The 55187-nt window shown below is 69.1% G+C and carries 56 protein-coding genes, 1 tRNA gene and 1 pseudogene (2 of these 58 running past the window's edge); 24 read left to right on the top strand and 34 right to left on the bottom strand.

The annotated features are described in order from the left end of the window. Window positions 1-1321, bottom strand: partial view of a serine/threonine protein kinase StpK7 gene (stpK7, locus tag BHQ18_RS22530; RefSeq protein ID WP_069415868.1) — the 5' portion only. Its footprint begins 485 nt before the window's first position; the window shows 1321 of its 1806 coding nt (coding positions 1-1321); it begins with the start codon at window positions 1319-1321; the stop codon falls past the left edge of the window. A 136-nt stretch (window positions 1322-1457) separates the two neighbouring features. Further along, window positions 1458-2288: a helix-turn-helix transcriptional regulator gene (locus BHQ18_RS22525; protein WP_069415867.1), complete on the bottom strand. Its 831-nt coding sequence runs from the start codon at window positions 2286-2288 to the stop codon at window positions 1458-1460. A gap of 132 nt (window positions 2289-2420) precedes the next feature. Here BHQ18_RS22525 and BHQ18_RS22520 point away from each other — a divergent pair, with 132 nt between their 5' ends. The 4 genes from BHQ18_RS22520 (at window position 2421) to BHQ18_RS29275 (ending at window position 5137) form a co-directional block, all read left to right on the top strand. Continuing rightward, the gene (locus tag BHQ18_RS22520; protein WP_069415882.1) at window positions 2421-3134 is read left to right on the top strand and encodes an SDR family oxidoreductase; all 714 of its coding nucleotides are present in this window, start codon (window positions 2421-2423) and stop codon (window positions 3132-3134) included. A gap of 63 nt (window positions 3135-3197) precedes the next feature. Continuing rightward, entirely contained in the window at window positions 3198-3785 is a 588-nt protein-coding gene (locus BHQ18_RS22515; protein ID WP_069415866.1) for an Rv1733c family protein, read from the top strand. Then, window positions 3757-4557, top strand: coding sequence for an aminoglycoside phosphotransferase family protein (locus BHQ18_RS22510; protein ID WP_069415865.1), 801 nt, complete (start codon window positions 3757-3759; stop codon window positions 4555-4557). The genes BHQ18_RS22515 and BHQ18_RS22510 overlap by 29 nt, the downstream gene beginning before the upstream one ends. A gap of 49 nt (window positions 4558-4606) precedes the next feature. Then, window positions 4607-5137 carry a hypothetical protein gene (locus BHQ18_RS29275; RefSeq protein WP_084294264.1) on the top strand — a complete coding sequence of 177 codons (531 nt, stop codon included), beginning with the start codon at window positions 4607-4609 and terminating at the stop codon, window positions 5135-5137. Window positions 5138-5217: 80 nt separating this feature from the next. Here BHQ18_RS29275 and BHQ18_RS22505 read toward each other — a convergent pair whose 3' ends face one another. Next, complete coding sequence (locus tag BHQ18_RS22505; protein ID WP_069415864.1) at window positions 5218-6555, bottom strand: cytochrome P450; 1338 nt, start codon at window positions 6553-6555, stop codon at window positions 5218-5220. 85 nt (window positions 6556-6640) lie between these two features. Here BHQ18_RS22505 and BHQ18_RS22500 point away from each other — a divergent pair, with 85 nt between their 5' ends. The 4 genes from BHQ18_RS22500 (at window position 6641) to BHQ18_RS22485 (ending at window position 12663) form a co-directional block, all read left to right on the top strand. After that, a complete protein-coding gene (locus tag BHQ18_RS22500; RefSeq protein WP_069415863.1) occupies window positions 6641-8098 on the top strand; it encodes an aldehyde dehydrogenase family protein in 1458 nt (485 codons plus the stop codon). 103 nt (window positions 8099-8201) lie between these two features. After that, entirely contained in the window at window positions 8202-10577 is a 2376-nt protein-coding gene (locus BHQ18_RS22495) for a lysylphosphatidylglycerol synthase transmembrane domain-containing protein (RefSeq protein ID WP_069415862.1), read from the top strand. Between the two features lie 178 nt (window positions 10578-10755). Next, window positions 10756-11682 (top strand): cyclopropane mycolic acid synthase family methyltransferase, encoded by a 927-nt coding sequence (locus BHQ18_RS22490; RefSeq protein WP_069415861.1) that lies wholly within the window; start codon window positions 10756-10758, stop codon window positions 11680-11682. A gap of 120 nt (window positions 11683-11802) precedes the next feature. Continuing rightward, window positions 11803-12663, top strand: a complete 861-nt coding sequence (locus BHQ18_RS22485) for a cyclopropane mycolic acid synthase family methyltransferase (protein ID WP_069415860.1) — start codon at window positions 11803-11805, stop codon at window positions 12661-12663. On the opposite strand, the gene BHQ18_RS22480 is transcribed toward BHQ18_RS22485, so the two are convergent. Beyond that, on the bottom strand, window positions 12657-13907 hold the full coding sequence (locus tag BHQ18_RS22480; protein ID WP_069415859.1) for a KasA/KasB family beta-ketoacyl-ACP synthase: 1251 nt from the start codon (window positions 13905-13907) through the stop codon (window positions 12657-12659). The two genes, BHQ18_RS22485 and BHQ18_RS22480, sit on opposite strands and share 7 nt — an antisense overlap. A 94-nt stretch (window positions 13908-14001) precedes the next feature. Here BHQ18_RS22480 and BHQ18_RS22475 point away from each other — a divergent pair, with 94 nt between their 5' ends. From BHQ18_RS22475 to BHQ18_RS22460, 4 genes are all read left to right on the top strand, one after another. Next, window positions 14002-14388 (top strand): DUF2237 family protein, encoded by a 387-nt coding sequence (locus tag BHQ18_RS22475; protein ID WP_069415858.1) that lies wholly within the window; start codon window positions 14002-14004, stop codon window positions 14386-14388. A gap of 22 nt (window positions 14389-14410) precedes the next feature. Next, complete coding sequence (locus tag BHQ18_RS22470) at window positions 14411-14887, top strand: hypothetical protein (RefSeq protein WP_069415857.1); 477 nt, start codon at window positions 14411-14413, stop codon at window positions 14885-14887. A 73-nt stretch (window positions 14888-14960) separates the two neighbouring features. Next, window positions 14961-15656 (top strand): ATP-binding cassette domain-containing protein, encoded by a 696-nt coding sequence (locus BHQ18_RS22465; protein ID WP_165614589.1) that lies wholly within the window; start codon window positions 14961-14963, stop codon window positions 15654-15656. Window positions 15657-15658: 2 nt separating this feature from the next. Further along, the gene (locus tag BHQ18_RS22460) at window positions 15659-17665 is read left to right on the top strand and encodes a YhgE/Pip domain-containing protein (protein ID WP_109789378.1); all 2007 of its coding nucleotides are present in this window, start codon (window positions 15659-15661) and stop codon (window positions 17663-17665) included. On the opposite strand, the gene BHQ18_RS22455 is transcribed toward BHQ18_RS22460, so the two are convergent. The 5 genes from BHQ18_RS22455 to BHQ18_RS22435 all read right to left on the bottom strand — a co-directional run bounded on the left by BHQ18_RS22455 (window position 17666) and on the right by BHQ18_RS22435 (window position 21617). Continuing rightward, window positions 17666-18520, bottom strand: coding sequence for a phytanoyl-CoA dioxygenase family protein (locus tag BHQ18_RS22455; RefSeq protein WP_069415856.1), 855 nt, complete (start codon window positions 18518-18520; stop codon window positions 17666-17668). It abuts the gene before it with no gap. Window positions 18521-18585: 65 nt separating this feature from the next. After that, complete coding sequence (locus BHQ18_RS22450; protein WP_234794271.1) at window positions 18586-19476, bottom strand: DMT family transporter; 891 nt, start codon at window positions 19474-19476, stop codon at window positions 18586-18588. Continuing rightward, entirely contained in the window at window positions 19473-20426 is a 954-nt protein-coding gene (locus BHQ18_RS22445) for a tripartite tricarboxylate transporter substrate binding protein (RefSeq protein WP_069415854.1), read from the bottom strand. Before BHQ18_RS22445 ends, BHQ18_RS22450 begins: the two co-directional genes overlap by 4 nt. Then, entirely contained in the window at window positions 20423-21301 is an 879-nt protein-coding gene (locus BHQ18_RS22440) for an SDR family oxidoreductase (protein WP_069415853.1), read from the bottom strand. The genes BHQ18_RS22445 and BHQ18_RS22440 overlap by 4 nt, the downstream gene beginning before the upstream one ends. Window positions 21302-21531: 230 nt before the next feature. Next, a tRNA-Tyr gene (locus BHQ18_RS22435) sits at window positions 21532-21617 on the bottom strand. Between the two features lie 105 nt (window positions 21618-21722). Here BHQ18_RS22435 and BHQ18_RS22430 point away from each other — a divergent pair. Then, a complete protein-coding gene (locus BHQ18_RS22430) occupies window positions 21723-22214 on the top strand; it encodes a YajQ family cyclic di-GMP-binding protein (RefSeq protein WP_069415852.1) in 492 nt (163 codons plus the stop codon). A 132-nt stretch (window positions 22215-22346) separates the two neighbouring features. Further along, window positions 22347-23372 carry an NAD(P)H-dependent glycerol-3-phosphate dehydrogenase gene (locus BHQ18_RS22425; protein WP_069415851.1) on the top strand — a complete coding sequence of 342 codons (1026 nt, stop codon included), beginning with the start codon at window positions 22347-22349 and terminating at the stop codon, window positions 23370-23372. 11 nt (window positions 23373-23383) lie between these two features. On the opposite strand, the gene BHQ18_RS22420 is transcribed toward BHQ18_RS22425, so the two are convergent. From BHQ18_RS22420 to grcC1, 3 genes are all read right to left on the bottom strand, one after another. After that, on the bottom strand, window positions 23384-23962 hold the full coding sequence (locus BHQ18_RS22420) for a hypothetical protein (protein WP_069415850.1): 579 nt from the start codon (window positions 23960-23962) through the stop codon (window positions 23384-23386). Window positions 23963-24004: 42 nt separating this feature from the next. Further along, window positions 24005-24883, bottom strand: coding sequence for a zinc metalloprotease HtpX (gene htpX / locus BHQ18_RS22415; RefSeq protein WP_069415849.1), 879 nt, complete (start codon window positions 24881-24883; stop codon window positions 24005-24007). Between the two features lie 77 nt (window positions 24884-24960). Then, on the bottom strand, window positions 24961-25968 hold the full coding sequence (grcC1, locus tag BHQ18_RS22410; RefSeq protein WP_205866168.1) for a nonaprenyl/(2E,6E)-farnesyl/geranylgeranyl diphosphat synthase: 1008 nt from the start codon (window positions 25966-25968) through the stop codon (window positions 24961-24963). A gap of 21 nt (window positions 25969-25989) precedes the next feature. Here grcC1 and menJ point away from each other — a divergent pair, with 21 nt between their 5' ends. Then, window positions 25990-27210 carry a menaquinone reductase MenJ gene (gene menJ, locus BHQ18_RS22405; RefSeq protein WP_069415847.1) on the top strand — a complete coding sequence of 407 codons (1221 nt, stop codon included), beginning with the start codon at window positions 25990-25992 and terminating at the stop codon, window positions 27208-27210. On the opposite strand, the gene BHQ18_RS22400 is transcribed toward menJ, so the two are convergent. Then, a complete protein-coding gene (locus BHQ18_RS22400) occupies window positions 27207-27419 on the bottom strand; it encodes a hypothetical protein (protein ID WP_069415846.1) in 213 nt (70 codons plus the stop codon). The genes menJ and BHQ18_RS22400 overlap by 4 nt on opposite strands. A 21-nt stretch (window positions 27420-27440) precedes the next feature. Between BHQ18_RS22400 and BHQ18_RS22395 the strand changes: the two genes are divergently transcribed. Further along, window positions 27441-27884: a hypothetical protein gene (locus BHQ18_RS22395; RefSeq protein WP_069415845.1), complete on the top strand. Its 444-nt coding sequence runs from the start codon at window positions 27441-27443 to the stop codon at window positions 27882-27884. A gap of 100 nt (window positions 27885-27984) precedes the next feature. Continuing rightward, a complete protein-coding gene (locus BHQ18_RS22390; RefSeq protein ID WP_069415844.1) occupies window positions 27985-28191 on the top strand; it encodes a hypothetical protein in 207 nt (68 codons plus the stop codon). Here BHQ18_RS22390 and BHQ18_RS22385 read toward each other — a convergent pair. The 3 genes from BHQ18_RS22385 to BHQ18_RS22375 form a co-directional block, all read right to left on the bottom strand. Continuing rightward, entirely contained in the window at window positions 28188-29243 is a 1056-nt protein-coding gene (locus tag BHQ18_RS22385; RefSeq protein ID WP_069415843.1) for an alpha/beta hydrolase fold domain-containing protein, read from the bottom strand. The genes BHQ18_RS22390 and BHQ18_RS22385 overlap by 4 nt on opposite strands. 33 nt (window positions 29244-29276) lie before the next feature. Then, window positions 29277-31028, bottom strand: a complete 1752-nt coding sequence (locus tag BHQ18_RS22380) for a hydroxysqualene dehydroxylase (protein WP_234794270.1) — start codon at window positions 31026-31028, stop codon at window positions 29277-29279. A 132-nt stretch (window positions 31029-31160) separates the two neighbouring features. Beyond that, the gene (locus tag BHQ18_RS22375) at window positions 31161-31850 is read right to left on the bottom strand and encodes a demethylmenaquinone methyltransferase (RefSeq protein ID WP_069415879.1); all 690 of its coding nucleotides are present in this window, start codon (window positions 31848-31850) and stop codon (window positions 31161-31163) included. Between the two features lie 69 nt (window positions 31851-31919). Here BHQ18_RS22375 and BHQ18_RS22370 point away from each other — a divergent pair, with 69 nt between their 5' ends. Beyond that, entirely contained in the window at window positions 31920-32744 is an 825-nt protein-coding gene (locus BHQ18_RS22370) for an SDR family oxidoreductase (protein WP_069415841.1), read from the top strand. Between the two features lie 242 nt (window positions 32745-32986). On the opposite strand, the pseudogene BHQ18_RS22365 reads toward BHQ18_RS22370, so the two are convergent. Continuing rightward, window positions 32987-34551 (bottom strand): annotated as a pseudogene (locus BHQ18_RS22365) (HNH endonuclease signature motif containing protein); the annotation flags it as partial. A 100-nt stretch (window positions 34552-34651) separates the two neighbouring features. On the opposite strand from BHQ18_RS22365, the gene BHQ18_RS22360 reads away from it, so the two are divergent. Further along, window positions 34652-35884, top strand: a complete 1233-nt coding sequence (locus BHQ18_RS22360; protein ID WP_234794269.1) for an integrase catalytic domain-containing protein — start codon at window positions 34652-34654, stop codon at window positions 35882-35884. Between the two features lie 159 nt (window positions 35885-36043). Here the strand turns inward: BHQ18_RS22360 and BHQ18_RS22355 are convergent, their stop codons facing one another. Next, on the bottom strand, window positions 36044-37234 hold the full coding sequence (locus tag BHQ18_RS22355) for a glycosyltransferase family 4 protein (protein WP_084294263.1): 1191 nt from the start codon (window positions 37232-37234) through the stop codon (window positions 36044-36046). Window positions 37235-37345: 111 nt separating this feature from the next. On the opposite strand from BHQ18_RS22355, the gene BHQ18_RS22350 reads away from it, so the two are divergent. Next, entirely contained in the window at window positions 37346-38017 is a 672-nt protein-coding gene (locus BHQ18_RS22350) for a DsbA family protein (RefSeq protein WP_069415839.1), read from the top strand. Here BHQ18_RS22350 and BHQ18_RS22345 read toward each other — a convergent pair. From BHQ18_RS22345 to BHQ18_RS22305, 9 genes are all read right to left on the bottom strand, one after another. After that, a complete protein-coding gene (locus BHQ18_RS22345; RefSeq protein WP_069415838.1) occupies window positions 37998-38537 on the bottom strand; it encodes a DUF3592 domain-containing protein in 540 nt (179 codons plus the stop codon). The two genes, BHQ18_RS22350 and BHQ18_RS22345, sit on opposite strands and share 20 nt — an antisense overlap. A gap of 50 nt (window positions 38538-38587) precedes the next feature. After that, window positions 38588-40213: a 2-succinyl-5-enolpyruvyl-6-hydroxy-3-cyclohexene-1-carboxylic-acid synthase gene (menD, locus tag BHQ18_RS22340; protein ID WP_069415878.1), complete on the bottom strand. Its 1626-nt coding sequence runs from the start codon at window positions 40211-40213 to the stop codon at window positions 38588-38590. Window positions 40214-40215: 2 nt separating this feature from the next. Further along, window positions 40216-40998, bottom strand: a complete 783-nt coding sequence (locus tag BHQ18_RS22335) for an alpha/beta fold hydrolase (RefSeq protein ID WP_069415877.1) — start codon at window positions 40996-40998, stop codon at window positions 40216-40218. 48 nt (window positions 40999-41046) lie between these two features. Next, on the bottom strand, window positions 41047-41298 hold the full coding sequence (locus BHQ18_RS22330; RefSeq protein WP_069415837.1) for a nitroreductase/quinone reductase family protein: 252 nt from the start codon (window positions 41296-41298) through the stop codon (window positions 41047-41049). Between the two features lie 42 nt (window positions 41299-41340). Beyond that, the gene (locus BHQ18_RS22325; RefSeq protein WP_069415836.1) at window positions 41341-42066 is read right to left on the bottom strand and encodes a DJ-1/PfpI family protein; all 726 of its coding nucleotides are present in this window, start codon (window positions 42064-42066) and stop codon (window positions 41341-41343) included. Between the two features lie 15 nt (window positions 42067-42081). Continuing rightward, the gene (locus tag BHQ18_RS22320; RefSeq protein WP_069415835.1) at window positions 42082-43041 is read right to left on the bottom strand and encodes a GlxA family transcriptional regulator; all 960 of its coding nucleotides are present in this window, start codon (window positions 43039-43041) and stop codon (window positions 42082-42084) included. 64 nt (window positions 43042-43105) lie between these two features. Further along, window positions 43106-43693 (bottom strand): TetR/AcrR family transcriptional regulator, encoded by a 588-nt coding sequence (locus BHQ18_RS22315; protein WP_069415834.1) that lies wholly within the window; start codon window positions 43691-43693, stop codon window positions 43106-43108. Between the two features lie 9 nt (window positions 43694-43702). Further along, window positions 43703-44668: an oxygenase MpaB family protein gene (locus BHQ18_RS22310; protein WP_069415833.1), complete on the bottom strand. Its 966-nt coding sequence runs from the start codon at window positions 44666-44668 to the stop codon at window positions 43703-43705. Window positions 44669-44722: 54 nt separating this feature from the next. Then, window positions 44723-45679 (bottom strand): o-succinylbenzoate synthase, encoded by a 957-nt coding sequence (locus tag BHQ18_RS22305; RefSeq protein WP_165614588.1) that lies wholly within the window; start codon window positions 45677-45679, stop codon window positions 44723-44725. A 143-nt stretch (window positions 45680-45822) separates the two neighbouring features. On the opposite strand from BHQ18_RS22305, the gene BHQ18_RS22300 reads away from it, so the two are divergent. Genes BHQ18_RS22300 through BHQ18_RS22290 form a run of 3 tightly spaced genes read left to right on the top strand, consistent with a single transcriptional unit; the run spans window position 45823 to window position 47898 of the window. After that, window positions 45823-46782, top strand: coding sequence for a pentapeptide repeat-containing protein (locus tag BHQ18_RS22300; protein ID WP_459167237.1), 960 nt, complete (start codon window positions 45823-45825; stop codon window positions 46780-46782). 19 nt (window positions 46783-46801) lie between these two features. Beyond that, on the top strand, window positions 46802-47284 hold the full coding sequence (locus BHQ18_RS22295) for a TspO/MBR family protein (protein ID WP_069415830.1): 483 nt from the start codon (window positions 46802-46804) through the stop codon (window positions 47282-47284). Next, window positions 47281-47898, top strand: coding sequence for an SOUL family heme-binding protein (locus BHQ18_RS22290; protein ID WP_069415829.1), 618 nt, complete (start codon window positions 47281-47283; stop codon window positions 47896-47898). The genes BHQ18_RS22295 and BHQ18_RS22290 overlap by 4 nt, the downstream gene beginning before the upstream one ends. Here the strand turns inward: BHQ18_RS22290 and BHQ18_RS22285 are convergent, their stop codons facing one another. The 3 genes from BHQ18_RS22285 to BHQ18_RS22275 are packed head-to-tail and all read right to left on the bottom strand — an operon-like array spanning window position 47899 to window position 52276. After that, entirely contained in the window at window positions 47899-49464 is a 1566-nt protein-coding gene (locus BHQ18_RS22285; protein WP_069415828.1) for a long-chain-fatty-acid--CoA ligase, read from the bottom strand. It lies immediately after the preceding gene. Between the two features lie 30 nt (window positions 49465-49494). Then, entirely contained in the window at window positions 49495-51099 is a 1605-nt protein-coding gene (locus tag BHQ18_RS22280) for an amidohydrolase (protein ID WP_069415827.1), read from the bottom strand. Then, window positions 51089-52276, bottom strand: coding sequence for a PA2928 family protein (locus tag BHQ18_RS22275; RefSeq protein ID WP_069415826.1), 1188 nt, complete (start codon window positions 52274-52276; stop codon window positions 51089-51091). Before BHQ18_RS22275 ends, BHQ18_RS22280 begins: the two co-directional genes overlap by 11 nt. Window positions 52277-52443: 167 nt before the next feature. On the opposite strand from BHQ18_RS22275, the gene BHQ18_RS22270 reads away from it, so the two are divergent. After that, window positions 52444-52908 (top strand): YciI family protein, encoded by a 465-nt coding sequence (locus tag BHQ18_RS22270; protein WP_069415825.1) that lies wholly within the window; start codon window positions 52444-52446, stop codon window positions 52906-52908. Between the two features lie 8 nt (window positions 52909-52916). Here the strand turns inward: BHQ18_RS22270 and BHQ18_RS22265 are convergent, their stop codons facing one another. The 4 genes in view from BHQ18_RS22265 to BHQ18_RS22250 are tightly spaced (at most 10 nt apart) and all read right to left on the bottom strand, a layout consistent with a single transcriptional unit that may run on beyond the window. Beyond that, window positions 52917-53153 (bottom strand): DUF3253 domain-containing protein, encoded by a 237-nt coding sequence (locus BHQ18_RS22265; RefSeq protein ID WP_069415824.1) that lies wholly within the window; start codon window positions 53151-53153, stop codon window positions 52917-52919. 10 nt (window positions 53154-53163) lie between these two features. Next, window positions 53164-53736 carry a hypothetical protein gene (locus BHQ18_RS22260; RefSeq protein ID WP_069415823.1) on the bottom strand — a complete coding sequence of 191 codons (573 nt, stop codon included), beginning with the start codon at window positions 53734-53736 and terminating at the stop codon, window positions 53164-53166. A 2-nt stretch (window positions 53737-53738) separates the two neighbouring features. Further along, complete coding sequence (locus BHQ18_RS22255; protein WP_069415822.1) at window positions 53739-54539, bottom strand: mannan-binding family protein; 801 nt, start codon at window positions 54537-54539, stop codon at window positions 53739-53741. Continuing rightward, on the bottom strand, window positions 54536-55187 hold the 3' portion of the coding sequence (locus BHQ18_RS22250; RefSeq protein WP_069415821.1) for an Rv1363c family protein. The gene runs 2 nt beyond the window's last position; only the last 652 of its 654 coding nucleotides appear in the window; the start codon is cut by the window's right edge — 1 of its three bases falls inside, at window position 55187; its stop codon occupies window positions 54536-54538. Before BHQ18_RS22250 ends, BHQ18_RS22255 begins: the two co-directional genes overlap by 4 nt.

Genomic DNA, 55187 nt, shown 5'->3' with positions numbered 1-55187 from the left:
AATCGACGAGTTCCTCGCGTTCCTTGGTGTCGGTGAACGACGACATGCCGACATCGAAGTCACCGGCGCGCACCGACGGCAGGATCGCCTCGAACGCGGTCTCGCGGTATTCGGGCACCAACCCGAGCGTGCGGGCGATCGCGTTCATCAAGTCGACGTCGAACCCGACGATCTGCCCGTCGGCATCCTTGAATTCGTTTGGCGCATAGGGGATGTTGACGCCGATGATGAGCCGGCCGGTCGACCTGATGTCGGCGGGGACGGTGGCCGCGATCGCCTCGACCACACCGGGGCCGGTGCCCGGGGCCGGGGTTTCGGTGCTCTCCTCGACCGCGGCGGGCCGGGTGCCGCTGCGGTCGGGGCCGCCGCGCCACTGCAGCACGCCGAAGGTGCCCAGCGCCGCGACCAGCACGACCGAACCGGCCACCGCCAGCAGCCGTCGCGACACCCGCGTCTTACGCACCGGGGCCCGGCGCGCCTGGTGTCTGCCGCTGCCGCCACGCACCGGCGAGTTCAGCGCACGGCGCGCGGCTTCGGCCAGGTCGCCGGCCTTCTGGTAGCGCTTGGCCGGTTTCTTGGCCATGCCCTTGGCGATCACGGCGTCGAACGCGGCCAGCCGGGGATCGATGGCCGACGGCCGCGGCACCTCCTTGGTCATGTGGCCGGCGATCTGCTGTTCGAGGCTGTCGGCCGGATAGGGCCGCTCCCCGGTCAGGCATTCGTAGAGCACGCAGGCCAGCGCGTAGATGTCGGCGGTCGCGTCGACGGGCTTGCCCTCGAAGCGCTCGGGGGCCATGTAGGCCATCGTGCCGAGCGTGCTTCCCGCTGTGGTCAGGCCCTTCTCGCCGGCGGTGCGGGCGAGCCCGAAGTCGATGAGGTAGACGAAGTCGCGGTCGGTGATCAGGATGTTCGACGGTTTGATGTCGCGGTGGATCAGCCCGGCGGCGTGGGCGGCGTCGAGCGCCATCGCGACCTGTTCGACGACCTTGACCGCCAGCGTGATGTCGATCGGTTTCCCGGTGTCGGTGAGGATGGTGCCGAGGTTGCGGCCCTCGATCAGGCGCATGTCGAGGTAGAGCCGGCCGTCGATCTCACCGAATCCGTGGATGGGCACCACATGCGGGTCGTTGAGCCCGGCGGCGGCCTGCGATTCGCGGCGGAAGCGCAGCTGAAAGGTCTCGTCGGCGGCCATGCTGGGCGGCAGGACCTTCAGCGCGACAATGCGGTCGGTGCGGGTGTCGTAGGCGCGATAGACCTCGCCCATGCCGCCACGGCCGATCAGCTGTTGCAGCTGATAGTGCCCGAATGGTGTGGAATCCACCGTCCCTGTTAACCCCTCGACAGCGGCCAACCCCGCATCGTGTGTCGATTGAAGCTACCTCATGTTTGCCAGATTCTCTTAATAATCGACGCCGACGATGATTGCGGCGTTACGGCAGGCTACGGGCAGGTTGCGGCTAGCCGGCGGTCCCGCGGTCGGTGACGGCGAGCGAGCCCAGCAGGCTCAGCGCGTGGGCGTCGGTGGAGCCGGGCGCCGCGTGGTAGACCACGAGTTCCTGACCGGGCGCCGAGCGGACGTCGAAGGTCTGCATCGACAACGTCAGCTCGCCGACTTCGTTATGGTGGAAATGCTTGGTTTCCAACGCTTTTCCGCGAGCATCGTGACGTTCCCACAGCCGTTTGAATTCTCCGCCGGCCGACAGCAGTTCGCGCAGCACCTGCTGGATGCGCGGGTGGTTCGGTGAGCGGCCGCGGTTGAGCCGGAACCCCGCGACGGCGTTGGCGGCGGCTTTGTCCCAGTCGCGGTAGAAGGTTCGGGCGCCGGGGTCGGTGAACACGACGTGCATCAGGTTGCGCGAGTGGGTCCAGTCGTGAAACAGGGCGTCGGCGATCGTGTTCGAGGCCAGCACGTCATAGGCGAGGTTGTAGACGACGGCCGGGTTGTCCGGCCACGCCGCCATCAGCTCGAGCAGCGCCGGGTCGACCCGGTCGACGACGGCCACGTCGTCGACCGGGATGTGCCCGGCCAACCGGTACAGGTGCTTGCGGCCGTCGTCGCCGAGGGCCAGCGCGGTCGCCAGCGCCTCGGTCACCTGCGGTGACGGCGACCGCTCGCGGCCCTGTTCGAGCCGGATGTAGTAGTCGACGCTGCAACCGGCCAGCATCGCCACTTCCTCCCTGCGCAGCCCGGCCACCCGGCGATGTCCGTTGCGGGGCAGGCCCACCGAGTCCGGGCTCACCGCGGCGCGGGCGGCGCGCAGGAACGTCCCGAGCTCGGTGTCGGCCATGTCGCCATGCTACGGCGCGGGACCGCCGCGAGGGTGGGTGCAGCGCTCCCAGGAAACTCCCGCCCTTCCCGGTGCCGTTGGCGCGCAGCAGAGTTGGTGACGAACAACGAATCGATCGCGGAAGGCAACCCCATGACTGACCAGAAAGTCGCGTTCGTCACCGGCGCCAGCAGCGGCATCGGACGCGCCGTGGCCGCCCGCCTGGCCGACGACGGGCTCGTCGTCGTCGCCGCGGCCCGGCGCACCGACCGGTTGACCGAACTCGCCGAACGCCACGGCACCGTCGAACCCTGCCCGCTGGACGTGACCGACCGCGACGCGGTGCGCGCCGCGGTGGACGACACGGTGTCGCGGCACGGCCGTCTCGACGTGTTCGTCGCCAACGCCGGGGTGATGCCGCTGTCGCGGCTGGACGTCGGGCTCGTCGAGGAGTGGGATCGAATGATCGACGTGAACGTGCGCGGCCTGCTGCACGGCATCCACGCCGCGCTGCCGCACTTCGACCGGCAGGGCGGCGGGCATTTCGTCACGATGGCCTCGATCGGGGCGCACTCGGTCACCCCGACCGCGGCGGTGTACTGCGGCACCAAGTACGCCGCGTGGGCGATCACCGAGGGGCTGCGGATGGAGTCACCCCCGCACATCCGCGTCACCACGGTCTCGCCGGGCGTGGTGGAAAGCGAACTGGCCGACACGATCAGCGATCCGGACGCCAAACAGGTGATGGCCGAGTACCGGCGGCACGCACTCGACCCGGAGGCGATCGCCGACGCCGTCGCCTATGCCGTGCACCAACCGCCGACCGTCGACGTCTCCGAGATCGTGGTGCGTCCCGTGCAGCGGTGAGGAGGTTTGAACCCGCTGTACCGGTCAATCCCCCGCGGGGGACGGCATCGAGGGAGGGGCGGGGTGCAGACGGTCACGAACGGGTGGTGGCGCTGGCGGCTGGTCCATGCTCTGGGCCGCAATCCGCTGGTGCGCACCAGCGACCGCATCGAAGTGACGATCGCGGCGATGGCGATCGCGGCCGTGCTGGTCGCGATTCCCGTCGCCGCCGCCATGGCGACCGCGATCCACGACGAACGCGGCCACGCCTACGCCGCCCAGGCCGAACGCCACCTGCAGGTCCACGCGACCGTCACGCAGGCCAGCGCGACGCTGCCGCGGACCAACGTCAGCGTGGTGGAGGCGACGTGGAGCCTCGGCGGCGTCGAGCGCGTCGGACGATTCCAGTGGGATCAGCCGGTGCGCGCCGGGCAGAGCATCGAGATCGTCGTCGACGAGAACGGAGAGCGGGTCGTGCCGCTGGACCCGTGGTGGCGGGCCGGGCTGGACGGCACGATCGCCGCGATCACGTTCTGGCTCGCGGTGGCCGCGGCGGCCGCCGGGTGTGTCGCGGTCTCGCGGCCCTGCCTGAGGCGGGTCCGCTACGCCGCGTGGGATCGCGACATCGCTAGCCTCGCCGACGATGGCGGCACAGCGGATCGACACCCCTGACCCGGCCGGCCTGCTCACGGAGTGGCGGCTGCGGCCCGACGGGGACGCCGTCGGTCCGACGGTGCTGCCGGTGCGCACGGACGACGGGACGCCGGCGGTCCTCAAGGTCGGCGCCTCACCCCGCGAGCACCTGGTGCTGCGGCGATGGGGCGGCCACGGCGCGGTGCGGCTGCTGCGCGCGGATCCGCGGCGGGCGGCGGTGCTGCTGGAGCGGGCCGGTTCTCACACGCTCGAATCGCTGACCGACGTCGACGCCTGCCGGGTCGTGGTCGGCCTGTACCGGCAGCTGCACGTACCGGCGATGCCGCAATTGCCCGGAGCGCCAACGTTTCTGCGTCGGTGGGCCGACGACTTCGACGGGTTGCCGCGCGGCGCGCCGGTGCCGCATCGTCTGGTCTCGCAGGCCGCGACGCTGGCCCGCGAGCTGGCGGAGGCCCCCGCGGACGTCGTGGTGCACGGCGACCTGCACTTCGGCAATGTGCTGGCCGCCACGCGCGCGGCGTGGTTGGCGATCGCGCCGCGGCCGGTCAACGCCGACCCCTGTTTCGAGATCGCGCCGATGTTGTGGACGCGGTGGGACGAGATCGCCGACGACGTCCGCCGCGGGGTGCAGCGCCGGTTCTACGCGTTGGTCGACGCTGCGGGTTTCGACGAGGACGCGGCGCGGGCGTGGGTGCTGCTGCGGGTGGTGCGGGCGGCGACGCAGGCCCTCGACGGCGAGGCCGCGGTGCTGACGCGGTGGGTCACGCTGGCCAAGGCTGTGCAGGACTGACTTTCGCGGTTGAGGTTTGATCTTTGCTGCCGGTGGTAAAAGCACCTCCATGTTGATCAACCTCAAGAAGGTCTCACCGCTTCTGCTGGCCGGCGCGGCCGCCGCGGCGATCGCTGCCGCACCTGCAGGCTTTGCTTCGTCCTCCGTCCTGCCCACGGGCGGGTTGGGAGGTTGCATCGATCCGGACGGCACGGGTTGCGCGGCGCCTGCCCCGCCGCCGCCTCCGGGTGCCTGGGTTCCGCCGCCGGCACCGGGTGCTCCCGCAGTCGCCGGAGCCGTGCCCGGTGGTCCGGGTGGGGTCGCCGGTCCCGCGGGCGCCGCGGGTGCGATTCCGGGTGGCCCGGCCGGTGTGGCCGGACCCGAGGGCGCCGCGGGTGCGATTCCGGGTGGGCCGGCCGGTGTGGCCGGACCCGAGGGCGCAGCGGGCGCCATTCCGGGTGGACCGTCCGGCGCTGCCGGACCCGCGGGTGCGACCGGAGCGATTCCGGGCGGACCGTCGGGTACCGCAGGACCGGGCGGTGCGGCCGGCTGCATCCCGGGTGTGGGCTGCGGCAGCGTGCCCGCCACCGACATCCCCTAGCCAACCTGTATCGCGGGTGAATGCGGCGGCGGGTCCCGGGGTTTGGCCCGCCGTCGCGCCCGTGGTGTTCTAGCGCAACGTCATCCGTATGCGCCGTTGCTACTCGACACCCCAGTTCTGCGCGCCCGCACGGTGATTCGCGCACCGCGGTGCGGTGTCAAAATCACGTGTTTGATCCGCTGACGTTCGCCGGGCGCCTCGGTGGTGGCCAGTTCCACCCGGCGCAGCACCTCCCGCAGCACCACCCGCATCTCGACCATCGCGAAACCCGCACCGAGACAACGCCGATTACCCCCGCCGAACGGTAACCACGTCGTCGGACTCAACGTCACGCCGAGCATGCGGTCGGGGTCGAAGCGCTCGGGATCGGGGTAGATGCCGGCGTCGTCGTGCACGAGCGTGATGCTCGGCACCACCATCACACCCGCCGGGAGCCGGTAGCCGGCGATCTCGACGGGTTCGGTGAGGATCCGGCCGACATCGGGCACGACCGGGCGGATGCGCAGCGTCTCCTTGGCGACCGCGTCGAGGTACTCGTCGTCGCCCTCGTCGGCGGCCCGCACGGCCTTGGCGAGCAGATCGGGATGGCGCGTCAATCTCTCCAGCGCCCACGACAATCCGGTCGCGGTGGTGTCGTGGCCGGCCACCAGCAGCGTGATCAACTGGTCGCGCAGTTCGCGGTCGGTCATGGCGACCCCGCCATCAGCGCGCACCAGCATGGCCAGCGCATCGGTGCGCTCGTCGAGATGCGGGTCGGCGCGGCGGTCGGCGATCTCGGCGTACAGCAACCGGTCGGCCTCGGCCATCAGCCGGCGCAGCCGCCGCCACGGTCTGCGCTGCAACAGTTCCGGCTTCGCGAGCGCCAACGACTCCCACGCCCCGACCCGCAGCAGCCGCGGCATCACCGCGCGCAGTTCGGCCAACCGGGCCGGGTCACTGGCGCCGATCACGGTCCGCAGGATCACCTCGAGCGTGATCTCGGCCATCTTCGGCGCCACCGCGAACGGCCTGCCCGCCGGCCAGCCGGCGACGTTGTCCGCGGCGATGTCGGCCATCACCGCGGCCTGGCGTGCGACCGCGTCGCGATGGAACGGCGCCATCATCGAGCGGCGGCATTCGCGGTGCACGTCGTCGTCGACGACCAGTACCGAGGTCTCGCCGAGCAGCCCGGACAGCATCGAATTCGCCTCGCCCGCATGGAGAATCCGCGGATCGCCGGCGAACACGGTCTTGATGTCGGCGGGGTCGGACAGGTAGACCATTCGGCCCATCACCGAGTTCGTGAGCGTGAACACCTTGCCGTAGCGACGACGGCAGACCGCGACCACGCGCGGCCACCAGCGCAGCATCAACAGCGAAGTCACGATCGACGGCAACCGCGGCCCGGGCGGCAGAGCCGACGCCGTTGTTGTACTCATGCCTAATAGGGTACGATTGTCGGGCGCCGAGGGGAAGAACCAACACCAACTGAGTAACGCCTGCCGCATCGGGTAGCCCACCGGCATGAGCACCTATCCCGCGTTCGACACGATGCCGATCGGCAAGCAGTGGCGGGCCGGCTCGTCGGGCAAGACCCGCGAGGACACCGACCCCTACACCGGCGACACGCTCACCGAGATCCCGCAGGCCGACGCGGACGACCTCGATGAGGCCTACGCGACGGCTGTTGAAGCACAACGGGATTGGGCCGCACAACCGCCGATGGTGCGCGCTCAGGTGATGCGCGATGCCGCCGATGTGATGGGCGCACGCAAGGACGAGATCACCGACTGGCTGATCCGCGAGTCCGGCGGCACCGTCGCCAAGGCCGAACTCGAATGGAGCCTGGTGCGTTCGGTGCTGTGGGAGGCCGCCTCGATGCCCCACCACGTCGAGGGCAAGATCATGCCGTCGGACATCCCCGGCAAGGAGAGCCGCGTCTACCGGGAACCGGTCGGCGTCGTCGCGGTGATCTCGCCGTGGAACTTCCCGATGCAGCTGTCCAACCGCTCGGTGGCCCCAGCGCTCGCGGTCGGCAACGCCGTCGTGCTCAAACCCGCCGGCGACACCCCGGTCACCGGCGGCCTGCTGCTGGCGCGGATCTTCGAGGAGGCCGGCCTGCCGCCGGGCCTGCTGTCGGTGGTCGTCGGCTCCGGCTCGGACATCGGCGACGCGATCGTGGCCCACCCGACACCGCGCGTCGTCTCGTTCACCGGGTCCACCCCGGTCGGCGAGGGCATCGCCGCCAAGGCCGGCATCAAGCGCACCGCGCTCGAACTCGGCGGCAACGGGCCGATCGTCGTACTCGCAGACGCCGACCTCGACCTCGCCGCCCGCGCCGCGGTGTTCGGCTCCTTCTTCCACCAGGGCCAGATCTGCATGATCGGCAACCGCGCGATCGTCGACACCCTCGTCTTCGACGAGTTCCTCGACCGCTTCGTCGTGCAGACCAAGGCGCTGCGCGTCGGCGACCCGCGCGACCCGCAGAACCAGCTCGGACCGATCATCAACACCTCGCAGCTGGAGTCGATCCAGGACAAGCTCGACCGGGCCCGCAGCGACGGCGCGTCGCTGCTGATCGGCGGCGACCCGTTCGGCCCCACCGGCCAGTGCCTGCCGCCGCACATCCTGACCGGCTCCAACGACGTGGCCACCGCCCGCGAGGAGGTGTTCGGGCCGGTGATGACGGTGATCCGCGCCGACGGCGAAGAGGACGCGCTGCGGCTGGCCAACGACACCGAGTACGGGCTGTCGTCGGCGGTGTTCAGCCGCGACGTCGACCGCGCGGTGCGCTTTGCCCGACGCATCGACACCGGGATGACCCACGTCAACGACGCGCCGGTCAACGACGACGCCAACACCGCGTTCGGCGGGGAGAAGGCCTCGGGCATCGGCCGCTTCGGCGGCCAGTGGGCCATCGACGAGTTCACCACCGAACACTGGATCTCCGTGCAGCACCAGCCGCGCCAGTACGCGATCTGAGCCCGCTCCAGGGCGCTCAATGAGCTGCTTTTCACCGGTCACGGGCTAAGTTGGCGGCGGGTCGCTACCGACGTGACCCCCGACCGGAGAAGATCGTTGAAGCATGCGTGTTGACGGGCGGGACATCACCGTCTCGGGCAGCCTGCTGCAGCCGCTGACGAGGCGGACCAACGACATCGTCCGCGTGGTGCTGTCCGCGCTGTTTCTGGCCGTCGTCATCACCAGTTCGCTGATCACCCGCAACGAGTGGGTGGCGCTGGAACGTTCGATCTCCGAGATCGTCGCGGTGTTGACCCCGACCCAGGCCAACCTCGTCTACCTGGTCTACGGCATCGCGATCGTCGCGCTGCCGTTCGTCATCCTGGTCAGCCTGATCGTCTCGCGGCAGTGGAAACTGCTCGGCGCGTACGCGGCCGCGGCCGCGATCGCCGGCTTGGCGTTGTCGGTCAGCGGGTTCGGCCTGACCGCGCCGCGCTGGCACTTCGACCTGTCCGGTCGGCTCGACACGTTCGCCTCGCAGTTCGTCGACGATCCGCGCTGGATCGCGATGCTGGCCGCGGTGCTCACCGTGTCCGGGCCGTGGCTGCCGGGCCGCTGGCGCCGCTGGTGGTGGACGCTGCTGCTGGCGTTCGTGCCGATCCACCTGGTGATCAGCGCCGTGGTGCCGGCCCGCTCACTGTTCGGGCTGGCCGTCGGGTGGTTCGTCGGCGCGCTGGTGGTGCTCGTCGTCGGCACCCCCGGCCTGGAGGTGCCGCTGGACGGCGCCGTGCGCGCGATGGCCCGCCGCGGCTGCACCGTGTCGACGCTGACCGTGGTCCGCCCGGCCGGTGCCGGCCCGCTGGTCATCAACGCCACCTGTGAAGAAGAGCAGACCACCGCGGTGATGGAGCTGTACGGACCGCACCAGCGCGGCGGCGGTGTGCTGTTGCAGCTGTGGCGCAAGCTGCGCTTCCGCGACCGCGAGACCGCGCCGCTGCACGCGTCGATGCGCCGCCTCGTCGAGCACCGCGCGCTGATGGCCATCGCGATCGGCGAGCTCAAGATCGCCAACACGTCGACGATCGCCGTGTCCGCCCTCGACCGCGGCTGGACGCTGTACGCGCACACCCCGACCCGCGGGATCCCGATCAGCGAGGCCGTGGACTCGGTGCCCGTCGCGCGGGTGTGGGAGTCGCTGCGCGAACTGCACGACTGCCAGATCACCCACGGCGACCTGCGGCCCAGCGAGATCACCGTCGAGGACGGGGTGGTGCTGTTCGGCGGCTTCGACAACGCCGAGTACGGGGCCACCGACGCCCAGCTGCGCACCGACATCGCCCAGCTGCTGGTGACGACGACGCATCTCTACGACGCGCACTCGGCGGTGCGCGCGGCGATCGCGGCGTTCGGCAACGACACCGTGCTGACCGCGTCGCGCCGGCTGACCAAGGCCGCGGTGCCGATGAGCATCCGGCATTCGGTGACCGACGCCAAGGCCGTCATCGCCGAGGCCCGCGAGGAGGTCAAGCGCCAGACCCGGGTCGACGAGATCCGCGCCGAGACGGTCACCCGGTTCACCCGCGGCCAGGTGATCCAGCTGGTGCTGCTGGCCGCGCTGGTCTACGTCGCCTATCCGTTCCTGTCCTCCGTGCCGACCTTCGTCACCGAACTGCGGACCGCGAACTGGTGGTGGGCGCTGCTCGGGCTGGCGGCGTCGGGGCTGACGTACCTGGGGGCGGCGGCCGCGCTGTGGGCGTGCGCCGACGGGTTGGTCACCCTGCGCGGGCTGGCCGTGATGCAGGTGGCCAACAAGTTCGCCGCCACCACCACCCCCGCGGGCGTCGGCGGTCTGGCGCTGTCGGCGCGCTATCTGCAGAAGGGCGGGGTGAGCCCGATGCGGGCGACGACGGCCGTCGCGCTGCAGCAGTCGGTTCAGGTGATCACCCACGTGTCGTTGCTGATCTTCTTCTCGACCGCCGCGGGCGTGTCGACCGACCTGGCCCGGTTCGTGCCCAACGTGACGCTGATCTACCTCGGCGGCGGGGTCCTGCTCGGGTTGATCGGCACCTTCCTGCTGGTCCCCCGGCTGCGGCACTGGCTGTCCACCGCGGTGCGCCCGCGACTGCAGGAGATGGTCGGCCACCTGGGGGCGCTGGCACGCGAACCCAAGCGGCTGGCGGTGATCATGTTGGGTTGTGCCGCAACAACTCTCGGCAACGCGTTCGCGCTGTGGTCGGCGATCGAGGCGTTCGGCGGCGACACGTCGTTCATCACCGTGACGGTGGTGACGATGGTCGGCGGGACGCTGGCCTCGGCGGCCCCCACCCCCGGCGGTATCGGCGCGGTGGAGGCGGCGCTGATCGGCGGCTTGGCCGCCTTCGGGATGGCCGCCGCGGTCGCGGTGCCCGCGGTGTTGCTGTACCGGGTGCTCACGACGTGGCTGCCGGTGTTCGTCGGATGGCAGGTCATGCGGTGGATGACGCGCAACAACAAGATCTGAAACCGCGGGTGTCGAAAGCGACATCCCGCCACGACTTTCCCGCCCGCAAGGCGGCGGCGCGAAACCGCCGCGGCGACTACTTATTGTGACCCGCATGCGAGGTAGGGTCGTTACATCGTGTCGAACACACCTGCGCGATAGCTGCCAACCGATCCCTCGATCTCACTAAGGGTGGACCGTGACCGAAGCATCGAACATCCAGGCGCAATCGAAGTGGCTGTCCAAGTCCGCCTCCCAGACCCGTGGCTCGGACAAGGACGAAGTCCAGTTCCACTACGACATCTCCAACGACTTCTTCAAGCTCTGGCAGGACCCGTCGCAGACCTACAGCTGCGCGTACTTCGAGAAGGACGACTACACGCTCGAGCAGGCACAGCTCGCGAAGGTCGACCTCTCCCTGGGCAAGCTCGGCCTTCAGCCGGGAATGACGCTGCTCGACATCGGCTGCGGTTGGGGTTCGACGATCCAGCGCGCGGTGGAGAAGTACGACGTCAACGTCATCGGCCTCACGCTCAGCGAGAACCAGAAGCGCCACATCGAGGAGAACCGGTTCGCCAACATCAAAAGCGACCGCAAGATGGAGGTCCGGCTGCAGCCGTGGGAGGAGTTCGAGGGCCGGGTCGACCGGATCGTCTCGATCGGCGCCTTCGAGCACTTCGGCTTCAACAAGTACGACGACTACTTCAAGAAGACGTTCAACTGGATGCCCGACGACGGCGTGATGATGCTACACACGATCATCATTCCCGAGGATGAGGAGATCAAGGCAAAAGGCCTGCCGCTGACCATGTCCCGGGTGAGATTCATCAAGTTCATCATGGACGAGATCTACCCCGGCGGACGTTTGCCACTGGCCTCGATGGTGCGCGAGCACGCAAACAAGGCCGGTTACACGGTCACTCGCGAGCAGCACCTGCAGCCGCACTACGTCAAGACGCTGGACACGTGGGCAGCGAACCTGGAAGCCAAGAAGGACGAGGCGATCGCGATCACCTCGGAGGCGATCTATGAGCGCTTCCGCAAATATCTGACGGGGTGCGCTGATCTTTTCCGGGACGGCTACACCGACGTCGCGCAGTTCACGTGTGAGAAGGCCACTGCTTAGCCGATATACGAAAAGTGCGATATAAGAGTGGGTCGTTACTGAGCGAACGCTGGTAACCGCCGCAGAGGAGGTCAGTCGCAGATGTCGGATGGTTCGGGGACCACTTCCGGAGGGACAACCATGAAAGTGGCGTACGAAGACGTTCAAGCCCACTACGACACCTCCAACGATTTCTTCGGGCTGTTCCAGGACCCGACGCGCACCTACAGCTGCGCCTTCTACGAGCGCGACGACATGTCGCTCGAGGAGGCCCAGATCGCCAAGATCGACCTGGCGCTGGGCAAGTTGGGTCTGGAGCCGGGCATGACGCTGCTCGACGTCGGCTGCGGCTGGGGTTCGGTGATGAAGCGTGCGATCGAGACCTACGACGTCAACGTCGTCGGGCTCACGCTCAGCCGCAACCAGGCCGCGCTGGGCCAGCAGATCCTCGACGAGGTGGACACCGAACGGTCGCGTCGCGTGCTGCTCAAGGGCTGGGAAGAGTTCGACGAGCCGGTCGACCGGATCGTGTCGATCGAGGCGTTCGAAGCCTGGCCCAAGAGCAAGTACAAGGCGTTCTTCGACACCTGCTACCGCGTGATGCCCGACGACGGCCGGATGGTGCTGCAGACGATCATGGGTCACCCGCTCAAGCGCTGGCCGGAGATGGGCATCCCGATCACGATGACCGACCTGAAGTTCATGCGGTTCATCGCCAAGGAGATCTTCCCCGGCGGCGCGGTGCCCTGCGACGAGGACGTCTACGAGTACGCAGGCAACGCCGGTTTCACGGTCGCGCACTTCGACGAGATGACCACGCACTACGTGCGGACGCTCGACACCTGGGCCGCCGCGCTGGAGGCCGGCCGCGAGAAGGCCATCGAGGCCACCTCGCAGGAGGTCTATGACCGGTACATGAAGTACCTGGTGGGCTGCTCGGACTTCTTCCAGCGCAACGTCAGCTACGTCGGCCAGTTCACGCTGACCAAGTCGGGTCAGTAACCGCCGAACACCAGCGCCACGTTGTTGCCGCCGAGGCCGAACGAATTGCTCACCGCGTAGCGGTACCGGCCGCTGCGGGGGCTGTCGGCGACCACGTCGAGGTCGATCTCGGGATCGAGGTCCTTGAGGTTGAGCGTCGGCGGGATGACGCCGTCGCGCAACGTCTGCACGGTCAGCACCGCCTCGATCGCACCCGCGGAACCCAGCGAGTGCCCCAGCGCGGCCTTGGGCGCGTAGACCGGTGCGTTGTGGTCGCCGAGCGCGCGGCGGATCGCGCGGGCCTCGGCCAGATCGCCTGCCACGGTTCCGGTGGCGTGGGCGTTGACGTGGTCGACGTCGGCGGGGGTCAGGCCGGCCAGTTCGATCGCCCGGGCGATCGCGTCGCCGGCGCGTTCGCCGTCGGGATCGGGTTGGACGACGTCGTAGCCGTCGGAGGTGATGGCCGCGCCCATCAGCCGGGCCAGCGGCCGTGCGCCGCGCGCCTTGGCGTGCTCCTCGGTCTCGAGCAGCAGCAGCGCGCCGCCCTCGCCGAACACCATGCCGTCGCGGTCCTTGTCGAACGGGCGGCAGGCCCCGGCCGGGTCGTCGTTGTTGGTCGACAACAGCTCCTGCAGGCTGAACGCCGCCACCGGAACGGCCTCGATGTGGGTCTCCACGCCGCCGCAGATCACGATGTCGGCCTCGCCGAGCACGATTTGCCGCCACGCCTGCGCGACTGCCGCGGCCCCGGACGCGTCGGCCATCACCGGCGAGATGACGCCGGCCTTGGCCTGCCGGTCCAGGCCGACGGCGGCGGCCGCGCCGTTGGGCATGTACATCTGGATCGTCAGCGGCGACACCGCCCGCAGGCCCTTCTGCCGCCACAGGTCGTGCTGCAGCGGGATCTCCTCGGTGCTGCCCAGCGCCAGCCCCACCGAGACGCCCAGCCGCCGGGTGTCGATGTCGGGCTCTCCCGCGATCCCCCACAGCCGGCGGCTCAGCACGGTCGACATCTTCTGCATGTACGACGTGCGGCGCCGCTCGACGCGGGTCAGCTGCTCGTCGAGGTCCTCGAGGATCGCGCCGCCGATGCGCACCGGCGAGTCGAACTCGTCGACGAACCACTTGTCCAGAGGCCGGATGCCGCTGCGTCCCTCCTGCAGCAGCCGCCAGGTCTCTTCGGCGTCAGTGGCCAACGACGTCGTCGACGTCACGGCGGTCACCACGACATCCGGGAATCCGTCACCGGTTCTCAGCGAAGCCATACTCGGTCTCCTCGTCTCATCCGCCCGCCAGCCGAATATGTTGAGGTTGTCACCAGGAGACACCTTAAAACCCCCGACACAGCTTGGACGACTCGTGCATGATCAAAATGTTCTCGGAGCGCCGTTGGAACCGTGCGGCACCGACCCGATGACCGGCTTCTACCGCGACGGTTGCTGCTCGACCGGGCCGGAGGATCTCGGCAGCCACACGATCTGCGCGGTCGTCACCGCCGAGTTCCTGCGCCACCAGCGCTCGATCGGCAACGACCTGTCCACCCCGCGACCGGAGTACCGGTTCCCGGGGCTGAAGCCCGGCGACCGGTGGTGCGTGACCGCGGTCAACTGGCTCAAGGCCTATCAGGACGGGTTCGCCGCGCCGGTGGTGCTGGCGTCGACCCACGAACGCACCCTGGAGATCATCCCGCTCGAGGCGCTGCGCGCGCACGCCGTCGACGTCCCCGATGACCTGACCGGGCTCTGAGCGTTCGTTTACCGTAAGCAGCATGACGGAACAGACCCCAGCGGTCACCATGGGGCATCCACCGGAAGCCCTGCTGCGCACGATCAACCCGGTGTTGCGGGTGCTGCTGCGCACCCCGGTGGTCGGCCCGCTGCGCAACCAGTTCATGGTGCTCAACTTCACCGGACGAAAGACGGGGCGGCAGTTCTCGGTTCCGGTCAGCGCGCACCAGATCGACGGCTCGCTGTACGCGATCGCGAACGCCGGGTGGAAGCACAACTTCCGCGACGGCGCCGACGCGACGGTCGTGCACGGCGGTCGTACGACCCCGATGCGCGGCGAGCTGATTTCCGACCCCGCGGCGGTGGCCGATCTGGCGCACCGGCTCGCACAGTCCTACGGCCCCAAGCGGGCGCAGATCATGATGGGGCTGAAGTTCCGCGACGGCGCTGTGCCGGGCCAGGCCGACTTCCGCGAAGCGGCGGTGCGCGAGAAGATCGCCGCAATCAGGTTCAGCTGACGGTCGTCGGCCGAGTCGCGATCGCGTCTTGTATGAATTGAGCCTGACATCACCGCTTGACTGGAGGTGCCGGGTGTCGAATGCAGAATCGCGGCCGCAGGAGCTACCCGAGGAGCCGGCCGTGGTGGCCCGCGGCATCTCCCAACGGGGGCCGTGGGGCCCGGTGTACGGCCCGCTCGATCTCGACATCGTCGCCGGCGGGGTGACCGTCCTGGTGTGCCCGCCGGGCTCGGGCCGCACCGCGTTGTTGATGACGCTGGCCGGGCGGATGAAGACGCGGACCGGGACGCTGACCGTGTTCGGGCGCGACACCGCCCGGTCGATCTTCGCGGTGGCGGCGCTGACCGGTATCGACGAACTCGACGAGGTCGCCGAATCGGTGACCGTCGCCGATGTTCTCACTGAACAACTGCGGTGGGACGCGCCGTGGTACCGGCGGGTGCAACAAGCGGGACAAGCCGATCTCGAGCGGGTGTGCGGGCCGGTGTTCGGGTCGGTGCCGCTGCCGGCACTGGGCGACTACGTCGAGGAACTCTCCGAACTCGACCGCCGGCTGCTGCGGGTCTCGTTGGCCGATCTACGGCGGCCGCCGCTGCTGGTGGTCGGTGACCTCGACCGCGTACCCAGCAACGCGCACCGGACCCTGCTTCTGTCGCGCCTCGTCGAACTCGGACGCGACCAGACCGTCGTGACCGTGTCGGTCAACGGCGTCCCCGACGATTCGGGGGTGCGCGCTCAACTCGCCGTCGACCTGAAGGGTGGTCGTTGATCATGCTCGCCGGACTCTCGCTCGGTACCGATATCAAGCGGTACGCGCGTGGCACGATGCCGCGCATCGCGCTGGTGACCATCGTGGCGCTGCCGTTGCTCTACGGCGCGATGTACCTGTGGGCGTTCTGGAACCCGTTCGGCGAGGTGAACAAGGTGCCCGTCGCTCTGGTCAACGAGGACACCGGAACACAATTGCAGGGCAAGCAGTTACGCGCAGGTGACGAGGTGGCGCGCGGACTGCTGGACTCCGGAGAGCTGGATCTGACCGAGGTGTCGGCCGACCAGGCGGCCGCCGGCCTGGCCGACGGGCGGTTCTACTTCACGATCACCGTGCCCGAGGATTTCAGCGCGGCGATCGCGTCGTCGGGTTCGGACAATCCGCACAAGGCACAGGTGCGGTTCGCATTCAACGACGCCAACAACTACCTCGGGTCGATCATCGGGCAGAACGCGGCCCGCGAGGTCATCAACGAAGTCAACGCCAAAGTCAGCGCGCAGACCGTCGACACCGTGCTGACCGGGGTGGCCGAGGCCGGCGCGGGCCTGCGCCAGGCGGCCGACGGCGCCGGCCAGCTCGCCGCGGGACTCGACGCCGCCGATGACGGCGCCGGGCAATTGGCGAGTGGGGCACGGCTTTTAGCGGACAATCTCAAGGTGGCCCGGGACGGGGCCGCGCAGCTGGCGGCCGGCACCGGCGAATTGTCGTCATCGGTGCGGACGGCCACCGACCCGCTGCTGTCCACGCTGGACCTGGTCGGCGACCTACAGGTCGATCCGCAGATCGTCGCGGAGGCCGCCGGCCATCTGAGCGCGGCGGCCCGCTCGGTCACCGACCGGATCGCGGCGCTCAACGTGGACTACGCGCAAGCCGCGGCCGTCGTCGATTCGGTGGTCGGTGGTCTTCGCACCAACCCCGATCCGGCCGTTCGCCACCTCGGCGAGACGCTGGCGCGGGTGCACACGGTACTTGTGGCGCGCGGTATCGACCCGGCCACCGACGAGGGCCTGATCCGGTTGCGCGACGGCGCCACCCGTCTCGAGAACGACCTGGCGGATCCGGCGAGCCAGGTGCGCACGGTGCTGACCAAGGTGTTCGACGGCGGACTCAAGGCGGATCTGGTTCGGCTGCGCGACGGTGTCTCGGAGTTGGATTCTGGTGCGCGCCAGTTGAGTTCGGGGCTCGGGCAGCTGACCGACGGTGGTGAGCGGCTCGCCGCCGGCGCGGACCAGTTGGCGTCGGGCACCACGCAGCTTCGCGGCGGTGCACACGAGCTCTCGACCAGACTGCGGGAGGGCGGCGAGGAGGTGCCGTCGTGGACGCCCGCGCAGCGGATCAAGGTCGCCACCACGCTGTCGACCCCGGTCGCACTCGACGAGCAGACCGACAACCGCGCGGTCACGTTCGGCACCGGTTTCGCGCCGTTCTTCCTGCCCCTCGCGCTGTTCATCGGCGCGCTGATCATCTGGATGTTGTTGACGCCGTTGCAGGCCCGGCCCGTGGTGTACGGGCTCAACGCGCTGCGGGTGGTGCTCGTGTCGTACTGGCCCGCGGTGCTGCTGGCGCTGTGCCAGGTGCTGGTGATGTACACCGTCGTGCACTTCGGCGTCGGCCTACACCCGAAGTACCCGATCCCCACGATTGCGTTCCTCGGATTGGTCGCCGCCGCGTTCCTGGCGATGATCCAGGCGCTCAACGCGGTGTTCGGGGTGGCGATCGGTCGGGTGATCACGCTGGCATTCCTGATGCTGCAGCTGGTGTCGGCCGGTGGCATCTATCCGGTGGAGACGACCGCCCGGCCGTTCCAGATCATCCACCCGTTCGACCCGATGACATACGCCGTCAACGGTTTACGGCAGTTGACCGTCGGCGGGATCGATCACCGGCTCTGGGTGGCGATCACGGTGCTCAGCGGGATCCTTCTGGTGTCGCTGGCGGCCTCGGCGTGGGCGGCGCGGCGCAACCGGCAGTACACGATCGAACGGTTACATCCTCCGGTGGAGGTGTGATCACGGCTGGTCGAGCAGCCGCAGCGGGTGCAGGCCGTCGACCGCGCCGACGAACGGCGGGTGGACGCTGTAGCCGATCATGCGGCGGATGTCGTCGGACACCTCCCGCGCGGTGTCGCGGGAGATCGACAGCGTGAAGGCCTCCATGGGCCGCAGCCACGGCTGGCAGTACTGCGCGGTGACGGCCAGCCGCGACTGCCCGCTGGTGTTGGCACCGCCGCCGTGCCAGAGGGTGCCGACGAAGAACACGCAGGAGCCGGCGGGCATGACCGCGGGGATCGCGGGGTCGTCCGGTCCGGGGCGCCGCCTGCCCCAGCGGTGGCTGCCGGGGTAGAGCACGGTGGCGCCGTTGTCGGCGGTGAAGTCGTCGATCGCCCAGATCGTCGCGGCCGCCAACGGTTCTCGGGGTCGCGGGATCGGATAGAAGCCGTCATCGTGGTGGGCCAGTTGCGCGGACTCACCGGGCATGATGTTGATGGCCTGCAACGCCGAGAGCAGATAGTTGTCCATCAGCAGCCGGTCGAGGACCGCGAGCACCCGCGGGTGGTCGACGAGCCGGTCGCAGACGCGGGTGCGGCTCAGCACGCTGTAGACGCGCTGGGTGCGGTGCCCCTCGAACGAGTTGCGGCCGGTGTGCTCGAGCCACGGGTCGACCGTCGCCTTGATCTGCTCGCACTCGTCGGCGTCGAGCAGGTTCTCCCAGATGAGGTAGCCGTCGCGGTCCAGGGCCGCCATGTCCGCGTCGACCAGGGCCGGGTCCACCGAGGTGCCGCCGCTGGGCGTCCACCTGTGCCGCCGCGCCAGATCGTTGCGCAGATCGTCGAGGGTGGTGACCGGATCGTCGTCGATGCTCATCGGCTGTCCTCACTGGCCGGCGTTCGATGGCCTGTACGCCACAGTGGACCTCAAAGGGGCGCCGGTCAAGAGCGTCTCGCGCGCACCGCGACCAGCCCTCCGCCCACGACGAGCGCCATTCCGGCACAGGCGAGCAGGGTCGGCCGGTGATCCCACACGACCCAGTCGATGAGCGCGGTGAACACGATCACCGAGTAGATGAACGGCCCGACCTTCTCCGCGGAGGCGTAGCGGTACGCCACCACGATCAGGACCTGTGCCGCGAGCTGGGCAAAACCCAACGCCAGCAGCCACATCCACGCCGCAGCCGGAATGGGTCGCCAGTCGACGAGCGCGATCGGAACCGACATCACGGTGGACAGCAGGAAGTAGTAGAACAGCACCCTGATCATGGGTTCGGTCGCGCCGAGCCACCGGACCGACATCATGGCCACCGCGAGGAACAGCGCACCCGCGAGCGCGGACACCTCGCCGATGCTGAACCCGTCGCCTTCTGGTCGCAGCACGAGCGCCACACCCAGGAACCCGATGCCCGCGCCGATCCACGTCGCCGCGGCCACCCGCTGCCGGGTCACCGCCCAGGCCACCAGCGGCATCCACAGCGGTGCGCTGTAGGTCAGCAAAGTCGCCTTGGCCAGCGGTATCTGGGTGATCGCGAAGAACAGCGCATACCAGCACGCGGTGCCCGTCGCGGCGCGCAGGACGTGCAGGCCGATGCGGCCGGTCCGCACCGCCGGCCATCCGCTGCGCAGCGCCACGGGGACGACGAACAGGAAGCACAGCGCGTTCTGGAACAGCAGCAGCACGCCCGTCGACGCGTACTGGCCGGAGACCTTCGCCAGCGCGCCGACCAGCGCGACGCAGAAGAACGCGGCGGTCGTCAGGCCCGCACCGAGCAGGAGGTTGTCGGGGCGATGGCCGGACGCGGGCACGGCCCGGGGTGAAGCTTCGGTCACCGGCCCGGTGGTGCGAGCGCGGTCTCGACGTCGTGCTGGGTGTCGGCCAGGAAGGTCTGGAACTGCTCACCGGTCATGAACGTGGTCGTGAAATGGCTGCGCTGCGCGATCTGTTGCCAGGCCGGTGATTCCACCATCCGCGCGAGCGCCGACTGCCAGTACTCGACGGCGTACGGCGGCATGTCGGGCGGCCCGTACAGGCCTCGCCAGTTCGACAGCGTGACGTCGAGTCCCTGTTCGGCGGCGGTAGGGACGTCGAGACCGGGCAACCGGTGTTCGGCGAGCACTCCGAGTGCCGTGAGGTCGCCGGACGCCACCTGATCGACGAACTCGCTCACCCCGCCGATGGCGACGTCGACCTCGCCGTTGCGAAGCGCCGCGCTCTGGTCCCCGCCGCCTTCCTGGGTCAGGTAGTGCACAGCGGACGGATCGCCGCCGGCCGTCGACACCAGCAGGTCGAAGGGGACCTCGTCGTCATGGGCGGCCCCCACGGTGACGCCCGGCGGGTTGGACTTGATCGCCGAGGTCACGTCGTCGAGGTCGGTGAACGCGGCGCCCGGACGCGTGACGACGACGTAGTGCTCGGTCATCAGCCGGGCGATCATCGTGACGTCGCGGTACCCGTAGGGGGAATCACCGCGCACCTGGTTGACCATCATCGACAGGGACGTGACCGCCACCTGGTCGTCGGCACCGCGTTCGTCCTGCACCATCGTGGCGAGGAAGTCGGCGCCGCTGCCGCCGGGTCGATTCTGCACGGGCAGCGGCACATTCACGATGCGCTCCTGGTTCAGGGCGTCGACGACCGCACGGATGGTGAGGTCGAAGCCACTGCCGGGGGTGGCGCCCGCGGTCATCGTCACGGGCCCGGTCGGGTAGGGCGCGGCCGCGGCCGGCGGAGCGGCGGCCAGCACCAGCACGGCGAGGACACTGAGGGCGGATCTGATCATCGGAGCGCGGCCGCTTCCAGCGGTCGGCTGGTTCGGGCGTTCATCCGGTTGGTCTCGCGTTCCAGGACGGCGTTGAGCGCTCGCGGTGCGACGACGTCAAGCGCCCGCAGCGCCAGGGCTTTTCGCGGTGCGATCCGGATCGGGCGGGTCCTCACCGCGGTGACCATCCATTCGGCGGCCTCGTCGGCGGAGAGGGCCGCGAGACCGTTGTAGGCGCGGGTGGGGGCGATCATCGGCGTCGCCACCAAGGGGTAGTAGATCGTCGTGGAATGCACACCGGCGCTGCCCCATTCGGTGTCGATGACGCGGCTGACCGCACTGAGCGCGGCCTTGGAAGCGTTGTAGGCGGCGAACATCGGCGAGGACTCGGGGAGCACCCGCCAGGTGGCGATGTTGATGATGTGCCCGTCGCCGCGTTCGATCATGCCCGGCGCCAAGCCGCGGATGAGCCGCAGTGGCGCGTAGTAGTTCAGCGCCATCACCCGCTCGACGTCGTGCCAGCGCTCAAGTGATTCGGACAGGGGTCTACGGATGGACCGGGCGGCGTTGTTGATCAGAACATCGACCGGGCCAACACCATTGGCCACCGCGTCGACCTCGTCGAGGTGGGACAGGTCCGCCGCAATCGCGGTGGCGGTGCCGCCGGCGGCGGTGACCCGGTCGACGACCTCGGCGAGCAGTGCCTCGCGGCGGGCGACCAGGGTCAAAGTGGCGCCCTCGGCGGCGAGTTTCAGCGCGGCCACGGCGCCGATACCGGAGGACGCCCCGGTCAGCAGGATCCGCTTACCGCGAAGGTCCGGCTGCCGGTGAGCGGGCCAGCGCGGGATCGGGCGCATGCCGGCCAGTCGCAGGGCCCTCCTGATGTCGAGAATCACGTCGCACCCCTGTCCCGCCGGCAGGGTGCCCGCTCTTCACCACGTTAAGGTGCGCCGACCGTCTCCGTCGACAAATTTACGCATTCGTCAACCCTTGCGGTTCGGTAGTCATGACGGGTGCAGGCCGTCACCGCGCCGGTGGACCGCCCGTCGGGAACAGCGAGAACATCGAACAGAGCTTCTGACTTCGCCAGTAGTGGCTCGCCGCTGAGCTGCGGCGGGCCTGAGCATGGTGGCAGGTGCAGGATTCGAACCTGCGTAGGCGTAAGCCGACGGATTTACAGTCCGCTCCCATTGGCCGCTCGGGCAACCTGCCTGGGTGCTGCGCCACCCGGTGACCCGGTGTGGTGCGTGTAGCAGAGTACAACGAGGATGGGTCTAAGACGAAAACGCACCCCCACCGCAGAGGAGGAACGGTCCAGTGGCGGATTCATCGTTCGACGTCGTCAGCAAGGTCGACCGCCAGGAGGTCGACAACGCGCTCAATCAGGCCGCCAAGGAGCTGGCCACCCGCTTCGACTTCCGCGGCACCGACACCTCCATCGAATGGCAGGGCGAGGAGACCGTCGTCATCACCTCCTCCACCGAGGAACGCGCCAAGGCCGCCGTCGACGTGTTCAAGGAGAAGCTGGTCCGGCGCGACATCTCGATGAAGGCGTTCGACGCCGGCGACCCGCAGGCCTCGGGCAAGACCTACAAGGTCAGCGGCCAGATCAAGCAGGGCATCACCAGCGAGCAGGCCAAGAAGATCACCAAGCTCATCCGCGACGAGGGCCCCAAGGGCGTCAAGGCGCAGATCCAGGGCGAGGAGATCCGGGTGTCGTCGAAGAAGCGCGACGACCTGCAGGCCGTCATCTCGCTGCTCAAGGGCGCCGACCTCGACGTCGCGCTGCAGTTCGTCAACTACCGCTGACGGGTTCCGGTTCGCCGATTTCTGCGGGATGGTCGCTATCGCGCGGTGACAGCAGCCCTGGCGTAGAAATCGGCGCGTTGAGCAGGCGCGAATACGCCCTCGGCCGCGCTCGTCGCACCTAATCTGATCGCCATGGCACCTGCAACGCGCGAACCCAAAGTCGTCGTCCTCGGTGGAGGGTCCTGGGGCACCACGGTGGCCTCCATCTGCGCGCGGCGCTGCTCGACGCTGCAGTGGGTGCGCTCGGAGGAGACCGCCAAGGACATCACCGAGAACCACCGCAACTCGAAGTACCTCGGCGACGAGGTCGAGCTCCCCGAGAGCCTGAAGGCGACGACGGACTTCTCCGAGGCGGCGGCGTGCGCGGACGTCATCGTGATGGGTGTGCCGTCGCACGGCTTCCGCGCGGTGCTGACCGAGCTGGCCCGCGAGCTGCGGCCGTGGGTGCCGGTGGTGTCGCTGGTCAAGGGTCTCGAGCAGGGCACCAACTACCGGATGAGCCAGATCGTCACCGAGGTGCTGCCCGGGCACCCGGCGGGGATCCTGGCCGGGCCGAACATCGCGCGCGAGGTGGCCGAGGGCTACGCCGCCGCCGCGGTGCTCGCGATGCCCGACCAGCATCTCGCGGCGAACCTCGCACAGTTGTTCCGCACCAAGCGGTTCCGCACGTACACCACCGACGACGTGGTCGGCGTCGAGATGGCCGGGGCGCTCAAGAACGTCTACGCGATCGCCGTCGGCATGGGCTATTCCCTTGGCATCGGCGAGAACACGCGCGCGATGGTGATGGCCCGCGCGGTACGCGAGATGTCCAAGCTCGGCGAGGCCACCGGCGGCCACCGCGACACCTTCGCCGGCCTCGCCGGCATGGGCGACCTCATCGTCACCTGCACCTCACAGCGCAGCCGCAACCGCCACGTCGGTGAGCAGCTGGGCGCCGGCAAGCCGCTCGACGAGATCATCGCGTCGATGAACCAGGTCGCCGAAGGGGTCAAGGCCGCCAGCGTCATCATGGAATTCGCCGACCAGTACGGGATTTCGATGCCGATCGCCCGCGAGGTCGACGCCGTCGTCAACCATGGCTCCAGCGTCGAGGACGCCTACCGCGGGCTGATGCGGGAGAAGCCCGGCCACGAGGTGCACGGCGCGGGGTTCTAGGTTCTGACGGGTCAGTTGAAGTACGGGTTGGTGCCCTCGGGCCGGTCCAGCAGCGGGTCGCGGCCGCCGTTGATGATGTAGCTGCCCGCCGGGCTCAGCACGAAGCCGGACTGGTTGCGGGCGTCCGAGCACGTCGTCACGCCGCCCTCGCTGCCGCAGCTGACCGTCTGGAAACTGATCCGCGACCCGGCAGGCAGCACGTTGGCGTCACCGACGCTGGCGAACACATCCCCGGCCGTCGATGAGAACGCCGCCGGGCCGGGACCGCCGCTGACGAAGTTCGCGCCGTCGGGCGCGCCCGGCAGCGCGCCGCTGCAGCCGTAGCCGCCGTTGCGCTGCAGCACGCAGGTCAGCCCCTCGGGCGTCTTGAACGCGTACCAGTTGCCGTCCATCTTCGCGAAGTCGGAGAGCTTCACCGGCGCGAGCGCGTTGACGTTCGGTGGCGGCGGCGCGGGCGGCGGCGACGGCGGTTGCGCCGCGGCGATACCCGGCACGCCGATCATGGCCGCTCCCGCGGACCCGACGACGCCGATCAAGACCCTGTTCAGCACGGTCCACACCCTAGATGGTGTGGTGGCGACTCGCAGCATACTGCTGTCATCGCCGCAGGTCGGGCTGGCGTTACGCGCCGATCAGTAGTGGCCGGGCCCCCGGCCGGCCATCGCCTCCAGCCGCGCGATGCGGTCGGCGATCGGCGGGTGGGTGGAGAACAGCTTGCCGATCTTCTCCCCCGCCCGGAACGGGTTGGCGATCATCAGGTGCGCCTGGTCGGCGAGCTTGGGATCCGGCGGCAGCGGCGCCTGCTCGACGCCCGCGCTGATCTTGCGCAGCGCGCTGGCCAACGCCAGCGGGTCCCCGGTCAGCTCGGCGCCCGACTGGTCGGCCTGATACTCCCGCGACCGCGACACCGCCATCCGGATCACCATCGCGGCGATCGGACCCAGCATCGAAACCAGAAGAATCGCAAACGGATTCGTGCCGCCCTCGCGGTTACCGCCGAACATGCTGGCGAAGAACGCCAGGTTGGCCAGTGCGGTGATCACCGACGCCATGGCGCCGGCGACGCACGAGATCAGGATGTCGCGGTTGTAGACGTGGCTGAGCTCGTGACCGAGGACGGCCCGCAGTTCGCGCTCGTTGAGGATCTGCAGGATGCCCGTCGTACAGCAGACCGCCGCGTTGCGCGGGTTGCGGCCGGTCGCGAACGCGTTCGGGGCCGCGGTGTCGCTGATGTACAGCCGCGGCATCGGCTGGCGCGCGGTAGTCGCCAACTCACGCACGATGCGGTACATCACCGGCGCCTGCATCTCGCTGACCGGCTGCGCGTGCATCGCCCGCAACGCCATCTTGTCGCTGTTGAAGTAGACGTAGGCGTTCATACCGACCGCGAACAGCACCGCCAGGAACATGATGTTGCGGCCGAACATCGCGCCGACCGCGACGATCAGACCGGAGAACAACGCCAGCAACAGGAACGTCTTGGCGGTGTTCGCGTGCGGATTCCAACGCATCGGGGCTGCCTCCTACCAGAAGCGGGAAAAGTCTCGTTGGGTCAACGCTTAGCCGGCCTCCGTAAGTTCCGCCGGCGTCAACCGTCCCGGTTGACCGTGTAGTCGACCAGCGTGGCCAGTGCCTGACGGCCCGGCCCGTCCGGCAGCCCGGCCAACTCTTCACGCGCCCTGGCCGCGTACTGTGCGACGGTTTCCTTGGCCATCGCGATGCCCGGCGAGGCCCGCAACAGCCGCAGCGCCTCGGCCACGTCGTCGTCGCGTTCGACCGGCCCGGCCAGCAGCTCGCGCAGCCGGTCGGCGTCGGGCCCGGTGTCGCGCAGTGCGTAGAGGACGGGCAGCGTGTGCACACCCTCGCGCAGGTCGGTGCCGGGCACCTTGCCGGATTCGTCGGGGTCGCTGTCGATGTCGATGATGTCATCGGAGATCTGGAACGCGGTGCCGACGATGCCGCCCAGCCGCGAGAGCCGCTCGATCTGCTCCTCGTCGGCGCCCGAGAACGTCGCGCCGAACCGGCCCGACGCCGCGATCAGGCATGCGGTCTTCTCGTAGACCACCTTGAGGTAGTGCTCGACGGAGTCGACGTGGTCGGCGGCGCCGCGGGTCTCGCGCATCTGCCCGGTCACCAGCTGAGCGAACGTGTCGGCGATGATGCGCACCGCTTCCGGCCCCAGCCGGCTGACGAGCCGCGACGCGGTGGCGAACAGGTAGTCACCGGCCAGGATCGCGATGTTGTTCCCCCACCGCGCGTTGGCGCTGTCGGCGCCGCGGCGGACCTGCGCCTCGTCCATCACGTCGTCGTGGTACAGCGTCGCCAGGTGCACCAGTTCGATGACCGCGCCCGCGACCGTGACCTGCCACGCGTCGGGCTCCGGGCCCAGCTGCGCGGACAGCACGGTGAACAGCGGGCGGAACCGCTTGCCGCCGGCCTGGAACAGGTGCTGCACCGCCTCGGCCATCAACTCGTCGGCCCTGCCCAGCTCAGTGGCCATCAGATCTTCGATGCGGGCGACGCCGTCGCGCACATCCTGCGCAAATCCCGGGTCGCCGAAATCGACTCCGGCCACCACGGTCGCTGGCGTCCTCACACTGCCAACATACTGGGAAGCATGAGTGTGCGAGCGGACGTGGTGGTGGTGGGAGCCGGGCCTGCGGGTTCGGCCGCAGCGGCCTGGGCCGCGCGCGCCGGTCGCGACGTGCTGGTCATCGACTCCGCGCAGTTCCCCCGCGACAAGGCCTGCGGCGACGGGCTGACCCCCCGCGCGGTGCAGGAGATGCAACTCCTGGGCCTGGGGCCGTGGCTGGCCGGGCGGGTGCAGCACCGCGGGTTGCGGATGGCGGGGTTCGGCGCCGACGTCGAGATCGAGTGGCCGGGCCCGTCGTTCCCGCCGACGTCGAGCGCGGTGCCGCGCACCGAACTCGACGACCGGATCCGGATGGTGGCGGTCGACGACGGCGCCAAGATGATGCTAGGCGTCAAAGCTGTTGACGTTCAGCGAGATTCGGCCGGTCGGGTGTCGACCGTCGTACTGGATTCGGGAGACGAGATCGGCTGCACCGAGCTGATCGTGGCCGACGGCGCCCGCTCGACGCTGGGCCGGGTGCTGGGCCGCCGCTGGCATCAGGAGACGGTCTACGGCGTGGCGGTCCGCGGCTACATCGCCACGCCGCGCGCGAGTGAGCCGTGGATCACGTCGCACCTGGAACTGCGCTCCCCCGAGGGCAAGGTGCTGCCCGGCTACGGGTGGATCTTCCCGCTCGGCAACGGCGAGGTGAACATCGGCGTCGGCGCCCTGGCCACCGCGAAACGGCCGGCCGACGCGGCGCTGCGGCCGCTGATGTCCTACTACACCAGCCTGCGCCGCGAGGAGTGGGGCTTCGACGGCGAACCGCGCGCCGGGCTGTCGGCGCTGCTGCCGATGGGCGGCGCGGCCTCGGGGGTGGCGGGCCCGAACTGGATGCTGATCGGCGACGCCGCGGCCTGCGTCAACCCGCTCAACGGCGAGGGCATCGACTACGGCCTCGAAACCGGCCGGCTGGCCGCCGAGCTGCTGGGCAGCGGCGACCTGACCGCGGCATGGCCCGCGGTGCTCACGGCGCACTACGCGCGCGGGTTCTCGGTGGCCCGCCGGTTGGCGCTGCTGCTGACGTTCCCGCGGTTCCTGCCGGCGACCGGGCCGATCGCGATGCGCTCCACGGCACTGATGACCCTCGCGGTGCGGGTGATGGGCAACTTCGTCACCGAAGAGGACGAGGACCGGATCGCCCGCGTGTGGCGGGGCGCGGGCCGCCTGTCGCAACGCATCGACCAGCGCACGCCGTTCACCTAGTCGTCGGAATTGCGCTTGGGCGTCGAGGTTTCGGTCAGCACCAACGCGATCAGGATGTCGGCGGCGGTGACGAACAGCCCGATCCAGTAGGCCCAGCGCATGGTCGGGTCCGGCTGCGACGCGAAGTACAGGATCAGGAAGATCGGCCCGACGATGCCGAAGACGAACATCATCCCCTGAAACATCAGGTAGCGCTTGAACGTCTCCATCTCGGGGGCAGAATAGCGCGGATGGCCCAGGTGTACCGCGCTCCGATGCGGTCCCGCCGCGACGATATCGACCCGCAGGCGGCGCTCGACCGCGCCCTGCGACGCGGCCTGGTCGGGTTCGGTGACGCGGAGGCCGGTGAGCGGTTGGCCCGCCGCATCGACCGGTTCGCCGCCGCGCCGGAGGGCTCGTTCGTGTGGACCCGCGACGGCGACGGCCTTTTCTGGTTGGGCCGCATCGAGGGCGCGTACTTCCGCGACGACGACGCCGATGCAGTCGCCGTCGACCTGGTGCACGTGCGGCCGTGCCGATGGCTGCCCTCGCCGGTGACTGAATCCGTCGTTCCCGCAGCGGTTCTCGCGACGTTCGGGCGTGGCGGGCGCAACTTCCAGCGGACACACGCCGCGGACGTCGGCCCGCAGACCGAGCGGTTATGGGCCACCCGCGCAACGGATTTGCCGAGCTGACCTAACTGTAAGCCCAGCTAGACGAGCTTTTGCCGCCGGCGTCCCGGGATTAGCCTGGAGCGCACAGGCGTTCATATCTGCATCGGCGGAAGGAACGACGATGCTCAGGACAGCGGTACTCGCCGCGGCAGCGGCCGCGGTGGTTTTCACCTGGACGCCCACGGCCGGCGCCGCGCCGACAGGACCGTGCGAGGAAGTGCCCTACGTCGGCGTGTGTGAACCGCTGCGCGGCACGCCGACGACGCCGTCGCGCCAAGGCATGGGCGAGGTCGTGCTGCCCGGCACCGCGCCTCAGACGTTCGGTTAGCCCAGCGACTTGGCGAACCCGCTGACGTCGCGGATCGAGGCCGCGTACACCTCGGGCAGATGAGCGCCCAGCAGAAGATCACCGCCGTGGCACGTACCGGCCACCACCCTTCCGACCGCGGGCACCCCGGCGCGCACCAGGCGCCGGTAGTAGGCCAGACCCTCGTCGCGCAGCGGATCCAGCTCGTTGACCGAGATGACATGCGGCGGTAGGCCTTCGAGGTCGCCGTCGGTGGCGACCGCGGCCCAGCAGGTGGGGTCGTCGGCGTGCGAACCGTCGGGGTTGTAGATCGACCCCAGCAGCGCCAGTTGGTGGCGGCTGACGAAGTACTCGTCGTTCTCCTCCAGCGACGGGAGGTCGTCGCACTGGTCGAGCCAGCGGTTGGAGATGTAGGGGCACTGCGCGTACAGGCCGGCGATCTCGTGCAGCCAGCCTTCGCGTTTGGCTTTGTGCGTCACGGTGAGCGTGAGGTTGCCGCCGCCGGATTCGCCGGACACGACCAGGTGCTCGACGCCGAGTGCGGCACGGTTGGCCGCGACCCAGCGGACCGCGGCGGCGCAGTCGTTGAGTCCGGCCGGGAACGGGTGCGGCCCGAGCCTGCCGCCGGAGTTGCGGAACTCCACGCCGATCACGACGAGGCCGGTGGCGGCGAGGCTCTCGCGGATCCTCATGTAACCGGTGTCGGCGGCGCTGCCGATCGCCATGCCGCCGCCGTGCAGATGGACGACGGCGGGCAGCGGCCCCTGCCGCTCGTCGGGTGTCGAGACGAACAGCGGGATGTCGTTGCCGTCGGGCCCGGCGATCGTCGTCGTGGTCGTGGTGACGCCCTCGACGACGGGGAGTTGGCCACCGAGCGCGTCGAGAATCGCGCCCATCCCCTCTTCGCTCATGGTGGCGAACGCGATCCGGTCCTCGAGCGGGGAGTCGACGCTCAGCGGCGCGGCGGGCAGGCGGCCGTCAAGCCCGAACGCCGCGAACGCCTTGACCATCCGGGGATCCGACCGCGGGTCGGTGCCGAGCGTGCAATCGGGATCGAGCAGGCGTCCGTACATGCTGCGACCGTATAACGCGGCGCTCGGTCCGGTTCAACGATTCGGGTGGCGGGTGTCGAGGACGTCGAGCACGTGCGGCATCCCGGCGCGGTATCGCGCCTTGTCGAGGTTCTTGAACGGCACCCACCACGGCGCCTGGAACAGCTCGACGATCTTGACCATCTCACCGTTGTAGCCGGACGCCTGCAGCACGCCGTTGGCGGCGTAGCGGCCGCCCTCGTTGGCGCCCTCCATCGTCGTGACGTTCTGGTCGGTCTTGATCCACTCGCCGGCCAGGAACAGGTTGTCGATCCCGGTGACCGCGGTGGGCCTGCGGTTCCACGACCCGGGGTCCTGGATGAACAGCGGTTCGTCGTTGCGGACGTCCGGGGTGCCCGGGTCGATGATCGCGGGGTCGAGGAACCAGGAGTGCAGGTCGTCGTCGGTGACGAGCCGGTCGGTGTCGTTGAGGTGCGCCTTGATCTGCGCCCAGGCCTCCTTGGCGATCTCGGGCGGCGTGCAGTCCCGCGCGCTTCGGCCGTTGAAATTGCCCGGCGTGCTCCAGTCGGAGATGATCGCCGACAGGCACTCCTTGACGGTGCCGTCGCCGTACTCGGTCAGCGACTTCTTCCAGAACTGCTCCTCGCTGATCGAGGTGATGGCCCAGCCGGAATCGACGTAGTTCACATGACCTTTGGTCACGTCGAGCCGCTTCTTGAGGTAGAACATCAGACCGTTCATCCACTCGGTGCGCAGCAGCGCGACGTTGGCCAGCTGCGGGTCGGCCTCGAGCACGTCGTCGGTGAGCACCGCGGCGAGTTTCTCGCAGGGGATCGCCGAGACGTACCAGTCGGCGGTGACCTGTTGCGGCAGACCGGAATTGTTGACGACCGTGGCCGAGCGGATGTGTCTGCCGTCGGGGGTGAGCCGCGCGAGGGCGTGACCCACTCGGAAGGTGACACCCTGTTCCTCGAGGTAGTCGACCCACGGGTCGAGCCACTGCGAGCTGGTGGGTCCGTTGAGAACCCGGTCGAATCCCTTGTTGTCGTTGTCGTTTCCGAACATCAGGATCGACCAGACCGACGCTTCGCCGACCAGCCCGATCGAATGGGCGCTGGCGTCTTTGGATTTCGAGGCGGCGAGGTTGCGGATGATGCCGTCGGCGAGGTAGCGGTTGTACTCCTTGGACTTGCGGTCCGCGCCGATGTAGCCCTCCCACGTCATGTGTTCCCACTGGCCGAGTTTGCGCTCGGTGCTGCTGGTGACGTAGACGGCGAGTTTCTGCGCGGCGTAGAGCGCCTCCCACGGCGGTAGCCGGAACAGCGTCTCGAATACCGTTGCGACGGAGTCGATGAAGGCCTTCGGCGTGATCGGGTTGGGGATCGTCGGCAGGGGCAGCGGCAGCGGGATCGTCAGATCGTGGCGGCCGAGCCCGGAATGCAGGTACGACGTCGCCCGGGTCAGGTTGTCCCAAGTGCCGTTCTTGTTGCCGGGAAACGGAACTCGTCGCATGGTGTCGGTGACGTTGCGGTAGAAGCCGGGGAAGAACCGGAAGCCGTGTTCGGCGGGCAGTGGTGTGGCGCCGGAGTTCGGCACCGGGATGGATCGAGCCTTGCCGCCGAGCGCCTTACGCTCGTAGACGGTGACGTCGTAGCCGCGTTCGACGAGTTCGTGCGCGGCGGTCAGGCCCGCGATGCCCGCGCCGAACACCGCGACGGTCTTACCGGCCTGCGCCCGGGCCTTCGGCGGGATCGCCATCAGGGCCGCCGCGGTGGCACTGCCCATCACGAACGTCCGGCGCGACACGCGTCGTCGCTGGCTGCCATCCGACATAAGGAACCGCCTCGGTTGCAGGGCCTGCCCGAAGCTAAGTTAATGGTGATTCTCGTCACAGGGTGCGCGACACGCCGGTGACGGGTCGGCGTGTCGCGTGCGGGGTCAGTCGGGTTTGGTTGCGGCGTGCAGCGCGACGATGCCGCCGGAGAGGTTGCGCCAGCGCACGGCGGACCAACCGGCGTCGGCGATCTGGCGTGCCAGCTGCGCCTGGTCGGGCCACGCGCGGATGGATTCGGCCAGGTAGATGTAGGCGTCGGGGTTCGACGACACCGCGCTGGCCATCCGCGGCAGCGCCTTCATCAGGTACTCCTTGTACGCGGTGGCGAACAAGGCATTCGTCGGCGTGGAGAACTCGCAGACGACGAGGCGGCCGCCGGGCCGGGTGACGCGGGCCATCTCGCGCAGTCCCGCGGTGTGGTCGTTGACGTTGCGCAGCCCGAAGCTGATGGTGACCGCGTCGAACACGTCGTCGCCGAAGGGCAGGCGCGTGGCGTCACCGGCGACCTTGGGCACATTGCGGGAGCGACCGGCGGCGAGCATGCCCACCGAGAAGTCCGCGGCCACGCACCAGGCGCCAGAGGTGGCGAGTTCGACGGTCGAGACCGCGGTGCCCGCCGCGAGGTCGAGCACTTTGTCGCCGGGGCCGATGCCGAGCGCCGAGCGGGTCGCGCGTCGCCAGAACCGGTCCTGCCCGAGCGAGAGCACGGTGTTGGTCAGGTCGTAGCGCCGCGCCACCGCGTCGAACATCGACGCCACCTCGTGCGGGTCTTTCTCCAGCGTTGCGCGGCTCATGACGCCCACCGTAGCTGTGAACCTGCTTGTGGCGGGAATGCGGAGCGACGCTGGGCGACTATAGGGACCATGAGCGAAAAAGTGTGGTTCATCACCGGAACGTCACGCGGGTTCGGGCGCGAGTGGACGATCGCGGCGCTGGAGCGCGGCGACAAGGTGGCGGCGACGGCGCGCGACGTGTCGACGCTCGACGATCTGGTCGGCAGGTACGGGTCGGCGCTGCTGCCGATCCCGCTGGATGTGACCGACCGCGAGGCCGATTTCGCGGCGGTCAAGCAGGCGCACGAGCACTTCGGGCGGCTCGACATCGTGGTCAACAACGCGGGCTACGGGCACTTCGGGTTCATCGAGGAGCTCACCGAGGCGGAGGCGCGGGCGCAGATCGAGACGAACGTGTTCGGCGCGCTGTGGGTGACGCAGGCGGCGCTGCCGTATCTGCGGGCGCAGCGCAGCGGGCACATCATTCAGGTGTCGTCGATCGGAGGGATCACCGCGTTCCAGAACGTGGGCATCTATCACGCGTCGAAGTGGGCGCTCGAGGGTTTCTCGCAGGCGCTGGCGCAGGAGGTCGAGTCGTTCGGCATTCATGTGACGCTGATCGAGCCGGGCGGTTTCGACACCGACTGGGCGGGTCCGTCGTCTCGTCGTTCGACGCCGTTGCCGGACTACCGCGAGGTGCACGAGGCGGCCGACCGCGCCCGCAGCCAGCGGGTGGCCAAGCCGGGGGATCCGCAGGCGTCGGCCCGGGCGCTGATGAAGGTCGTTGATGCCGAGAACCCGCCGCTGCGGGTGTTTTTCGGAGAGCTGCCGCTGCAGTTGGCCAAGGCCGACTACGAAAACCGGCTCAAGACGTGGGAAGAGTGGCAGCCGGTCGCCGTCGAAGCGCAGGGCTGACTTCCGGGTGACCGGCTCGGGTGGACTCCGGTGAGTTCCGGCGGCCGCTAAGCCGCTTGGCCGCCCGGTGGTGAGGGTCCGCCGGGATGGTCGCCGGGGTCCGGCGGTGGCGGGTTGACGCCGGCTTCTGTGCAGTGGTCTTGATGGAGCGGTTGCGGGCAAGCCAGCTCCAAGCGTTCGCTCTCATGGATCGAGTCTTCCGGCGGATCGGGCTCGCGGTGGTCTTGGTCGACGGGGTCGCCCGGTTCTGCGGCCACTCCGGGTTCATCGGCAAGGTCGGTCGGCGCTGGGCGCACCTCGGCATACCGGTCATCCCCGTCGACGGGATCTGCGCGGTCCGCGTCGGCGGCGCCTGCCGGGGGTGTGGTGGTGTCGGTTTGGAGGTGGCGGTTGCGTTTGGCCGCTTCGGCGGCTGGGTCGAAGGGTTCCTCGTCGTCGTCGGGGCGTAGGAGTAGTTCGGGGCGGTGGTGGTAGTTCAGGCGGGCCTGGCCGGTGTCCAGCGGGGGTGGGGGCAGCCATTCCACGTCATGGCGCTCACTCATCCGGGTGGTCCAGCCGCCGTCATTGTTGACGCTGCGGTTATCGGGCCCACAGGCCAGGCCGAGCTCATCGACATTGGTCTGACCGCCGTCGGTCCAGTCGTCGATGACGTGATGAGCTTGGCAGCCGTAGGCCCCGACGGTGCAGCCCGGTTTCGTACAACCCCCATCGCGGGCGATCAGCATGATCCGCTGCGCGCGGCTGGCGACGCGCTTGGCGCGGTACAGGTTCAGTGCTGATCCGGTGGCCCGGTCGAAGACTGCCAGGTAGTGACGGGCGTGAGCGGCCATGCGCACCACATCATCGATCGGGACCACGGTGCCCCCGCCGGTGGTGCCCACCCCGGCACGCGATTCCAGATCCTGCAGCGTGGTGCGGATGATGACCGAGACCGGCAACCCGTTGAGCTGGCCCAGATCCCCACTCATCAACGCGATCCGCCCGACGGCCAGCAGCGCATCATGCTGGCGTTGGGACAGGCTGCGGTGATCGTTGTCGATCTGCGCCTGGGTCGGCGTGCCCGACACACACGGCTCCTCATCGGCGGGGTTGCACATACCGGGAGCGGCGAACTTGGCGAACAACACCTCCCAAACCGCCCACGCCTCCGGGGTCATGGTGGCGCGCAGCTCGACCATCCCGTCTTCGCCCTGTTTGGACTTGGTCACGCCGCGTTTGCGGGCGCGTTCGGCCTCATCCGGGGCCGGGCCGTCCTGATCCATCAAAAACAACCGCAACGTGGCGGTGTCTTGCACCGCGCTGGGCCCGGCGGTGGCCGCACAACGCACCAGATCCAGTTCCAAGCTCTCGCGGGTCGCGGTGTCGACAAACCCGGGCACCTTGTTCATCGCCTTGCGGATGACCTGCACATGCTCGGCGGTGATCAACCCATGAGCTTGGGCGGCGGCGGTGGCCGGCAACCGCGGCGGCAACACCTCTCCGGTGAAGGCTTGGCGCGGGGCCAACAGCTCAGCCTCGGTCAGGCGCCGATTGGCCTCACTGGTCGAGATCCGCCACCGCACCGACAGCACCTGCCGCCAGTTGGTGGCGCCCATCTGCGCCGGGGTGGTCTCGGTCTGCAGGCGCGCCAACACGCGGTGCTCGACCGCGGGCAGGCGGCACTTCCCGTTTCCAGCTCATCGAGAACGGCGATCAGTTCCGGGGCGGTCGACAGGTCGAAATCGCAGCCCGCCAACCGATCCACCGCGGCGCGCAACCCGGCCAACGCGTCCTGCGACTCCGTCCCCGACATACTTCGAACGTACATTCGACCACCGACAAGTAGAGGCCAACGCGTTGACTCATCTGAAATGCGCGCGAAAGGGTGATTCGTTGCCTCATCGAGAATGCGCGCGTACGCCCAGTGGATGGGGTTGACATTGGCAGAGCGCAGAGCAATCACCGAGACGGCCGCGACCCGTTACCAGCGGGCGGGTAAGCGTGAGAAGACTCGGATTCTCGATGAGTTGTGCGCGAACACCGGCTGGCACCGAAGCCATGCCCGCAAGGCCCTCACGGCCGCGCTGGCGCCCAGGACTGTGCGTCCACGACGGCCGCGGCCGGTGAAGTACGGGCCCGAGGTCATCGCGGCGTTGACGCTGTGCTGGACGGTGTTGGGGATGCCCGCCGGCAAACGGCTGGCCCCCATGCTCACAGAGCTGGTGGCGGTGCTGCGTCACTTCGGGGAGCTGGTGATCAGCGACCAGACGGCGGCTCTACTGGTGTCGATGTCGGCGGCCACCATCGATCGCCGCCTGGCCGATGAGCGCGCCAAACGCACGATCAGAGGGCGGGTGGGCACTAAGCCGGGGTCGCTGCTCAAAAGCCAGATCCCGCTGCGTACCTGGGCTGACTGGGACGATGCTGTGCCCGGTTTCGTGGAGATCGACACGGTCTTTCACGACGGCGGTATCAGCGGCGGAGGCCACGCCTTCACCCTGACGGTCACCGACATCGCCACCGGCTGGACTGAAAGCCGCTCACTGCCCGACAGGGTGGCCAAACACATTGTGGCCGTCCTCAATCACATCGCCGCGCAGATGCCGTTTCCGATTCTGGGTGTGGACTGCGACAACGGGTCAGAATTCATCAACGACGAGCTACTGCAATGGTGCCAAGACCGCGGCATCACCTTCACCCGGTCACGGCCGGGCAATAAGAACGACGGCTGTCACGTCGAGCAGAAGAACTGGGCGGTAGTCCGCTCCGTGGTGGGCTACTACCGCTACGACACCGCTTCAGAACTGTTGCTGCTCAACGAGATTTGGCGGTTGCAGTCGAAGCTGACCAACTTCTTCTACCCTCAGCAGAAACTGGTATCCAAAGTCCGTACCGGCGCTAAAGTGTCCCGCAAACACGACACGGCCACCACCCCGTTTCACCGCACGATCAACCACCCGACCATGACCGTGGAACGCATCGTGGGCCTGACCCGCACCTACTCGCTCATCAACCCGGCCGCCACCCAGCGTCAGATCCATGCTTTGACCACCCAGTTGTTCACACTGGCCACCAGCAAAGCCGAAGACGGTGCCACAGCTCCGCTCACCAAACGCGCACGCTCACGTGAGGCAACCAACCCCCCTACGCGCGCATCTTGACATGAGGCAACCTGGCCAAAACCTCACAGCTGGGGATCAAATCCCACTTGGGGATAAACCCCGGTCCTCGAAAGGTTGAGACGAGTGCTGTCAGCGCGGTTTGGCCAACGGGAACGGCAGCGTCTCGCGGATGCTGCGGCGCGTCGAATCCCTTGCCAGTCACGCACTCTCGGCGCGGCGCGAGCGTGCACGAACGCCGGAATTCGCCCGGCGTGTCGTGTGCAGACATGCACGCTCGCGGTGCAGGGCGACGACGTCGTCGTAATGGCTGAGCAGTTCGTCGCAGATCGCGGGCCACGTCCGGCTGAGCACGCTGCGGCGCGCGGCAACGGAATAGCGTTGCCGCTCAGCAATGAGGTGGTCGACCGACTCCGGCAGCCGCGCCTCGAACGAGTCGACCTCCAGCAGCAGCCCGGTGCGGTACGGCGCCACCAGGTCGCGCGGCCCGCCGGCGTTCGGCGCGATGACCGGCAGACCGGATGCCATCGCCTCCTGTACCGCCTGGCAGAAGGTCTCGTGCTCGCCGGGATGGACGAACACATCCATGCTGGCGTACGCCGCAGCGAGCTCGTCGCCGTACAGCGCTCCGGTGAAATAGGCTGAGGGCAGCAGATTCTCGAGCTTCCGACGGTCGACACCGTCGCCGACGACAACGAGCTGCAGATCGTCGCGGCGGGCCAGCGCGGCGAGTCGCTCCACGTGCTTCTCCGGTGCCAGCCGGCCGACAAAGCCGACGATCGGCTTGCCGTGCGGCGACCAACGCCGCCGAAGCTGCTCGTCGCGGGCGGACGGCGCGAAACCCGTCACGTCGACCCCGCGCCCCCACTTGCGCACCCGCGGAACACGATGCGCCTCAAGGTTTTCGATCGCCGCCGTCGACGGTGCCAGCGTGCGGTCGGCGCGACTGTGCAGATGCCGCGTCCACGCCCATGCCGCACGAGCCGTGCCGCCGACCCCGTAACTCTCGGCGAACCCCGCCACGTCCGTCTGGAACACCGCGACCGTCGGCACCCCGAGATGACGGGCCGCATGCAGACCCCCGTAGCCCAGCAGCGCCGGCGACGCCAGATGCACCACATCCGGGTCGAATCCGCGCAGCACGCCCACCATCCGCGGTCGCGGCACACCCAGCGGCAGCGACGTGATCTTCGGGAACATCCGCGACGGCACCCGGTGCACCCGCACACCGTCGTGCACCCGGTCGGCGGGCGGCTCCCCGCGGGGCGTGTCCGGGGCGATCACGAGGGCTTCGTGTCCGGTGCGACGCAGATGCTCGAGCACCCGCAGCACCGAATTGGTGACGCCGTTGACATTCGGGAGGAACGATTCTGCGACGATCGCAACGCGCACGCCCGAAGCGTGACACCGCCGCCTGTCGCGAAGGTTGCGGCCAGGAAGATGGCACACGAAAACCTCGTGCCGCCGGGGCGAGTATTCTGCCGACCAGGAAAGGGCGGTGACATGCGCAGATCCGCTGCCGTCGTGGTGCTGGCGCTGACGGTGCTGCTGGTCGCGGTCGGCTGCACCAGGCAGGTCGCCGGCACCGCGCACCGCGACCCGGCACAGCCGCCGGTCTGGATCAGCGAGGACGGCTACGGCGTGGTCGCCGGATTCGTCGACGCCCCGGTGAACATCGAGATCTTCACCGAACCGCAGTGCACCCACTGTGCCGATCTGCAGGCCGATTTCGGCGATCAACTCGCCTACTACATCGGCGTCGGCCAGTTGCGCGTCACCTACCGGCCGCTGATCTTCCTCGACGAAACCCGCGACGGTCATTCCGCGCGGGTGAGCAACGCGCTGTTCCTGGCCGCCGACGACGATGTGACGGGCACCCAGTTCCAGCGGTTCGTCGCCGAGCTGTGGCTCAACCAGGAGCCCGGCGGCACCGGCCCCAGCGACGACGAGATCGCCGACATGGCCCAGCACATCGGGATGTCCGATGCGGCGGTCCGCCGGATCTCCACCGGCGGCTCGGCGGTCAACATCGCCGACATGGACGCCATCAACTTCGAGTTCCTCTACGAGATCGACAACCTGACCACCGGCACGCCGACCGTCTACAACCTCACCGCCGACGAGAGGCTCGACATCTACGACAACGACTGGCTGCTCAAGCTGGTGCAGTCCTAGTTTCCTGGCGGCGCACCACGCGGCGCTCGACTGCTGTGACGGCGAACAGCGCCGCGATCGCGACCAGCCAGCCGACCACCGCGGTCGAGCCAGCGGGAATGATGGCCAGTGACGCGTTACGGTGTTGCACACGAACGAGATCGGGATCGTTGACGTCGTACTCGACGTAGATGTTCATCCCGGTCTCGAGCTCCGACGGGTACAGCACACCCAACTCCGGGCGGTAGGTGACGCGGTCGGGGGTGACGAACTCGATGGTCGAGCGACGCGGCCCGGCCGAGAGCACCTCCGCGGCGGCCACCCCCATGTTCCGCTCGATCTGCCGGTCGTTGCGCCAGGCACCCAGCACCATCAGCACCGACTGCAGCGTCACCAGGCACGCCACGATCACGATGCCGACCCGGATACGCCGGAAAATGCGTTGGCGCCGAGTCTCTTTCGGGTCGGCGGCCAGCCGCGGCAGGAACCTGCGCACAAACTTGACCGGCTTGGCCCAGCACCCGCCGCCCCAGCGGCTCACAGGCGTTGGATCGTTCGCTCCGCTCACAGGCGTTGGATCGTTCGCTCCACTCACAGGGCCGCCTTGATCGACGCGTGCAGCGCCCGCAGCGACGACCGGTCGGCCTTCACCTCCAGCACCCGCATCCCGTCGTGCGGCTCGTCGAGCGCCTCGACCAGATCGTCGACCTCGAGCTGCCGGCTCTCGACGTGATAGGCCCGGCACAGCGCGCCGACGTCCACGTCGTGCGGTGTCCCGAAGATCCGCGAGGACACGTCGGAGAACCGCGGATCGCCCTGTTCGAGCAGCTCGAAGATGCCGCCGCCGTTGTCGTTGGACACCACGATCGTCAGGTTGCGCGGCGTCGGCTCGGTGGGCCCGATCAGCAGGCCCGAGCTGTCGTGCACGAAGGTCAGGTCGCCGAGCAGCGCGATGGTGCGCCCGCCGCTTCGTTCATGCGCCAGCGCCGCCCCGATCGCCGTCGACACCGTGCCGTCGATACCGGCCACCCCGCGGTTGGAGCGCACCTTCAACCCGGAGGTGTCCAGGCCGACCAGCGCCGCGTCCCGCACCGGGTTCGACGCGCCCAGCACCAGCTGATCGCCCGGGCGCACCGCGTCGGCGACCGCGGCGGCCACGTGCAGCCCGGTCTTGAGCGGATGGGCGGCGAGCTGCCCGCGCACCGCGTCGACCGCGTGCTGATGCACCTCGGCGCAGCGCTGCAGCCAGGCCGCATCCGGCGCGCCCGAGGTCACCGCCCGAGTGCCCGTGGCCTGCGAGTTGCCCGACACGTCGGGCCACCGCGGCCCCGTCGTCAGCGCGTACACCGGCACCGACGGGTCGGCCAGCAGCGCCGACACCGGCCGGTGCAGCGTCGGGCGGCCCAGCATGATGACCTGCTTGGGGCGCAACAGCGGCAGCGCGAACGGGTGCAGCGGGTTGGCCGCCGCCGGGGCCGTCGGCTCGGCGACCGTGGGCAGCGCGGCCAGGTTCGGATGCTCGCCCGCGCCGTGGCCCGCGATCACCACCGTGTCGGGGGTCAGGTCGATGTCGAGCGGCTGGTCGAACGTCACCGGCGGCGTCACCGTCCACGGCTTGCCGCCCGGCCGCCCGTCCGGGACGTAGCCGGTGTCCCCCGGCACCAGCGGCTCGCGCAGCGGGATGTCGAACTGCACCGGACCCGCGTTGGCGGTGCGAGACCCGGTGGCCGCCACCAGAACCCGGCACACCGCCGAACGCCACTGCGCGTTCAGCGTGTCGAGGTGCTCCGGGACGTCCTCGGCCAGGCCGAGGCTGATCGACGCGCGGACCTGCGTGCCGAAATACCCCAGCTGTTCGAAGGTCTGGTTGGCCCCGGTACCGAGCAGCTCGTAGGGCCGGTTGGCGCTGAGCACCACCAGCGGCACCCGGGCGTAGTTGGCTTCCACGACGGCGGGTCCGAGGTTGGCCACCGCGGTGCCCGACGTCATCGCGATGCACACCGGCGCGCGCTCAGCGACCGCCAGCCCGATGGCCAGATAACCCGCGGTGCGCTCGTCGATGCGCACATGCAGCCGCAGCCGGCCCTCCCGGTCGGCGTCGTGCAGGGCGAACGCCAGCGGCGCGTTACGCGAGCCGGGGCACAGCACGACGTCGCGCACGCCGCCGCGAATGAGTTCGTCGACGACCACGCGGGCCTGCGCGGTCGAGGGGTTCACCACTACAGCCTATCGGCGAAGAAATCCAGCACCGCTTTGTTGACCAGCTCGGGCTGCTCGATGAAGCCCAGATGCCCGGCGTCGGGAATCTCCAGGTAACGGCCGCGCGGGATGGCGTCGGCGACCTCGCGGCCCAGGTGCGGCGGCAGCACCACGTCGTCGGAGAACCCGATCACCAGCGTCGGCGCCGTAATACTTCGGTAAGCAGGCAGCCGGTTGCCCTGCGGGCCGATCCCGATCTGCGTGCGCGCGCCCGGCGTCGGCTTCGACGGCCACATGGTGAACATGTCGATCCAGTCCCGCACCTTGGCGTCGTCGTTCAGCGTCTTGGGCGAAAAGCTCTCCAGCAGACGGATTTTCGCGTCATAGTTGGGCGGCAGCTTGATGCCGGACTCGGCGAGCTCCCACTCGGCGTTGCGGAAGAACTCGCGGGTGCGGTCCGCACGTCCCCGGGTCGCCATCAGCACCGCGCGCTCGACGAGTTCGGGGCGGGCCACCATCAGCTCCTGGGCGATGAACGAGCCCATCGACACCCCGACGACGTACACCGGCGCCGCGTCGAGCTTCTCGATCAGCGCGGCCGTGTCGGCCACCATCGTCTCGGCGGTGAAGCCGGTGGCCTTCTCGGTCGCGCCGACGCCGCGGTTGTCGAACGTGATGCAGCGGTATCCGGCCCGCTGGAACTCGGGCACCTGGTGCAGGTGCCAGGTCCGGCCCGCGCCTCCGCGACCGGCGATGAACAGGACTGATGGACCGCTGCCGCGGTCGTCGTAGGCCAAATTCACCCCGCCGACGGTACTCATATCCCGGCTGTGACGGGCGTCGCGGGTGCGCTACCGGTCCGCTTCGGTGAACGCGAGGACCGGGATGAGCCGGTCGCCGCAGCGCTTCTCGTAGTCGGCGTAGTCGGGGATGAACTGTTTGGCCAGCGCGAACAGCCGGTCCCGTCCGGCACCGGTGATCTCCGCCCCGACGAACGGCCCGCGGTGGCCGCGGGCCTCGAGCGTGACACGCGGGTTGGCCTCGACGTTGTGGTACCAGCCCGGGTGGCGGCTCTGGCCGAAGTTGGAGGCGATCACGATCACCCGTCCGGCATCTGTCGGGGCACGGGTAGTACCACCGCGCGCTCAGGAGCGCACCGGGGTGCCCTTCCCGCGCACCCGCCGGATCGCGGCGTCCCACAGCAGCCCGGCCGGGGCCGTCAGCTGGCCCTGTTTGACGGTGTCGCGGCTGAGCAGCGCCGACGCGGTGGCCTTGGTCGCAGCCGACGCCTTCGACAGGTGCCCGGAGTCGTACGGCGGCTGCGGGTCGTACTCGATGATCAGCTGGGTGGCCTTGGCCTTCGCGTCGCCGGCGATCTGCCCGAACAGCCACAGCCCGAGGTCGATACCCGCCGACACCCCGGCGGCGGTGACGATCTTGTCGTCGCGCACGACGCGCTCGTCGCCGACGGTCTCGACGCCGAACGGCTTGAGCATCGGCAGCGCCATCCAGTGCGAGGTGGCCCGTCGGCCGCGCAGCACGCCCGCGGCCGCGAGGATCACCGATCCCGAGCACACCGACGTCGTCCAGGCCGACGTCTCGTGAGCGCGGCGCACCCAGTCGAGCACCTTCTCGTCACGGGCGTGTTCGAAGCTCGACAGTCCGCCGGGGACGAGGATGATGTCGGGCGACGGCGTCTCGTCGAACGAGTGCGTCGCGCCGACCATGAGCACACCGGAATCCGCGGTGATCGGTCCCGGCTCGTGCCAGACGAACCGCACCTCGGCGTCGGGCAGGTTGCGCAGCACCTCGTAGGGGCCGATGAAGTCCAGCGCGGTGAAGCCGGGGTACACCATGATCGCGATCTGCATTGCTCGTCTCCTTTATTACGCGAAGGTTCTGCGGTACTGGTCCGGTGAGACACCGAGCCGGCGAACGAAGTTGCGGCGCAACGTTTCCGCGCTGCCGAAGCCACAACGGGCCGCGATCACGGTGACCGTGTCGTCGGTCTCCTCGAGTTGCCGACGCGCCGCCTCGGTGCGGATGCGTTCGACGTAGGCGCCCGGCGCCTCACCGACCTCGTCGGTGAACACCCGGGTGAAGTGGCGCGGACTCATCGCGGCGCGGCGCGCCAGTTCGGCGATGCTGTGCGCGCCGGCCGGTTCGGCCTCGATGCCCTCCTGCACCTCGCGGATCGGCGCGCGCCGGGCCCGCGGCATCCACACCGGCGCCGCGAACTGCGTCTGCCCGCCGGGTCGGCGCAGGTACATCACCAGCCAGCGCGCGACGGTCTGCGCGGCGTCGGTGCCGTGGTCGTCCTCGACCAGCGACAGCGCCAGGTCGATTCCGGCGGTCACCCCGGCCGCGGTCCAGGTGCGCTCGTTGCTGCGCACGAAGATCGGCTCGGGATCGACGGTGACCGAGGGGAATTCGCGCGCCAGCCGGTCGGCGAACGCCCAGTGCGTGGTGGCCCGGCAGCCGTCGAGCAGACCGGCCTCGGCGGCCAGGAACGCGCCGGTGCACACGCTGACCACCCGCCGCGCGCGGCCGGAGACGGCCTTGACCCACGCGAGCAGGTCGGCGTCGGCGCGGGCGTCGTCCAGTCCGGACCCGCCGGGCAACACCACGGTGTCCAGGGACGCGTGCGGATCGGGCAGCGGTTCGGCCAGCAGCGCCAACCCGGTGCCCGTGGTCGCGGGCGCGCCGCCGCAGGTGACCACGCGCACGTCGTACCCCGATTTCCCGAGCCCCTGCAAGTACATCGACGCGCCGGTGAACACCTCGAACGGGCCGACCAGGTCCAGAGCCTGGACGCCCGGGTAACCGAGGATCGCCACCGATCGCATGGGTTCAGTGTTGGCCACCGCGGCCGTGGCGTCTACGCCATGAACCCCACAGATCAGGACACGCTCACCACACCAGCGGTGCGAGGTGGGTCTGCGCGTAGGCGCGCACCGCGTCGTCGTCGCGGACGTCGAGCACCGAGGTACGCACCTGGGCCATCGAAGTCGCCAACCGGATGTGCAGTTCGCAGACCGCCAGCAGGTCGGCGTCGGGCATGGTGGCCCCCGCCGCGCGCAGCGCCCTGGCCATCCCCGCCGACGCGCTCTGCAGGAACTCCTCGGCCTCGTCGTACATGCCCGCCATCGCCGACAGGTCGCCGTCGAGCCGCAGGAACCGGCGCATCACCGGTTCGCTGGTCAACAACCGCAGGCCCTCGCAGAACGCCGCCACCGCGGCCTCTTTGGCGCCCGACTCGATACCCACGGTCTGCAGCCGGGCCATCGCGAAATCGAAGGTCTGCCTGCCCAGTTCGGTGATCAGCGCGTCACGGCTGGGGAACCGCCGGTAGAGCGTGCTGCGGCTGACCCCGGCCTGGCGGGCGATGACGTCCATGCTGGCCCGGCCGACGCCGACGAGCGACACCTCCTCGGCGGCGGCCTTGAGGATCGCCGCCTCCTGTTCGGTGCGGCTGTCGTTGTTGCGGAGCCGTCGCATCGGACCAGCTTACGGCCGGCTGGCCGGGCAGGCCGCGGGCGGCGCGAACGAGTCCAGCGAAACCGAGCGGTGGAAGCGGACCAGCTTCTCGTACTCGATCCGATTGCGCGCCAACGGGATCAGCTTCAACTTGTCGGGCAGCACCCGCCACGCCACCTGCAGCGCGCGGGTGTAGAACTCGAACTCGCGGTCGTGGCGGGCGTCCCAGCGGAACCCGGTGAGCTCGCGGACACCGGGGTGCAGGACCCCGAACGAGCAGATCTTGACCACCCGGCCCGCGACCGGTCGCATGACCAGCCACGTCGGGGTCAGCGCCAGCCGCACCGCCGGCGGCAGCAGCAGCGTCGGCAACGGGAGCTTGGTCAATCCGTCGGTGACCCGGCGCAGAAACGGGTTGGTCTGCAGTTCGGTGGCGACCATCTCGTCGTAGTACTGCACGGCCTCGGCGTAGCTCGGCGGCAGTTTGGCGCTCTTGCCGGGTAACTCCAGCGACTGGAACGCCTCGAGCAGTTGCAGGTAGGCGGCGTCCTTCTCGGCCGGCGTCATCGAGATTCCGGTGCACGGCGTGAATGAGTTGAGCACCAGGAACATGCCGCTGACCGCGATCCAGTTCCACAGCCGCGGGTCCAGGGCGCCGTAGCGCACGTCGGTGAAGGCGCCGGAGCCGTGCCCGCGGACGTCGCGATGCAACCGCTTGAGCCGCTCCCCCTCGGCGGCGCGGTCGTGCGGGTCACCCCAGATCGCCAGGAACGCCGAGAACCCACTTCGCACCCCTCGATCCGCGAAGTTGGCCTCGAACCGGCCGGTCCTGTCGACGGCCGCGGCCACCGGCACCAACGCCACCTCGTCGAAGGCCGCCGCGCCGAAGAAGCCGCCGAACGTGCTGCCGCTGTGTTTTCGGAACTCGTACATGACCTTGGGCCGGACGACGCCGGCGGCGCGCTCGACGGGTGGTGCTTCGGCTGTCTCGGTCATGGCGCCTCCACTGGTTGACACACAGACTATCGATCTGTGTCAACGTGTCAACGCTTATCGCAGAATGGCCAGGCACGCGGCGATCCGTTCGATCCACCACTGCCGCCGCTGCGGTGCGGCGGCCAGCGTCTCGAGGCGGGCCGGTTCGGGGACGACGGGCGCGACGGGCAGATATCCGTCCTCGACGCGCAGCGGTGCCGCAACGTCGTCGACGAACAGACCGCCGGTGCCCAGACCGCAGGCGTGGTCCAGCCGCGGCAGCGCGGCAGCGGCCAGCAACCCGCGGCCGATACCGACCGCGGAGTCCAGCGCGCTGGACACCACTATCGGGATGTCGATCTGCGCGGCGATCCGCAGCAGCGCGTCCACCCCGCCGAGCGGAGCGACCTTGAGCACCGCGACGTCGGCGGCGTTCTCGCGCACCACCCGCAACGGGTCGTCGGCCTTGCGAATGCTCTCGTCGGCGGCGACCGGAACGTCGACCCGTCGCCGCAACTCGGCTAGCTCGGCGACCGTCGCGCACGGCTGTTCCAGATACTCCAGCGGTCCGTCGGCAGTCAGCGCGGCGGCCGCGGCCACTGCGTCGTCGAGGCTCCAGCCGCCGTTGGCGTCGACCCGCACGATCGGCACGGCGGCGCGGACGGCGTTGACCCGGGCGACGTCGTCGGCCAGCGTCTGACCTGGTTCGGCGACCTTGACCTTGGCGGTGCGCGCACCGCGAAACCGGCTCAGCACGTCGGGCACCCGGGTGGCGTCGACGGCGGGCACGGTGGCGTTGATCGGGATGCGGTCGCGGCGGGTGAGCGGCGCCGGCCGGTAGGCGGCCTCGATCGCCGAGGCCAGCCAGTGGGCCGCCTCGGGCGGTTCGTACTCGGGGAAGGCGCCGAACTCACCCCACCCCGCGGGGCCCTCGATGAGCGCGACCTCGCGAACCGTGATGCCGCGGAACCGGACCCGCATCGGCAGCGCGACCACGTGCAGGCGATCGATGATCTCGTCGACGTCGGGCATGGTCACCATCCTGCCGGGCGCTCTCCGGCGGACGTCTCGACCGCGTCACAAACCAGTAAGAAACTTTCCGTTTGGCAAACCCGAGAGGGGGCACTTTTCAGTTACTTAACAATCCCTTCTCACGGCGAGGTGTGAAAATGCATGTGTCTGTTCGTTCTTATGTGATCGCGGGTGTCTCGGTGGTCGCGGCCGGTGTCGTCTCGGCCGGGCCGGCCAGCCCGCCGGCCGCGGCACCCACCTCGGAAGCACCCGCGGTGCTGGCCGCGGCGATCACACCCGTCGTGCCCGCGCCGGCTCCCGCTCCGGCACCAGCCTCTGTACCGGGCCTGGCCTCGGCGGCGGCGGCCGACACCGCTGACGTCGCCGCGCTGGCACCGGCGGCGGTGGACCGGCCGGGTATTCAGCTCAGCTTCCTGACCGGCACCCCGAACTTCGGGGCGGGCAACATCGGCGCGTTCAACGCCGGGGTGAACAACACCGGCGTGGCCAACATCGGCAACACCAACGAGGGCGACTTCAACATCGGCACCGACAACGTCGGCGACTTCAACCTCGGCTCGGTCAACGACGGTGACTTCAACCTCGGCTTCGGCAACGAAGGCGACTTCAACGTCGGGCTCAACAACGAGGGCATCCGCAACTTCGGGGCCGCCAACCGCGGCTCGCTCAACCTCGGTGTCGGCAACGTCGGAACGCTCAACGCCGGGTTCTTCAACACCGGCACCGGCAACGTCGGGTTCTTCAACACCGGCGACTACACGATCGGGATCGCCAACATCGGGCTGCGCTACGCGCCGCCGCGCACGACGGCTCCGGTGACCGAGGACGAGATCGAAGCCGAGGACGAGACGCTCAACGGCGTGAGCACCTCCCGCCGGACGGGTGACTCGACGGCATCGCAGACGGGTACCACCCGGGCCGGCGCCAACACGAGCACCACCGGGGCGGGCGCGGGCACCGCGGGCGACGACGACGAGCCCGGTGCTTCGAGCAGCGCCACCTCGGGCACCCAGACCTCGGGCACCCAGACCTCGAGCACCCAGACCTCGAGCACCGGAGCTTCGAGCGCTTCAAACGACGCAGACAGCGACAACGAGGACTGACAACAGAGGAGGCATCACCGTGCAAGCGAAAACACTGATCCCGTCGGCGGCGGCCGTGCTGGCGACCGGGGTCGTCGGCGGGCTGGCCAGCCGGCCGGCGCAGTCCGGATGGTTCAAGCGGATACGCAAACCCGCGTATCAGCCGCCCGGGCCGGTGTTTCCGATTGTGTGGAACGCGCTCTACACCGATATCGCGGTGGTGTCGGCCGCCACGCTCGACGAGCTGGAACGGCAGGGACGCACCGAGGAGCGGCGCCGCTACATCGCCGCTCTCGGTGCGAACCTGGCGCTCAACGCCAGCTGGTCGTGGATCTTCTTCAGCCAGCGCCGGCTCGGTACGGCCGCGGTGGCGGCCGGGGTGCTGGCCGCCAGCAGCGCCGACCTGACCCGGCGCGCCGCCGCGGTGCGGGGCAAAGCGGCCGCACCGCTCGGGTTCTATCCGCTGTGGTGTGCGTTCGCCACCGTGCTGTCGTCGCACATCTGGTGGTTGAACCGCCGATGAAGCTGATCGAGATACCCCGCCAGACCGTCGAGGGCGTGCTGTCGCTCGTCGGTGTCCGCGTCGGCACCGAAGAGCCGCACTACCTATCGACGAAAGTGTCCGACCGGGTGGAGATCCGGCGCTACGGACCGCGCATCGCCGCCGAGACGACGGTGGACGCCGACGAGGAGCGCGCCCGCAACATCGGGTTCCGCCGCCTGGCCGGCTACATCTTCGGCGGCAACCACCGCAAGGAGTCGATCGCGATGACGGCTCCGGTCACCCAGCAGTCCGGCGACACGATCGCGATGACGGCTCCGGTCGCGCAGGCCCGCGACGGTGAACGCTCGACCATCCGCTTCTATATGCCCTCGAAGTGGACGCTGGACACGCTGCCCGAACCCGACAACGACGAGGTACGCCTGACCGAGGTGCCCGGCGAGACGGTGGCAGTGCTGGGGTTCACCGGCGACCGCGGCCCGCGCGCGGTGCAGTCGCACACCGACGAACTGCTCGAGGTGTTGCGGGCCAACGGCATCGAAACCACCGGCGATGCGCAGGCCTGGTTCTACGACCCGCCGTGGACGCTACCGTTTCGGCGGCGCAACGAGATCGCGGTGCCGGTGCGGCAGTAGTTACACCGTGGCGCGTTCGCGACCTTCCCAATACGGTTTGCGCAGTTCCTTTTTCAGGATCTTACCGGTCGGGTTGCGGGGCAGCTCGTCGGTGATGTCGACGCTCTTGGGGCACTTGTAGGCCGCCAGCCGCTCCCGGCACCAGCCGATGATCTCCTCTTCGGTGGCCGAACCCTCGACCGAGACCACGGCCTTGACCACCTCGCCCCACTTGTCGTCGGGCACCCCGATCACCGCGACGTCGACCACCGCGGGGTGTTCGGCGAGGACGCGTTCGACCTCGATCGAGTAGATGTTCTCGCCGCCGGAGATGATCATGTCCTTGAGCCGGTCCTCGACGAAGAGGTAGCCCTCGTCGTCGATGCGGCCGATGTCGCCGGTGCGGAACCAGCCGTCGTCGGTGATCGCCTCGGTCGTCGCCTCCGGCTTGTTGTGGTAGCCCTTCATCAACTGCGGTGTGCGGAACCACAGTTCGCCCTGCGTCCCGGCCGCCACCTCCTCGAGAGAGTCGGGGTCGACGACGCGCACCTCGGCGTTGGGGATCACCCGGCCCGCGCTGACCAGCCGCTCCTCGGGGCCCTCGCGGTGATCTTCGGGAAGCAGTTGGCTGATCACACCGCACACCTCGGTCAGACCGTAGACCTGGATGAAATCGGTGTTCGGCCATGCCTTGAGCGCGGCGCGCAGCAGCGGAAGCGGCATCGGCGACGCGCCGTACACGAACGTCTTGAGCGCCCCGAACAACTTCACCGCGTCCTCACCGGCGTCGAGTACCTTGGCCAGCACGGCCGGCACCAGGAACGTGCGGTTGGCGCCCTTGAGGATCGCGCCGGCCAGCGCGGCCCCGTCGACCTCGCGGGTCATCACGCTCGGCACCCCGTGGTGGATGCCGAACTGCACATAGGACGATCCGCCGACGTGGAACAGCGGCATCGACACCATGTTCTTGTCGCCCTCGTCGAAGCTCCACCCGTTGTGCGCGTTGATCGTGTGGGCGATCAGGTTGGCGTGGGTGATCTGCACACCCTTGGGCCGTCCCGTCGTGCCCGAGGAGTACATGATGATCACGGGGTCGTCGGACTGCACGTCGGCCGCGCGCCCGACAGGGGCCGACTCGGCCAGCAGCGCCTCGTACTCGTCGCCGTCGCCGCCTTCGGGGGTCACGGTAATGATGTCTTCGACCGTGGTCAGGCGGTCGCGGATCCGTTCGATCGTCGGCGCGAAGTCGTTACCGACGATCAGCAGCTTGGCGCCCGAATCGTTGATGACGTAGTCGAGTTCGTCGGCGGCGAGCCGGAAGTTGACGATCGCGTTCGCCGCACCGAGCGACGCGGCGGCCAGTGTCAGCTCGACGCACGCCGGGTGGTTCATGTCGAGGAACGACACCACGTCGCCGCGCGTGATGCCGCGCTGCTGCAGGGCTCCGGCGAGCCTGCGCACCCGGTCGTTCCACTCGGCCCATGTCCAGGAGCGGTCGAAGTAGGTCATCGCTTCGGCGTCGGGTTTGGCTTCGGCCCAGTGCGCCAGCCGCTCGTCGAGGAAACGCGGGTCAGGGAGCTCAGACATGGGGGAAGCGTAGCGACCGGCGCGGTGTGGTCAGTCGCCTTTCGCGTAAACCTGGCGGCCGGCCAGGTACGTGGCCAGCACGTCGAGGTCCGCGATGTCCTCCGGCGGCACCGCTCGCGGGTCGGCCGAGAGCACCACCAGGTCGGCGTACTTGCCCACCTCGATCGAGCCGATCACGTCGTCGGCGAACAACTGGTAGGCGGCGTCGAGCGTCTGCGCCCGGATCGCCTGCTCGACCGAGATGCGTTGTTCGGGGCCGATCACCCGGCCGCTGGGCGCGGTGCGGGTGGCCGCGACGCTGATGTTGCGCAGCGGTTCCTCCGGTGTGACCGGCGGGTCGTTGTGCAGCGAGATCCGCATACCGGTGGCGACCGCGGAACCGCAGGGCATCCAACGGGTTCCGTGTTCGGCGCCGAAGAGGCCGTCGACGATGATGTCGCCCCAGTAGTGGATCTGGTCGACGAACAGGCTGCAGGTGACGCCGAGGTCATGGGCGCGCCGGAGTTGGTCGTCGCGGATCGCGCCGACGTGTTCGAGGCGCAGCCGGTGGTCGTCGCGGGGCCAGCGCCGGAGCGCCTCCTCGTAGACGTCGAGGATGGTGTCGACCCCGGCGTCGCCCTGCACATGGCACGCCATCGGCCAGCCCTTCGGGAAGTAGGCGTGCACGATCTCGGTGAGCTGTTCGCGGGTGTAGTTCGCGTGGCCGCACGAGCCGGGCGCGACGCCGATGGTGCGGGTGGCGTCGGTGTCCAGATACGGGAAAGACAGGTCGATGTTGCCGATCCACGGGGAGCCGTCGACCCAGATCTTGATGCCGACCTGACGGAACAGGTCGTCGCCGTTGTCCGGGGTGGCGTCCGAACTCATCTGCGCGGTGGAGATCTCATAGACCCGCAGCCGCACGGTCAGGTCGGCGCGCAGTTGTTCGACCACCGGGCGGAACACCGGGTCGAACGCCATCTCCGAGCACGTCGTCAACCCGACCTTGTTGAGCCTACGCAGTTCGGCGTGCAGCATCGCCGGGTAGTCGGCCGGATCGATCACACCGGCCAGCAGGCTGAACACCGCGGCGGTCTCCTCGGCGGTGCCGTCGAGATTGCCGTCGGCGTCGCGGCCGTAACGCGCACCTTTGGGGTCGGGGGTGTCGCGGGTCAGACCGAACCGCCACGCGGCGGCGCTGTTGAAGAACGCCTTGTGGCCGGAGTTGTGCACGATCACCAGCGGATCGTCCGGCGCGATGCGGTCCAGCCAGTCCAGCGTCGGCTCCGGTAAGCCGTTCTGCAGCAACGGGTCCCAGCCGTTGAGATAGGCGCCGTCGGGCCCGCGGTCGGCGACCTCCGAGCGGATCGCGGCGACGACATCGTCGGCGTCGGGCAGCGTGACCGGGCGGATGTCGACCATCCGGTCCGACAGCACGATCGCCTCCATCAGAGGATGGCCGTGCGCTTCGACGAGCCCGGGCAGCACGCAGCCGTCGACGTCGACAACCTCGGTGCCGGGCCCGATCCAGCCCTCGACGTCGCTGCGGGCGCCGACGGCGACGATGCGGCCGTCGGACACCGCGAGCGCCTCGGCGGTGGGTTGGCGGTCGTCGACGGTCAGAACCGTTCCGCGGATGACGAGTTCAGCGGGCATCGATGCTCCCTGTGTCGGCTCTGGGTCGGCCCCAGAAATTGGTCAGCCCGACATCGGTCCAGGTGACCCGGCCGTCGGGGCGCAGCACGATCAGGCGATTGTCGTTGCTGGACTCGAACGTCCCTGGGGCCGGTGTCGCGACGACGAGGATGTCCCCGCCGGGCGTCGTGGTCGCCCGGTGCACGTCGTACAGGTCGGCCACCACCGCCACAGTCTCCCCCGATCCGATGTCGATCAGCCGCAGCGACTCTCGCCCGGAACCGTGCGGGTCGTCGCCGCGCACGAGCACGACGCCGCTCACCGTACCCAGGTCAGCGGCCGCCGAGTGGTGGTTGGTGAACATGGCCGTGCCTTCGTCGAGTTGTGCGGCGGTGGCCAGCGCGGCGGGGGTGCGCACGATGTCGTAGACCAGTCGCGGCCGGTCCAGATCGTCGACGCGGGTGAGCACCTGGTTGCGGCCGTCGGGCCATCGGCGGATCAGGGTGCCGGTCTGCCGCGACAGGTGTACCGCGCCGCCGTCGGGCAGCACCATGTGTTTCGGGGTGGCGGCCGGGTCGACCTCGTTCATCACGAACGTCGCGTCGCGGGTGGCCGCCGAATCGGCGATCAGCGTGCCGCGCCACGCGTCGGCCACCTCGGCGGGTGCGGGCGCGGCGTCCGTCGTACCCAGCGGTATCTGCACGACGGCACCCGACCGGGTCAGCGCGACGACCGCGCGAACGCCCGGATCTACGTGGTAGGCGGTGTAGGCCAGCGCGTAATCGTCGCCCAGCCCGGGGATCTGGTCGTTCTGCGCGACGATCCGACCGTCCTCGGCTGCCACGATCGAAAGGCCGTAGTCGGTCGCGACGTACACCAGGCCGTCGGCCACCGCGAGTACCGCACGCTCCCAACCGTTCTCGTCGTGCAGTTGCACATCCCACAGCAGTTCGCCGGTGTCCAGCGACACCGCGGCGAGGCGTTCCTGCCACGTGTCGTCGGTACCGAACGGCGCTTGACGTCCACCGCCGGTGCGCCCGTAGGCGACCAGCACGGCCGGCTGATCAGCGACGGTCGCGAAGGCGACGACAGCTCCGACGCTGGACAGCGGACCGCCGACCAGCCGCGGGAAGGCGTACATCAGGCCGACCGCGCTCACCGCCACGACCAGCATGCCTGCGATGCGAACGAACTTCATGATCGATTGTCGGCGGCGGCGCCTAAGCGGGCTCTGGCCGCGATCTGAGGAATCCCGATGACTTCCGATGAGAAAAGTTCTCGGGTCGTGTCGAATTCTGTGGGATCCCGTTCGACGTAGTTGCGAGGGCACGACAGAGAAGGCCCCGAACCGAAGGAGACATCGAGATGGCGCGTTACATGCTGATCATGCGGTCCACCCCCGAGGCCGAGGCCGCGATGGCCGAGCAGGAGATCGACTTCGACCAGATCATCGAGGAGATGGGCCGGTTCAACGAGGAGCTGATCAAGGCCGGTGTGATGCTGGCCGGTGAAGGGCTGACCGGGCCCGAGGAGGGGTTCGTCGTCGACTTCAACTCCGACCCGCCGGTGGTCACCGACGGCCCCTACACCGAGGCCAAGGAGCTGTTCAACGGCTTCTGGATCCTCGAGGTGTCCTCGAAGGAGGAGGCCAAGCAGTGGGCGCGGAAGATCCCGCTGGGCACGGGGGTGAAGGTCGAGGTGCGACGGGTCTCGGAGACCGCCGACTTCCCGCTCGACAACCCCTGGGTCAAGAAGGAGATCCAGTGGAAGGCCGAGCTGGCCGAGAAGATCGCGGCGCAGGCCCGCGCGGAGGCCGACCGGCTGGCGTAGCTCGTCGGCTACTTGGCGCGGATCCGGATGGGTCCGCGCCAAGTCGCGTCGGGGTCGAGCACCTGGCCCTTCTGGCTGATCTCCACCTCGCCGGCGCGGGCCAGTTCGCGGGCGGCCTCGCGGGCGTCGTCCATCAGGTCGCGCCACGACTCGCCGCCGACCGCGCGGGCCGCGTCCGACGGGCAGATCGTCTTGTCGGGCGCGCGTTCGCGGGCCAGCTCGAGGATCGCGTCGCGCAGGCTCACAGACCGAACCCTACGCGCCGTGGCACACCCCGGAGTCGCGGATCACCCCGCCGTAGACGTTGGCGGTCGCGATGTTCGCGTTGATCTGGCCCGACGGCAGCCGTTTCTTGATCTTGTCGCTGATCTGGGTGAACTGGTACCACAGCCGGTAGATCGAATCCCCGTGGAACAGCGGCGAATACTCGCTCTGATCCGGGTAGTTGATGATGAACAGCGTGTGCGCCCGCGGGTCCAGGAAGGCCGCGGACTGGTCCAGGTTGGCGGCGACGACGTCACCGGCGTGCGCGACGCCCGGCAGCGACCAGTCGTCGTCGCGGTCGTCGAGGAAACGCTGGAACCCGAACACCTGGGCCATGAGTTGCTCGTACTGGGCGTTGAACCACTGGCACGATTCGCGCTGCGCGGTGATCTGCTGCGGGGTGACCCGGATCTGCCAGAGGTTGTACGGGAACACGGTGTAGTCGGGCTGCCAGTCCGACGGGTACGGGGTGAACACCGGCAGCGTCGGGGCGGCCGGTTCGGCGCCGGCGGTCGGCACGAAGACCAGCGCCGCCGCGATGAGCATCGACAGCAGCCGGAACATGGTCAGCTGCCGCCGTATTCGGGTCGCAGCACCGGCGCCAGCGCGGTCAGCGGGATGCGGGCCTGCACGGTGCCGCCGTCCATCGACCACTGCATGAGGCCCGGGCTGAAGTTGGTGGGGCGGTCGCGGCCCACCGGGTAGTCCGGCATGTAGATGAGCAGTTCATCGGGGGTCAGCGCCCACGCCTTGTACGCCCCGGAGTACACCTTGTCCGGGGTCCAGCGGTCCGGGGTGAACGGATAGGTGCCGGGCTGGTGCGGCGGCGGCGCGGCATCGAGGGCGGCGACGATGAACGGCGCACCCAGGCGGGGGATCTCGACGAAGGGGTCGACACCGGGTTTGAACAGATCGGCCAGCTGCAACTGCCGCCCGCCGGCGAAGGTGAAGGTGCGGTAGGCGTCGCTGACGATCGGCGCATTCGGATGCGCCAAGGCGTCGGTACCGACCGTGCCCGAGTACATCTCGTGGAAGACGACCGTCATCGCCTCGCCGCGTTGAAAGATCTGGAAGTGCTGCTCGCCGAAGCTGTTCTGGACCATCTTCACCGCCGCGGTGCGCCAGTTGTTCATCAGGTTGGTGAGGTACTCCCGAATGACGGGGTTCTCCACGAGATCGCCGGGCAGCGCCATCTTGATGTCGCGGGTGGCTTTGCGCTCCGACACCACCGATGTCGTGCAGAACTGCCCGTCCCACTGCCCGCCCAGCTCGGAGCAGAATGAGGGCGCCGACGCGTTCACGGCCGGAGCGGCGACCAGCCCGGCGGCGACCAGCGACGCGGCGACCACGCCCGCCAGGTGCCTCATGGAAGCTCGACTTTACTTGCGCGCCAACGACCGTCGACGTACTCCATGGTCATCTTGATGCGGCTGCGGTCGATGCGCGGGTCGGGCACGTTGGTGTTGGAGACCGACTGGTCGACGAACAGCAGCACCACCGCCCTGTCCTTGCTCGCCGACTGGACCGCCGACTCCAGAACGACGCCGTGCGCAGAGGCCTTGTTGTCGATCAGCAGCTGGCGCAACTGCGAACTGGATTGCGAGTACATGTCTTTGAACTCGCCGGTCGCGCCGTCGAGCACCGCGTCGAAGTTTTCGTCGACCTTCTCCGAATCGATGCTCGTCAAGACCTGCGCGTAGTCGGTGGCCGCCTGCCGGGCCTGTTCGCCGGCCTGGGCGAGTTCGCGTTCCTGCCACAGCTGCCAGCCCAGGAAACCGACCGCGGCGACCAGCGCGACGAACACCGCCGCCAATGCCCCCCACAGGACCGGGCGGCGCCAGTTGCGGGCGGTGTTCGCGCCATCGTCGTCTCCGGGTCCGTCGTCGTCGGGGCCGTCGTCGTCGGCCTGGGTCTCGGGCGCGCTGTCTTCGGCGGCGTCCTCGGTGTCGGTGCCGGTCTCCTCGACGTCGTCGGGCTTGCGGTCGGCGTCACGGTCTTCGTCGGTGTGCACGGAC

This window comes from Mycolicibacterium flavescens (assembly GCF_001722335.1).
In the GTDB taxonomy this organism is placed as follows: domain Bacteria; phylum Actinomycetota; class Actinomycetes; order Mycobacteriales; family Mycobacteriaceae; genus Mycobacterium; species Mycobacterium flavescens.
The sequence above is the reverse complement of the archived record's forward strand: the minus strand, read 5'-3'. Positions and strand labels throughout refer to the sequence as shown.

What these genes read in the sequence shown, in the direction of transcription:
- BHQ18_RS22525 (WP_069415867.1), bottom strand. Translation starts at nt 2,288, where the DNA reads ATGGCCGACACCGAGCTCGGGACGTTCCTGCGCGCCGCCCGCGCCGCG.
- BHQ18_RS22520 (WP_069415882.1), top strand. Translation starts at nt 2,421, where the DNA reads ATGACTGACCAGAAAGTCGCGTTCGTCACCGGCGCCAGCAGCGGCATC.
- BHQ18_RS22510 (WP_069415865.1), top strand. Translation starts at nt 3,757, where the DNA reads ATGGCGGCACAGCGGATCGACACCCCTGACCCGGCCGGCCTGCTCACG.
- BHQ18_RS29275 (WP_084294264.1), top strand. Translation starts at nt 4,607, where the DNA reads ATGTTGATCAACCTCAAGAAGGTCTCACCGCTTCTGCTGGCCGGCGCG.
- BHQ18_RS22505 (WP_069415864.1), bottom strand. Translation starts at nt 6,555, where the DNA reads ATGAGTACAACAACGGCGTCGGCTCTGCCGCCCGGGCCGCGGTTGCCG.
- BHQ18_RS22500 (WP_069415863.1), top strand. Translation starts at nt 6,641, where the DNA reads ATGAGCACCTATCCCGCGTTCGACACGATGCCGATCGGCAAGCAGTGG.
- BHQ18_RS22495 (WP_069415862.1), top strand. Translation starts at nt 8,202, where the DNA reads ATGCGTGTTGACGGGCGGGACATCACCGTCTCGGGCAGCCTGCTGCAG.
- BHQ18_RS22485 (WP_069415860.1), top strand. Translation starts at nt 11,803, where the DNA reads ATGAAAGTGGCGTACGAAGACGTTCAAGCCCACTACGACACCTCCAAC.
- BHQ18_RS22480 (WP_069415859.1), bottom strand. Translation starts at nt 13,907, where the DNA reads ATGGCTTCGCTGAGAACCGGTGACGGATTCCCGGATGTCGTGGTGACC.
- BHQ18_RS22470 (WP_069415857.1), top strand. Translation starts at nt 14,411, where the DNA reads ATGACGGAACAGACCCCAGCGGTCACCATGGGGCATCCACCGGAAGCC.
- BHQ18_RS22460 (WP_109789378.1), top strand. Translation starts at nt 15,659, where the DNA reads ATGCTCGCCGGACTCTCGCTCGGTACCGATATCAAGCGGTACGCGCGT.
- BHQ18_RS22455 (WP_069415856.1), bottom strand. Translation starts at nt 18,520, where the DNA reads ATGAGCATCGACGACGATCCGGTCACCACCCTCGACGATCTGCGCAAC.
- BHQ18_RS22445 (WP_069415854.1), bottom strand. Translation starts at nt 20,426, where the DNA reads ATGATCAGATCCGCCCTCAGTGTCCTCGCCGTGCTGGTGCTGGCCGCC.
- BHQ18_RS22425 (WP_069415851.1), top strand. Translation starts at nt 22,347, where the DNA reads ATGGCACCTGCAACGCGCGAACCCAAAGTCGTCGTCCTCGGTGGAGGG.
- BHQ18_RS22420 (WP_069415850.1), bottom strand. Translation starts at nt 23,962, where the DNA reads ATGCTGCGAGTCGCCACCACACCATCTAGGGTGTGGACCGTGCTGAAC.
- htpX (WP_069415849.1), bottom strand. Translation starts at nt 24,883, where the DNA reads ATGCGTTGGAATCCGCACGCGAACACCGCCAAGACGTTCCTGTTGCTG.
- menJ (WP_069415847.1), top strand. Translation starts at nt 25,990, where the DNA reads ATGAGTGTGCGAGCGGACGTGGTGGTGGTGGGAGCCGGGCCTGCGGGT.
- BHQ18_RS22400 (WP_069415846.1), bottom strand. Translation starts at nt 27,419, where the DNA reads ATGGAGACGTTCAAGCGCTACCTGATGTTTCAGGGGATGATGTTCGTC.
- BHQ18_RS22395 (WP_069415845.1), top strand. Translation starts at nt 27,441, where the DNA reads ATGGCCCAGGTGTACCGCGCTCCGATGCGGTCCCGCCGCGACGATATC.
- BHQ18_RS22390 (WP_069415844.1), top strand. Translation starts at nt 27,985, where the DNA reads ATGCTCAGGACAGCGGTACTCGCCGCGGCAGCGGCCGCGGTGGTTTTC.
- BHQ18_RS22385 (WP_069415843.1), bottom strand. Translation starts at nt 29,243, where the DNA reads ATGTACGGACGCCTGCTCGATCCCGATTGCACGCTCGGCACCGACCCG.
- BHQ18_RS22375 (WP_069415879.1), bottom strand. Translation starts at nt 31,850, where the DNA reads ATGAGCCGCGCAACGCTGGAGAAAGACCCGCACGAGGTGGCGTCGATG.
- BHQ18_RS22370 (WP_069415841.1), top strand. Translation starts at nt 31,920, where the DNA reads ATGAGCGAAAAAGTGTGGTTCATCACCGGAACGTCACGCGGGTTCGGG.
- BHQ18_RS22360 (WP_234794269.1), top strand. Translation starts at nt 34,652, where the DNA reads ATGGGGTTGACATTGGCAGAGCGCAGAGCAATCACCGAGACGGCCGCG.
- BHQ18_RS22350 (WP_069415839.1), top strand. Translation starts at nt 37,346, where the DNA reads ATGCGCAGATCCGCTGCCGTCGTGGTGCTGGCGCTGACGGTGCTGCTG.
- BHQ18_RS22325 (WP_069415836.1), bottom strand. Translation starts at nt 42,066, where the DNA reads ATGCAGATCGCGATCATGGTGTACCCCGGCTTCACCGCGCTGGACTTC.
- BHQ18_RS22320 (WP_069415835.1), bottom strand. Translation starts at nt 43,041, where the DNA reads ATGCGATCGGTGGCGATCCTCGGTTACCCGGGCGTCCAGGCTCTGGAC.
- BHQ18_RS22315 (WP_069415834.1), bottom strand. Translation starts at nt 43,693, where the DNA reads ATGCGACGGCTCCGCAACAACGACAGCCGCACCGAACAGGAGGCGGCG.
- BHQ18_RS22310 (WP_069415833.1), bottom strand. Translation starts at nt 44,668, where the DNA reads ATGACCGAGACAGCCGAAGCACCACCCGTCGAGCGCGCCGCCGGCGTC.
- BHQ18_RS22305 (WP_165614588.1), bottom strand. Translation starts at nt 45,679, where the DNA reads ATGCCCGACGTCGACGAGATCATCGATCGCCTGCACGTGGTCGCGCTG.
- BHQ18_RS22290 (WP_069415829.1), top strand. Translation starts at nt 47,281, where the DNA reads ATGAAGCTGATCGAGATACCCCGCCAGACCGTCGAGGGCGTGCTGTCG.
- BHQ18_RS22285 (WP_069415828.1), bottom strand. Translation starts at nt 49,464, where the DNA reads ATGTCTGAGCTCCCTGACCCGCGTTTCCTCGACGAGCGGCTGGCGCAC.
- BHQ18_RS22280 (WP_069415827.1), bottom strand. Translation starts at nt 51,099, where the DNA reads ATGCCCGCTGAACTCGTCATCCGCGGAACGGTTCTGACCGTCGACGAC.
- BHQ18_RS22275 (WP_069415826.1), bottom strand. Translation starts at nt 52,276, where the DNA reads ATGAAGTTCGTTCGCATCGCAGGCATGCTGGTCGTGGCGGTGAGCGCG.
- BHQ18_RS22270 (WP_069415825.1), top strand. Translation starts at nt 52,444, where the DNA reads ATGGCGCGTTACATGCTGATCATGCGGTCCACCCCCGAGGCCGAGGCC.
- BHQ18_RS22260 (WP_069415823.1), bottom strand. Translation starts at nt 53,736, where the DNA reads ATGTTCCGGCTGCTGTCGATGCTCATCGCGGCGGCGCTGGTCTTCGTG.
- BHQ18_RS22255 (WP_069415822.1), bottom strand. Translation starts at nt 54,539, where the DNA reads ATGAGGCACCTGGCGGGCGTGGTCGCCGCGTCGCTGGTCGCCGCCGGG.